The sequence below is a fragment of the Kineococcus lubricus genome (assembly GCF_050871965.1).
GTDB lineage: Bacteria > Actinomycetota > Actinomycetes > Actinomycetales > Kineococcaceae > Kineococcus.
Genome location: NZ_JBJLSK010000009.1, coordinates 57672 through 115342, shown reverse-complemented (window position 1 = coordinate 115342; position 57671 = coordinate 57672). Strand labels below are relative to the sequence as shown.

Below are 57671 nucleotides of genomic sequence, written 5' to 3'. Positions count from 1 at the left end.
TTGTAGGAGACGACCGCGAGCAGGCCGGCGCCGGCGCCGGCGGTGCGGCCCAGCCCGAGGGCGATGCAGCTGTAGAAGGCGCCCGCGCCGCCGGTCAGGCGGGTCGTGGTGGTGAACCCGACGGCGAACAGGGCCAGGACGACCGCGGCGCCGAGGTAGCCGGCCGGTGCGCCGATCCCGCCGGTGGAGATGGCCAGGGGGGCGATGCCGGCCATGACGGTGAGCGGGGCGGCGGCCGCGACGACCATCGCGGTGATGCCGGTGGCGCCGAGCGCACCGGCCTTGAGCCGGTCGTCGGCGGGTGCGGGTGGGTCCGTGCGCGCGGAGAGGGCGGGGTCCATCACGGGGTCCTCCTGGGGACGGGTGCGCCGTTGCGGGGTCGACGATAACCGAAAGCGTGTCGGTTAGGGTGGAGGACGTGTGTTTCGACGACGTCTCCACCACGTTCCCGAGCCGTCACGGCTCGGGCCACCCGTCCAGCGGGTTACTCTCCGCGCCATGCGCCTGACGCCCAGCGAACGCGACCGGCTGCTGATCTTCACGGTCGCCGAGCTCGCCCGGGCCCGCCGCGCCCGCGGTCTGCGGCTCAACGTCCCCGAGGCCACGGCCCTGGTCGCCGACACCGTGTGCGAGGCCGCCCGCGACGGGAAGCGGCTGGCCGAGGCGATGGAGGCCGGGCGGTCCGTGCTCGGACCCGGCGACGTCCTGCCCGGCGTCGCCGACGTCGTCCCGCGGGTCGAGGTCGAGGCCGTCTTCGACGACGGCACCCGCCTCGTCGTCGTCGTCGACCCCTTCGCCGGCGGATCGCTCGGCGACGACGCCCCCGGCGCCGTCCTGCCCGGGCCGCCGACCCCGCTGGAGTTCACCGACGTCGTGACCCTGCCGGTGACCAACACCGCGACCGTGCCGGTCAGCGTCACCTCCCACTTCCACTTCTTCGAGGTGAACCCCCGCCTCGCGTTCGACCGCGCCGCCGCCTACGGCCGCCGCGCCGCGATCGACGCCGGCGCCACCGTCCGCTGGGACCCCGGCCAGACCCGCGAGGTCCGGCTCACCCCCATCGGCGGGGACCGCGTCGCGATCGGTTTCGCCGGCCTCGTCGACGGACCGCTGGACGCCCCCGGCGCGTTCGAGCAGGCCCTCGAACGCGCCCGGGCCTGCGGGTACCTCGACCACACCGACACCGGAACCGACACCGGAACCGACACCGACGGGAGCCCGCGATGAGCCTGTCCAGCGGCGACTACGCCGCCACCTACGGCCCGCGCGCGGGGGACCGGGTCCGCCTCGGCGACACCGGCCTCGTCGTCCAGGTCGAGCACGACGCCCAGGCGCCGGGGGAGGAGTTCCTCGCCGGTTTCGCCAAGACCGCCCGCGACGGCCTGCACCTCAAGGCCGCCACCGTGCGCGAGACCTGCGACGTCGTCATCTCCAACGTCGTCGTCATCGACGCCGTGCAGGGCGTCCGGAAGCTGTCCATCGGGATCCGCGAGGGACGCATCAGCGGCATCGGGCGCGCCGGGAACCCCGACACCCTCGACGGCGTGGACGTCGTCGTCGGGACGGGAACCACCATCGTCTCCGGCGAAGGGCTCATCGCCACCGCCGGCGCCATCGACACCCACGTGCACCTGCTGTCCCCCAGGGTGATGGAGGCCTCCCTCGCCTCCGGCGTCACCACGATCATCGGCCAGGAGTTCGGGCCCGTCTGGGGCGTCGGGGTGAACTCCCCGTGGGCGCTGCGGCACGCGTTCAACGCGTTCGACGCCTGGCCGGTGAACATCGGGTTCCTCGGCCGCGGATCGGCCAGCGAACCGGGGTCGTCCGTCGAGGCGCTCGTCGAGGGCGGCGCCTGCGGTTTCAAGGTCCACGAGGACATGGGTGCGCACGCCCGCGCCCTGGACACCGCGCTCACCGTCGCCGAGGAGTTCGACGTGCAGGTCGCGCTGCACACCGACGGCATCAACGAGGCGCTGTCGGTCGAGGACACCCTCGCCGTCCTGGACGGGCGCACCATCCACGCGTTCCACATCGAGGGCTGCGGCGGCGGGCACGTCCCGAACGTCCTGCGGATGGCGGGCGAACCCAACGTCATCGGTTCCTCCACTAACCCGACGCTGCCGTTCGGCCGCGACGCCGTCGCCGAGCACTACCACATGATCATGTCGGTGCACGCGCTCAAGGAGGACCTGCCCGGTGACGCGGCCCTGGCCCGCGACCGCATCCGGGCCGGGACGATGGGCGCCGAGGACGTCCTGCACGACCTCGGCGTCATCCCCATCACCTCCTCCGACGCGCAGGGCATGGGCCGGGCCGGGGAGACCGTGCGGCGGACGTTCGCGATGGCCGGGAAGATGAAGCTCGAACTCGGCGCCGAGCACCCCGACCACGACAACGCCCGCGCGCTGCGGTACGTCGCCAAGCTCACCGTGAACCCGGCCATCGCCCACGGGCTGTCCCACGAGGTCGGGACCCTGGAGGTCGGCAAGCTCGCCGACGTCGTGCTGTGGCGCCCGGAGTTCTTCGGGGCCAAACCCGAACTCGTCCTCAAGGCGGGTTTCCCCGCCTACGGCGTCACCGGGGACCCGAACGCGGCCATCGACCGCGCCCAGCCCCTCGTCCTGGGGCCGCAGTTCGGCGCGCACGGCGCGACCGCGGCCGACCTGTCGGTGGCGTTCACCTCCCGCGCCGCCGCCGAGGACGGCAACGACGCCATGACCACGCGACGACGGCGCGTGGGGGTCCGCGGGACCCGCGGCATCGGGCTGTCCTCCATGGTGCGCAACTCCCGGCTCGCGCAGGTCCGGGTCGCCCCGACCGGGCTGGTCACCCTCGACGGCGAACCGATCAGCTCCCAGCCCGCCGAGTCCACGAGCCTGACGCGGCTGTACCACCTGTGACGCCGTCCCCGGAGTCGCCGCAGAGGAGCGCGGCGGGCCCCGGCGCTCAGCGGGGCAGCGCGACCCGCCGGGTGCGGCCCAGGGCGAGCACGGCGCCGACGGCGACGAGCGCGACGGCGCACAGGTACGCCCCGACGGCGTGCAGGGACCCGAACTCCTGCACGAGGGCCTGGGCGATGGTCGGGGCGAAGGCACCGCCGAGGATCGACCCCAGCGCGTAGGACAGGGCGACCCCGGAGAACCGCACAGGGGCGGGGAACAGCTCGCTGTACCAGGCGGCCTGCGGGCCGTAGGTGAGACCCAGCCCGACCGAGAAAGCGGCGAGACCGAGGAACAGCAGGCCGACGTCGCCGCTGCCGGCGGCGGACATCAGCGGGAACACCGCGACGAGGAGCGCGGCGTACCCCAGCAGGTACGTCGTGCGCCGCCCGATCCGGTCCGACAGCGCGCCGGACAGGAAGGTGAACACCCCCCACAGCGCCGCGGCCGCGGCGACGACCAGCAGGACCGGGGTGCGGTCCAGGCCGACCGGGCCGTCGGGGTCGGTGGTGTAGCTGGTGACGTACCCGCCGGTCAGCATGTACCCCGAGGCGCCGTTGCCGGCGAACACCAGGGCGGCCAGGACCACGAGCCGCCAGTGGTCCTTCAGCAGCCGCGCCGCGGGGACCTTCGTCTCCCGGGCCGTGCTGCGCAGTTCCTCGAACACCGGGGACTCCTCGACCGCCCGGCGGACGACGAACCCGACGGCGACCAGGACGACGCCCAGCAGGAAGGGGATGCGCCAGCCCCACGCCACGAACGCGTCGCCGCGCGCGACGACGCCGGACACCAGGGCGGTGACCCCCGAGGCCAGCAGCATGCCCAGCGGGACGCCGAGCTGGGGGAACGCCCCGGCCCGGCCGCGGTGGTCGGGGTGGGCGTGCTCGACGGCCATGAGGACCGCCCCGCCCCACTCCCCGCCGGCCGCGACGCCCTGGACGATGCGCAGGAGCAGCAGCAGGACCGGGGCGAGGACGCCCGCGGTGGCGTAGGTGGGCAGCAGGCCGATGAGGGCGGTGGCCCCGCCCATGAGGACGAGCGTGAGGACCAGCACGGCCCGCCGGCCGATGCGGTCGCCGAAGTGCCCGGCGAGGAACGCCCCGAGCGGCCGGAACAGGAAGCTCACCCCGACGGTCGCGAAGGACAGCAGCAGCCCGACCTGCGGACCGGCGGGGGCGAAGAACACCTTCGAGAACACCAGCCCGGCGGCTGTGCCGTAGATGAAGAAGTCGTACCACTCGATCGTGGTGCCGACCAGGGTGGCGACGGCCACGCGGCGGCGCGTCGCGGGGGAGTGGCTCGCGGTGGCGAGCGTCGTGGGGGTGGTCATGCGGTCCTCCGGATCGGGGACGACCACGCCCGCGTGGTCGTCGCACCCTCCAGCCTGGCAGCGGTACCGGTTCCGGGAAACCCGCGGTTCCCGAGGTTGCTCCTCGGGAACCGCGGGGTTTCAGTACGAGGAGCGTTCGTCCCGCCCCGTGCCGATGAACTCGGCGGCGAGCCGCTCGGACCCGCGCGCGAGCAGGGCGACGTCGGCGCCGACGAGGGCGAAACGCACCCCGTCCGCGACGTAGCGGCGGGCGACGTCGGGGTGGAAGGCGTTGACCCCCACGGGTTTCCCGGCCGCCCGCACCTCGCGCACGGCCTGCTGGACGGCCGCGACGACGTCGGGGTGCGTCTGCTGCCCGAGCAGGCCCATCGAGGCGGCGAGGTCGCTGGGGCCGACGAACACGGCGTCGATCCCCGGGGTGGCCGCGATCCGCCGGGCGTTGGCGACGCCCTCGGCCGTCTCGACCTGCACGACCACCGACACGTGCTCGGCGCCGTCGCGCAGGTACCCCTCGACCCGGTTCCAGCGGGCCGAGCGGGCCAGGGCGCTGCCGACGCCGCGGCGGCCCGCCGGCGGGTACTGGGTGGCCCGCGCGACCTCCTGCGCCTGCTCGGGCGTGGAGACCATGGGCACCAGGACGGTGCGGGCGCCGAGGTCGAGGACCTGCTTGAGCAGGACGTCGTCGGCGGCGGGGACGCGCACCACGGGGGTCACGGGGTAGGCCGACACGGCGTGCAGCTGCGCCAGCGTCGACTCCAGCCCGTTGGGGGCGTGCTCCATGTCGATGAGCACCCAGTCCAGCCCGGAACCGGCCAGGATCTCGGCGGCCACCGGGGAACCCGAGCAGATCCAGCCGCCGAACAGGGCGCGGTCGGACCCCTCGAGGTGCTGCCGCAGCGTGCGGCCCAGCGCGGGGTTCAGCGGAAGCGGCACGAGATCGTCCCCAGTCGCCCGTAGTCGGCGAGGACGGTGTCCCCGGGGTGGACCCACATCGGCCGGGTGAACGACCCGGCCAGGACGACGTCGCCGGCGGCGAGGCCGTCGTCGTGCTGGGCGAGCTTGCGCGCCAGCCACACCACGCCCGCCGCCGGGTGGTTCAGGACGGCGGCCGCGACCCCGGACTCCTCGATGGTCTCGTTGCGGTACAGCAGGGCCGAGACCCAGCGCAGGTCGACGTCCTGCGGCCCGACCGGGTTCCCGCCGAGCACCATCGCGCCCATGGCGGCGTTGTCGCTGATGGTGTCGACGATGGTGCGGCCCTGCATCTCCAGCCGGGAGGACAGGACCTCCAGCGCGGGCACGACGTACTCGGTGGCCCGCAGCACGTCGAAGATCGTCGTGTCCGGCCCGGCGAGGTCGGTCCGCAGGACGAACGCGAGCTCGACCTCGATGCGGACGTTGGAGAACCGCGCGTGCTCGATCGTCGAGCCGTTCTCGTACACCATGTCCGCGAAGATCGCGCCGTAGTCGGGTTCGGTGATGCCGGTGGCGGCCTGCATGACCTTCGAGGTCAGCCCGATCTTGCGGCCCACCAGGCGGCGGCCGGCGGCCACGCCCCGGCGGCGCCACTCGGCCTGGACGGCGTAGGAGTCCTCGACGGTCATGCCGGGGTACCGGGCGGTGAGCAGCGGGACGGTGGTGCGGTCGCGCTCGGCCGCGGCCAGCTCGTCGGCGATCGCGGTGATGGTCTCCGGTTCCAGCACGTCTCAGTCCTCCGTCTCGTGTCGGGCCTCGTACTCCGCGCGCCACGAGGCGTTCATCGGGAACAACCCGTCGACGGGGTGCCCCTCGGCGACGCGCTCGGCGATCCAGGCGTCCTCGGCCTCCTGCGCCAGGGCGGCGTCGGCGACCTCCTCGGCCAGGGCGCGGGGGACGACGAGCACCCCGTCGGCGTCGCCGACGACGACGTCGCCCGGCTGCACGGTCGTGCCGCCGCAGGCCACCGTGACGTCGGTGTCCCAGGGGACGTGCTTGCGGCCCAGGACGGCCGGGTGCGCGCCGCGGGAGTAGACGGGCAGCCCGACGGCGGTCACGGCGTCGTGGTCGCGGACGCCGCCGTCGGTGACGATGCCGGCCGCGCCGCGGGCGTTCGCGCGGATCGCCAGGACGTCGCCGAGGGTTCCCGACCCGGTCTCCCCGCGGGCCTCGATGACGATGACCTCGCCGGGGTTCACGGCGTCGAAGACGCGCTTCTGGGCGTTGTACCCCCCGCCGTGGGAGGCGAACAGGTCCTCGCGGTTGGGGACGAAGCGCAGCGTGCGGGCGAGGCCGACGAGCTTGCGGTCCGGGTGGTTCGAGCGGACCCCGTCGATGCTGACGTTGTCCAGGCCCCGTTTGCGCAGCTGCCCGGACAGGGCGGCGACGGGGGTGCGCTCGAGCTTGTCCCGCAGTTCCGCGGGCAGGGCGTCCCCGGCCGGCGGCAGGCCGGCGGCGGCGCGCGAGCCCCACGCCTCCTCGCGCTGGAGGTCGTCGGCGGCGGGGACGGACCCGAGCGCGGGGTCGAAACCGTGCTCGCCCTGGACGACGGTGGTGACGAGGCGTCCGGTGCTCGGGCCTCCGGGGACGTCGACCTCGACCTCGACGACGTCGCCGGGCACGACCACGCTCGCCCCGGCGGGGGTGCCGGTGAGGACGACGTCACCGGTCTCGAGGGTGAAGTGCTGGGACAGGTCGGCCACGAGCTGGGCCAGGGGGAAGATCAGCCCGGCGGTGGTGTCGTCCTGGGCGGGTTCGCCGTTGACCCAGGTCCGCAGCCGCAGGCCCCGCGGGTCCACGGCCCGGGCGTCCAGCAGCGCGGGGCCGAGCGGGGTGAAGCCGTCGCCACCCTTGGAGCGGACGTTGGAGCCCTTGTCGGCGGCGCGCAGGTCGTACAGGCCGAGGTCGTTGGCGGCGGTGACGTGCGCGACGTGGTCCCACGCCTCCTCGAGGGGGACGCGGCGGGCCGGTGCCCCGATGACGAGGGCGATCTCGCCCTCGAACCCGAGCAGTTCGGTGCCGGCGGGGCGTTCCACGGTGCCGCCGCTGCCGGCCAGGGAGCTGGAGGGTTTGAAGAAGTAGGAGGGGGTGGCGGGCCGCCGGCCGCGCTGCTGCGCGCGGGAGTCGTAGGCGAGGTGGACCGCGACGATCTTGCCGGGGCGTTCCGGCAGCGCGGTGCAGGGCACCGGGGGCGAGGACGGCATCTGCGCACTCCTTCGTGGTGTATCCGAAACCGTATACGATCCTCGGCCGCCGTCCCGGGGCCGTCAAGTGCCCCCGGGTGAGGAAGAACCTCGGCGACGTCGAGGTGCCGGGGGCTTGCGGTGGGCGGCGGGCGGTGCTTACCGTATTCGCGAAGATATACGATCGTCCGGCGATGGAGCGGGGGTGACACGTGGGTCCAGGCCCGGTGGCGGGAGCCGCCACCTCCAAGGTCGAGCAGGCCTACGAGCTGATCCGGGAACGGATCGTCTCGGGCCGGTACACGCCCGGGTACCGGCTCGTCCTCGGCTCCCTGGCCCGCGAGCTCGGGTCGTCCCCCGTCCCGGTCCGCGAGGCGATCCGCCGGCTCGAGGCGGAATCGCTCGTCGAGTTCGAGCGCAACGTGGGAGCCACCGTCCGCGGCCTCGACCCCGTGGAGTACCGGTGGACGATGGAGACCCTGGCCGTCGTAGAGGGGGCCGCCGTCGGCCAGGCGCTCCCGCTGCTGACCGCCGCCGACCTCGCCGAAGCCCGGCGGCTCAACGACCTGATGCGCGCCGAGCTCGGCCAGCCGGCGGGGGAGTTCGACACCCAGCGCTTCAGCCAGCTCAACCAGCGGCTGCACCGGACGCTGGCCGCGCCCTGCCCCAACCCGCACCTGCTGGACCTCGTGGACCGCGGCTGGCACCGGCTCGCGACGCTGCGCACCAGCGTGTTCTCCCTGGTCCCCGACCGCACCCACCAGTCCGTGGCCGAGCACGACGCGCTGCTCGACCTCATCGCCGCCGGCGCCGACGCGCCCACCGTCGAGGCGGCCGCCCGCGAGCACCGCTCCGCGACGCTGCGGGCCGTCCTGGCCCACGAGGCGCGCGACCCCGCGACCGCCCAGCCCACCTCCCACGACCCGAGGAGACGACCATGACCACCGTGGAGACCGGCGCCCAGGCCACCACCCGGCACGTGCCCGAGGGCCTGCCCACCCACCTGCAGCACTTCATCGACGGCGAACTGCGCGACTCCGTCGACGGCGCCGTCTTCGGCGTCCTGGACCCGGTGACGAACGAGGACTACGCCACCGCCGCGGCCGGGAAGGCGGCCGACGTCGACGCCGCCGTCCAGGCCGCCCAGCGCTCCTTCGACTCCGGCGAGTGGGCCGGGAGACCGGCTCGGGCCCGGGCCCGCGTCCTCAACCGGATCGCCGACCTCGTCGAGGCCAGCGACACCCGCCTCGCCGAGCTGGAGACCTTCGACACCGGCCTGCCCATCACCCAGGCCCTCGGCCAGGCGCAGCGGGCCGCGGAGAACTTCCGCTTCTTCGCCGACCTGATCGTCGCCCAGACCGACGACGCCTACAAGGTCCCCGGCAAGCAGATCAACTACGTCAACCGCAAACCCGTCGGGGTCGCCGGGCTCATCACGCCGTGGAACACCCCCTTCATGCTGGAGAGCTGGAAGCTGGCCCCCTCCATCGCCTCCGGGTGCAGCGTCGTGCTCAAACCCGCCGAGTTCACCCCGCTGTCGGCGAGCCTGTGGGCGCAGATCTTCACCGAGGCCGGACTGCCGAAGGGCGTGTTCAACCTCGTCAACGGCATCGGCGAGGAGGCCGGGGACGCCCTGGTCAAGCACCCGCAGACCCGGCTCATCTCCTTCACCGGCGAGACCACGACCGGTCAGCTGATCTTCCAGAACTCCGCGACCCACCTCAAGGGCATGTCGATGGAACTCGGCGGCAAGTCGCCCGCCGTCGTCTTCGCCGACGCCGACCTCGAGGCCGCGCTGGACTCCACCCTGTTCGGGGTGTTCTCCCTCAACGGGGAACGCTGCACCGCGGGGTCGCGCATCCTGGTGCAGCGCAGCATCTACGACGAGTTCGTCGAGCGGTACGCCGCCCGCGCGAAGAACATCGTCGTCGGGAACCCGCACGACCCGCGCACCGAGGTCGGCGCCCTCGTCCACCCCGAGCACTACGAGCGCGTCGTGGGCTACGTCGAGATCGGCAAGACCGAGGGCCGGCTCGTCGCCGGCGGCGGCCGCCCCGACGGCCTGCCCGTGGGGAACTACCTGGCCCCCACCGTGTTCGCCGACGTGCCCCCCACCGCGCGGATCTTCCAGGAGGAGATCTTCGGTCCCGTCGTGGCGATCACGCCCTTCGAGGACGAGGCCGACGCGATCCGCCTGGCCAACGACGTCAAGTACGGCCTCGCCGGTTACGTGTGGACCTCCGACCTGACCCGCGGGCACCGCGTCGCGCACGCCATCGAGGCGGGCATGGTCTGGCTGAACTCCCACAACGTCCGCGACCTGCGCAGCCCGTTCGGCGGGGTCAAGGCCTCCGGCCTGGGCCACGAGGGCGGGTACCGGTCCCTGGACTTCTACTCCGAGCAGCAGGCCGTCCACATCACCCTCGGCGACGTCCACACCGCCCGCTTCGGCGCGGCCGACCAGCACTGACCACCCCTTCTCGAAGACGAGGAAACCCCGTGAGCACCGACCTGCCCGCTGACCTGCCCACGCCGCCCGACGTCATCCGCTGCGCCTACGCCGAGCTCGTCGTCACCGACCTGCAGCGGTCGAAGTGGTTCTACACCGAGCTGCTCGGCCTCGTCGTCACCCACGAGACCGAGGACGCCCTGTACCTGCGGGCTTTCGAGGAGTACCTGCACCACTCCCTGGTCGTGCGGCAGGGGCCCGTCGCGGCGCTGGCGAAGTTCGCCTACCGCGTCCGCACCCCGCAGGACCTCGACCTGGCCGAGGCGTACTACCGCGCGCTGGGCGTCGAGGTCCGCCGCGTCGCCGCCGGGCACACCCGGGGCATCGGCGAGGCGGTCCAGGTCGTCGACCCGCTCGGGTTCCCCGTGGAGTTCTTCCACGAGGCCGAGCACGTCGAGCGCTTCACCCAGCGCTACGACCTGCACGGCGCCGGGGCGATCTCCCGCCTGGACCACTTCAACGTCGTCACCCCCGACGTGCCCGCCGCGCGGGACTACTACGAGGGCCTGGGGTTCAAGGTGTCCGAGGACATCGAGGACGACGAGGGCACCGTCTACGCGGCCTGGATGTACCGCAAGCCGACCGTCCACGACGTCGCCCTCACCGGCGGCGACGGACCGCGCATGCACCACATCGCGTTCGCCACCCACGAGCGCAGCCAGATCCTGCACCTGTGCGACCACCTCGGCGCGGTCCGCCGCTCGGACCAGATCGAGCGCGGCCCCGGCCGGCACGGCGTCTCCAACGCCTTCTACCTCTACCTGCTCGACCCCGACGGGCACCGCATCGAGATCTACACGCACGACTACTACACCGGCGACCCCGACAACCCCGTCATCACCTGGGACGTTCACGACAACCAGCGCCGCGACTGGTGGGGCAACCCCGTCGTGCCGTCCTGGTACGCGAACGCCTCCACGGTGCTCGACCTCGACGGGAACCCGCGCGAGGTCGTGGAGCGCACCGACGACCGCGAGTCCGACGTGACGATCGGGGCCGACGGGTTCTCCTACACCCGCAAGGAGGACGCCGCGGACGGCGTCGTCGAGCAGGGGTTCAAGGTGGGGCACCAGGTGTGAACCCGCAGGCGAGCCCGGGGCCGGCGCGCCAGGCGCCGGCCTGGTCGCTGCGCCAGCTGCTGTACTTCGTCACGGTCGCCGAGACGGGGACGATCACCGGTGCGGCCGAACTGCTGGTGATCTCCCCGTCCGCGGTGGCCTCGGCGGTGGAGAAGCTGGAGCACGCCCTCGGGGTGCAGCTGTGCGTGCGCCGCAAGGCGCACGGCATCACCCTGACGGCGGCCGGCCAGGACCTGCTGCGCCGGTCCCGGGCGCTGCTGGACCACGCCGGGGAACTGGCCGAGGTGGGCGGCGGGACCGGCGGTGACGTCAGCGGGAACCTGACCCTCGGCTGCTACCACACGCTGGCCCCCACCTGCCTTCCCCCGCTGCTGTCCGCGTTCACCGCCGAGCACCCGCGGGTGGCCGCGCGGTTCCTCGAAGCCGACCAGGACTCCCTGCAGGACGGCCTGGCCAGCGGCGAGGTGGACGTCGCGGTGCTCTACGACATGCAGCTGCGCGACGACGTCGCCGGCCTGGAGCTGTTCCGCACCCGCCCGCACGTGCTGCTCGCCGCCGGCCACCCGCTCGCCGGCGCCGGGCGGGTGTCGCTGCGCGACGTCGCGGCCGAACCGTTCGTGCTGCTGGACCTGCCGCCCAGCTCCCGGCACGCCTTCTCGGTGTTCCGCCACGTCGGGGTCGAACCCGCCGTGCGGTACCGGGCCGCGGGGCTGGAGACCGTGCGGGCCCTCGTGGGCCGCGGGTTCGGCTGGAGCTTCCTGGTGCAGCGGCCCGGCACCGGGACCACCTACGAGGGGCTGGGCGTCGCGGCCCTGGAGATCACCGACGACGTGCCCGACGTGCGGGTCCTGCTGGCCCGCTCGCGCGGCGCCCGGCTCAGCCGCGCCGCCGAGGCGTTCGCCCGGACGGCCTCGGCGGTGTTCAGCCCCCCGGGGTGAACCCGGTGGGAGCGCACCCGCAGGAGTGCACCCCGCGCACAGCGTCGTGCGCGCAGGGACAAGCCGCGGGGCCGTGGACGGCGGACACTCCCAGCAGGGGGGGGGGGGGGGGGCGCACACCCGCCCCCCCCCCCCCCGCCCCCCGCCCCCCCCCCCCCCCCCCGCGCCCCGGCCCGCCCCCCCCCCCCCCCCCCCCCCCCCCCCCCCCCCCCCCCCCCCCCAGCCGAGGCTCGACGAGGAGGACCACGGTGTCCGCACAGCACACGACCACCACGGGGACGACCGCGACGGTGGACGCCCCCGAAGACGCCCTGCTCGCCCGCGTGAGCGTGGGCGAGGGTGAGGGCGAGGAGATCTTCGAACCGGCCACCGGCCGGCTGCTCGGCCGCGCGCCGCGCCACACCGTCGACGACCTCGAACGCGCCCTCGCCGCGGCGGGGTCCGCGCAGGCCGCCTGGGCGGGGCTGGGGCACGCCGAGCGCAGCGCCCGCCTGAACCGCATCGCCGACCGCATCGACGCCCAGGCCGAGGCGCTGGCCCGGTTGCTGGCCCGCGAGCAGGGCAAACCCCTCAACGGACCGAACGCCCGCTTCGAGGTCGGCGCCTGCTCGGCCTGGCTGCGCGCCGCGGCCGCCACCGTGCTCGAGGAGGAGGTCGTCGTCGACGACGGCCAGCAGGTCTCGGTGCTCACCTACCGCCCGCTGGGGGTCGTGGCCGCCGTCGGCCCCTGGAACTGGCCGCTGATGATCACCGTCTGGCAGGTCGCCCCGTCGCTGCGGATGGGCAACACCGTCGTCGTCAAACCGTCGGAGTTCACCCCGCTGAGCGTCCTGGCGCTCATCTCGATCTTCGCCGAGGAACTGCCCGAGGGCGTGCTCACGGCGGTCGCCGGCGGCCGCGACGTCGGTGCCCGGCTGGTGGCCCACCCCGCCGTCCGCAAGATCATGTTCACCGGCTCCACCGCCACCGGCCGCAAGATCGTGGAGAGCTCCGGGGCGAACCTGGCCCGGCTGACCCTCGAGCTCGGCGGCAACGACGCCGGCATCGTCCTGCCCGACGCCGACCCCGCCGCGATCGCCCAGGACCTGTTCTGGGGCGCGTTCATCAACACCGGCCAGACCTGCGCGGCCCTCAAGCGCCTCTACGTGCACGAGTCCATCCACGACGAGGTCGTCGCCGCCCTCGCCGAGGTCGCCAAGGCCATGCCGATGGGCCCGAGCCTGGACGAGGACAGCGTCCTGGGTCCGGTGCAGAACTCCATGCAGTTCGACGTCGTCGCCGGTCTGGTCGAGGACGCCAGGCAGCGCGGCGGCACGATCGTCACCGGCGGCGCACCCGCCACCGACCTCGGCCCGCTGTTCTACCCGATCACCCTGGTCACCGGCCTGCACGACGGCGACCCGCTCGTCGACCAGGAGCAGTTCGGCCCGGCGCTGCCCATCGTGAAGTACACCGACGTCGAGGACGCCATCGCCAGCGCCAACCGGCTCGACGTGGGCCTCGGCGGTTCCGTCTGGTCCTCCGACCCCGCCAGGGCTCAGGAGGTCGCCGACCGCATCGAGGCCGGGACCGTCTGGATCAACGCCCACGGCAACGTGCACCCCATGGCCCCGTTCGGCGGGGTCAAGAGCTCCGGCTACGGCCTGGAGTTCGGCGTCGAGGGGCTCAAGCACGTCGCCGTCCCCAAGGTCGTCACCCGGCGCAAGGAGTCCTGATGGACCCCGACGTCATCGTCGTCGGCGCCGGGTCGGCCGGGTCCGTCGTCGCCCGGCGCCTGCTCGACGCCGGCCGCTCCGTGCTGCTGCTCGAAGCTGGCCCGCCCGAGACGAACCCCGCCATCGCCGAGCTCGCCCGGCTGGGGGAGCTGTGGCGCTCCGAGGTCGACTGGAACTACCACACCGTCCCCCAGGCCGGGGCCGCCGGCCGCCGGCTGTTCCTGCCCCGCGGCAAGGTCGTCGGCGGTTCGCACGCCCTGAACGCCTGCATCTGGGTCCGCGGCTGCCGGGAGGACTACGACGACTGGGCCCGCGCCGGCAACGAGGGCTGGGGCTGGGACGACGTCCTGCCCGTCTTCCGCGACATCGAGAACTTCCAGCACGGGGCCAGCGACGTCCACGGCGCCGACGGGCTGCTCGACGTCGTCGCCGACTACCCGCTGAACCCGCTGCAGCAGGCCGTCCTGGACGCCGCCCAGCAGGCCGGGATCGACCGCGTCGCCGACTACAACGCCGGCCGCCTCGACGGCGTCGCCCCCGAGCAGGTCACGACCCGCGACGGGCGCCGCTTCAACACCTGGCACGCCTACCTGCGCCCCGTCCTGGACCACCCCCGGCTCCAGGTCGTCACCGGCGCCTGGGTGCACGACCTGCTCGTCGAGGCCGGCGCCGTGCGCGGGCTCCGGTACGCCGTGGAAGACGGCTCGGTGCACGAGGTGCGGGCCGACACCGTCGTGCTGTCGGCCGGTGCGCTGGACACCCCGCGGATCCTGCTCCGCTCGGGCATCGGCCCCGCCGCCGAGCTCGCCGCCCTCGGGATCGACCCCGTGCACGACCTGCCCGGGGTCGGGAAGAACCTGCACGACCACCTGCTCGTCCCGGTGATCGTCGAGACCGAGCGGGAGATCCCGCTGCCCGGACCGGGCCAGAGCGCCACCCAGGTGCACTGGTGGTGGCGCTCGCGTCCCGGCCTGGACCGCCCCGACACGCAGCCGCTGGTGTTCTCCGTGCCGATGTACGGCGACACCCTCAGCGGCCCGGCCAACGCGTTCACGATCTACGCCGCCCTGGTCACCCCGAAGAGCCGGGGGACGCTCACGCTGACCGGGCCGGACCCGGCCGACCCGACGGCCATCGACCTGGGCGCGCTGGCCCACCCCGACGACGTGGCCTCCCTCGTCGCCTCGGTGCAGCAGGCCCGCCGGGTCGCGCGACAGCCCGCGCTCGCCAGGTGGGGGCCGCGCGAGCTGCACCCCGCCGCGGGGCTGGAGGGCCCGGAGCTGGAGGAGTACGTGCGGCAGAACGTCGGCACCTACCACCACCAGGTCGGCACGGCCCGGATGGGGACCGACGAGCTGGCCGTCGTCGACCCGCGGACCCTGGGCGTCCACGGCCTGGCCGGCCTGCACGTGGCCGACGCCTCGGTGATCCCGACGATCCCGGCGGGGAACACCAACGCGCCCTCGATCCTGATCGGCGAGAAGGCGGCCCGGGCGCTGATCGCGGCCACCGCCGGCGCCGGGGTCGCCGCGGCGGCGGTCTGACCGTCCTCCCGACGCGACAGGGCCCGCACCCCCCGAGGGTGCGGGCCCCGTCACGTGCCGGGGGTCCTCAGGCCGGGGAGGAGAACACCCCGGCGAAGAAGCGCGGCAGTTCCTCGCGGTCGGTCAGCGGGACGACCGCGGCGACGTACTGGTCGGGGCGGACGGCCACGACGCACCCGGCGGGGTCGATCCCGCGGTCGGTGAAGACGTCCTCGTCCGGGTGCAGGGCGTACACCTTCTCGTGGTCGACCAGGCCGAACGGGCCGGTGCGCGGCAGGAACACCGCCGGGACGGTCCCCAGGTCGACCCCGGTGTGCGGCACCGGGAACACGACCTTCACGTCGAACAGGGCGTCGAGGTCCTCACCGTCGCGGGTGTGCGCCACGACCGGGGAGGCCGGGTCGGTGGCCAGCCACCGCGCCCACGCCTCCAGCGCCGGCCCGGGGGCGGCACCCCCGGCGGCGTCGGCGAACGCGTACAGCCGCCAGCGGCCGTCGGCGCGGGCGTGGTGGCCCAGGTGCACGGGGTTGCCGTCGGCGACGCGGGACACGCGGGGGGACTTGAACCGCTTGCCCACCGTGAACGCCTTCGCGAGGTCCTGGTGCCCGTCCCCGGCGACGACCTGCGAGGCGGGGTAGTGGGTGCGGAAACCGGCGGGGAACTCCGCGGTGGTCGTGTAGAACTCGCCGAGCCGGCCCGGGTCGTCGAAGTCCTCCGGCTTCTTGGCCATGAGGGTCGACCACTCCTTGTCGAAGTCGATGAGGTTCTGCGCGATGACCTGGCGCTCGGCCGAGTACGTGCGCAGCAGCGAGGCCGGGCTGCGGCCGGTGAGGACGTGCGCGAGCTTCCAGCCGAGGTTGAACGCGTCCTGCATGGACACGTTCATGCCCTGACCGGCCTTGGCGCTGTGGGTGTGGCAGGCGTCGCCGGCGATGAACACGCGCGGGTCGCGCTCCTGCTCCGCGGGCAGGTCGTGCGGGACGTCGTCGAACCTGTCCGTCAGCCGGTGCCCGACCTCGTACACGCTGTACCAGGCGACGTCCTTCACGTCGAGGGTGTACGGGTGCAGGATCGCGTTGGCCCGCTCGATCGCCGTCTCGACGGTGGTGGTGCGCACCGCGCCGGCGTCGTCGGCGGCGGTGTCGCCCAGGTCGACGTACATGCGGAACAGGTGCCCGCCCTCGCGGGGGATGTGCAGGATGCTGCCGTGGGCGGACTGGATGGCGCACTTGGTGCGGATGTCGGGGAAGTCGGTGACGGCCAGGACGTCCATGACGGCCCAGGCGTGCAGGGCGGCGTCGCCGGTCAGCGAGCGGCCGATGGAGCGGCGCACCCCGCTGCGGGCCCCGTCGCACCCCACGACGTACTTGGCGTGGACGGTGCGGTCGACGCCCGCGGTGGTCCGCAGGTGGACCTCCACGGGGTGCTCGCGCCCCTCGTGCACCCGCAGGTCGACGAACTCCCAGCCGTAGTCGGTGCCCATGCGGGTGGGGGAGTTCCGCATGACCTCGGTGAAGTGGTCCAGCACCCGGGCCTGGTTGACGATGAGGTGCGGGAACTCGCTGATGCCGTGCGGGTCGTCCTTCTCGCGCGCGGTGCGGACGATCCTCGCGGGGTCGGACGGGTCCGGCGCCCAGAAGCACATCTCGGTGATGCGGTAGGCCTCCTCGGTGATGCGGCCGGCGAACCCGAAGGCCTGGAACGTCTCCACGCTGCGGGCCTGGATGCCGTCGGCCTGGCCGATCTCCAGCCGGCCCTCGCGGCGCTCGACGAGGCGGGTGGTGAGGGAGGGGAACTGCGCGAGCTGCGCGGCGAGCAGGACGCCGGCCGGACCGGCCCCCACGATGAGGACGTCGACCTCGTCGGGCAGGCCCTCGGTCCACGTCGCGCCGGGCGCGGCCGGTGCGACGCGCGGGTCGCCGGAGACGTAACCGTGGTGGTGGAACTGCATGGTCGGTCCTCCCGGACGTCGGTGTCGCGGCACTCGTGGAGCACGCTGCCGAGTTCGACATGAGAACTCGTGTTTCGCAGGCAGAACGACGCTAGGGTCGGGCCACGGGCCGGTCAAGGGGACGGCGTCGAGGTGCCTCCTCGGGTTCCCCGAGGAACGGAACGGAGCAGTCGCCGTGGTGGGAGCAGGGACCGCCGTCTCGCAGACGCTGTCGCGCGGGTTGCGGGTGCTGGAGGAACTGGCCGCCGCGCCGCGCGGCCTGAGCGTCGACGAGGCCGCCGCCGCGCTCGGCGTGCACCGGTCGATCGCCTACCGGCTGCTGCGCACGCTGGAGCACCACCGGCTGGCCGAGCGCGACGAGGGCGGCCGCTACCGCCCCGGCATCGGCCTGGCGGTGCTGTCTCGGGGCGTGCTGCCGGACCTGCGCGCGGCGGCCGAGCGCGTGCTGGAGCAGGTGGTCGAGGAGGTGGGGATGACCGCGTTCGTCGTGGTGGCCCGGGGGTCCGAGTGCGTCACCCTGGCCAGCGTCGAACCCCGCCACCACGGGGCCAGCCTGGCGCAGCGGCCGGGAACCGTGCACCCGCTGGCCGCCGGTGCCCCCGGGCTCGCCCTCCAGGCGGCCGGGGCGGCGGGGTCGTCCGCCCGCGCCGCGGAGGTCGAGGTGGTGCGCAGGCAGGGGTGGGCCGTGTCCCACGACGAGGTCGTGCCGGGGCTGCGGTCGGTGGCGGTACCCGTCCCCGCGCACCTCGGTGAACCCTGCGCCCTGGCCGTGGTGCACCTCGACGGCGAGAACGCCCCGCCGCAGCCGCTGGTGGACCGGCTGACGCGGGCCGCGGTGCAGCTGGCGCGCGCCCTGGGGGCCTGAACCGGCCGCGGTCAGGAGCGCACGGCGACCCGGGAGGTCACCGCGTCCTCGAGGGCCGCGGTGACCTCCCCGGTGCCGGCGGAGCCGCCCAGGTCCCGGGTCCGCGGGCCGCCGGCCAGGACCGCCTCGACCGCCGCCTCCACGGCCCGGGCGGCGGCCAGGGCCCGGTCGTCGGCGTGCCGCTCACCCAGCCAGCGCAGCATCATCGCGCCGGACAGCACGGCGGCCACCGGGTTCGCGACGTCCCTCCCGGCCAGGTCGGGCGCCGAGCCGTGGCTGGGCTGGAACACGCCGCGGGTCAGGCTCACGTCGGCCGACGGCGCCACGCCCAGCCCCCCGACGACACCGGCCGCGACCTCGGAGACGATGTCGCCGAACACGTTCTCGCACACGACGACGTCGAAGCGCTCGGGTTCGGTGACGAGCATCATGGCGCCGGCGTCGACGTGGAGGCACTCCGACTGCACGTCCGCGTGGCGCCGGGCCACCTCGAGGAACACCGAGCGCAGGAACGCCTGGCTGCGCAGGGCGTTCGCCTTGTCGAACAACGTCACCCGGCCCACCGAGCGGCCCGCGTCCCGCCGGTTGCGCGCCTGGGCGAAGCACAGCTCGAACAGCAGTTCGCTGGTGGCCCGGGTGATGGTCATCCGGTCGCTGCTCGACTCCGCCGACGGGGTGACCTCGTCGTGACGGCCCGCGAACAGGCCCTCCGTCGTCTCGCGCACCACCAGGAGGTCGACGTCCGGGGCGTCCACCCGGCTGGGGACACCGGGGTAGCGCCGGCACGGCCGCAGGCTGGCGAACAGGCCGAACCGGTCCCGCAGGTCCACCTGCGGGCCCTCCTCGGTGCCGTCCGGCCGGCGGATCGAGGGCAGGCCCATCGCCCCGAGCAGGACCGCGTCGGCCGCCCCCAGGGCGGCGAACACCTCCTCGCCCATGCTCGTGCCGGTGTCGCGGTACACGGCCGAACCGGCCGGGTGCTCGGTCATCCGCACCCGCAGGCCCGCGCCCGCCGCGGCGGCGGTCACGACCCGGCAGGCGGCGCGGGTCACCTCGGGGCCGATGCCGTCACCGGGCAGGACCCCCACCTCGTAGTTCCTCACGCCCGAGCCGTCCCCCCGTGGCCCGCCACGACGGTCACCGGGCCAGCAGGGGGACGAGGAGGGAGGTCAGGAACAGCACGACCGCCCCGCCCACGCGGTTGGTCAGGGCCGCGAACGGCATGAGGTGCATGCGGTTCGCCGCGCTCAGCACCGAGACGTCACCGCTGCCGCCGGTGTCGGCCATCACCAGGCCGGGCGTGATGGCCGCCTCGACGAAGTGGAACCGGACCAGCCACCCGAGGAACCCCGAGGTCGCGGTGGCGACCACGACGGTGGCGGCGGTCAGCACCAGGAACGCCGGGTTCGACAGCGACTGCAGCACGTCGGCGATGTCGATGTAGGTGAGGGAGACGCCGACGAGGAGCGCGGGCACGAACGCCGTCGTCATGAGGTCGCTCCACTGGCTCGTCGCCTCCTCGAGCCGCTGCGGCAGCAGCCCGAACACCTTCACCAGCGCCGCGACGACGATGGTCCAGGCGTAGGGGTGCAGGAAGGTGGCGTACGCGCCGAGCGTCGTGCCGGCCAACGCCAGCACGCCGACGACGACGATGCCCTGGGCCAGCAGCGAGAACCGCGACCCGGTGACCGGCGACGGGGCCGTGAGGTCATCGGCGGTGCCCTTCACGCGCAGCAGCTGACCGTGCCCGTTGAACCCGGCGAACCACTGCTTGCGCCGGCCCCGGCTCAGACCGCCGTAGAAACCGGCGATGAGGATGCACAGGACGTTCGCCAGGACGACGGCCGACAGCAGGTCGCCGAAGTAGTCACCGGCCTGGCCCCCGGTGCGGGCGGCGTACATGTCGGCCATGGGCACCGCGCCCAGGCCCAGACCGCCGGCCATGATCGGGGCGGCGACGAACATGACGGCCTCGGCGGCACCGAAACCGGTGACGATCCCCAGCAGCCCGACGAGGACGAACGTCGCGGCCAGGCACCCCAGCAGCGGCACCGCGAAGCGCGGTCCGGCCTTGACCAGCAGGGTGCGCGGCATCCCGAGGATGCAGCCGGTGATGACGCTGACCACGAAGAAGTCGAGGAACCCCTGGGTGTCGGTGAACCCCGACACCACGGTGGCGAGGTCGTCGGGCACGACGCCCGCGAACAGCAGGACCGCCGGGACGAACGTGCACAGCACCGTCGGCAGGCCGTAGTCGCGCAGCACCGGCACGAGACCGCCGATCCAGGCGAACAGGCCACCGACCAGCAGGGTCGTGGCGAAACCCGCGACGATCGTGGGGGGCAGGTTCCCGGTCACCGCGGCGGTGAGCAGGACAGCGAGGAAGAGGGCGTAGTAGCCCAGCGGGATGCCGGCGACCGTGCGCCACCGGGCCGGGGGCGTGGCCTCCGCTGAGGGGGAGACGCCGGGCGAGGTCGCGTTCTGGTCGGCCGTGAGGATCGTGCTGTGCTGGCTCTCGGGTGCAGCTGACATCGTCGACTCCTTCGTCGCGGGAGCGGGGATCACTGCGCGGGGCAGGATGACCGCGGGGTCGTACCGGGTCGCCCGGTCTTGCCGTTCCTCTCGTGGTGCTGGTGCTGGTGCTGGTGCTGGTGCTGGTTCCTACGCTCCGCGCGTGGTGGGAGCGGGGGCCAGGAAGGGCCACGGGCTCCGGTCCATGTCCAGGGGCATGGGCACGTGCACGACCGTCGGCAGGTCCTTGGCCAGGGCGGCCTCGACCGCGTCGCCCAGCGCGTCGGGGTCCTGCGCCTGCACGGCCTCGGCCCCGAAGGAACGGGCCAGCGCGAGGAGGTCGGGGTTGCGCAGGTCGGAGGCGAACGGCCGGCCGAACAGGCGTTGCTGGTCGGCGCGCACGTTGCCGTAGGCGCCGTTGTCGAAGACGACCGTGACGACGCCCAACCCGAACTGCACGGCGGTGGCCAGTTCCTGCAGGGCGAACTGGAACCCGCCGTCCCCGGTCACCGAGACCACCGGGGAGGTGCGGTGCGCGGCCTTGACGCCGAGCGCCGTCGGGAACCCGAACCCCAGCGTCGACTGGTGCCCGCTGGTGATGAAGCGTCGGGGTTCCTCGACGTCGAAGGCGAAGTAGGAGGAGAACCCGACCTGGGACACCTCCTCGACGAAGAACCCGTCGGCGGGCAGCGCCGCGCGGATCGCCGCGAGGTGGTCGGCGTGCGGCTTCAAACGGGCGATCTCGGCGCGCTTGCCCGCCCGTGCGCGCGCGAACTCCCCCGTCCGGTCGGGGCGTCCGGCCTCGGGGCCGAGCACGTCGAGCAGACCGCGCGTGACCTGGGCTGCGTCGCCGGTCAGCCCGACGTCGGGGCGCAGCCGGGCCTGCTGCCGCGGGTCGATGTCCACGTTGACGGTCCGCAGCCCGGCGGGGCGGTCGGGCCAGCGGAACCACTCGAGTTCGCGGCGGGTGCCGATGGACAGCAGCAGGTCGGTGTCGGCCCAGCGCGTGAAACCCTCGGCGCAGGTGAACCCCAGGGGGTGGCTGTTGGCCACGACCCCGCGGCCGCCGCGCAGGCTCACGACGGGCGCCTGCAGCAGTTCGGCGAGCCGGCGGACCTCCTCGGCCGCCCCGCGGGCACCGCTGCCCACCATGATCATCGGGTTGCGCGCGGCCCGCAGCAGGTCAGCGGCGGCGGCGAGGTCGCCGGCGGCCACCTGCGGGGCGGGGTGGGTGTGGGGCGTGGTGGGCTCGGGGACCGGTGCGGACGCCCCGAGGACGTCCCACGGCGCGGCGACCGCGACGGGACCGGGCCGGCCGCTGGTCGCCTGCGCGAACGCCTCGGCCAGCCGGGCGCCGGCCTGCGCGGGGTGCAGCACGTTCTCGGCGTGCTTGAGGAACGAGCGCAGGGTGCCGAGCTGGTCCGGCATCTCGTGCACGTGCCCGAGGCCGCGCCCCATGTACGGGGTGGGGACCTCACCGGTGAGGCAGACGACCGGGGTGCTCGTGCCCGCGGCGGTCAGCAGACCGGCGGCGGCGTTGAGGATGCCCGGCCCGGGGACGACGCTGCACACCCCGGGCCGGCCGGTCGACTGCGCGTAGCCCATCGCCATGTAGGCGCAGGCCTGCTCGTGCCGGGGGACCACGACCTCGATCTGGTCGCGGACGCGGGCGAGCGCGTCGAACAGCGGGTACGTCTGGACGCCGGGGATGCCGAAGACGGTGTCGACGCCCTGGGCGATGAGCTGCTCGACGAACGCCTCGGCGGTGGTGCGGGTTCGGGCGGTCGGGCTGTTCACGGTGATCTCCTCCTGCGGTGCAGCGGTCACCGGGCGGCCCCGGTCAGCTGGGTGCTCGGGTCGGGCAGTTCCTGGCGCAGCGGCGGGACGTGCACCGTCCACGACGGGCCGGAGCGGGACAGCGAGCTCTCCAGCGGGTGGTCGACCAGCGGCGCGACGAGGTCGCGGGCGATGCCGACGACCGCGTCGAGGTCGACACCGGTCTCCACGCCGAGCAGCGAGAGCATGTGCACCAGGTCCTCGGTGGCGACGTTCCCGCTGGCCCCGGGGGCGAAGGGGCACCCGCCCAGCCCGCCGACGGAGGCGTCGAACTCGGTGACCCCGGCGGCCATGCCGGTCAGCACGTTGGCCAGCGCGAGGTTGCGGGTGTCGTGCAGGTGCAGCGTCACGACGACGTCGGGCAGGTCGGCGCGCAACCGCGAGCAGACGTCGTGCACGAGGGCGGGGTCGGCGACCCCCACCGTGTCGCACAGCGCCATCCGGCGCACCCCCATCTCGTGCAGCCGTCCCGCGACCTGCAGCACCCGGCTGTAGGGGACCCGGCCCTCGAACGGGCAGCCCAGCGAGGTGGCGACCCCCGCGGTGAGTTCGACGCCGTGCTCGCCGGCGAGTTCCACGACGGGTTCGAGCGCCGCCAGCGCCTGCGCGGTGGGCTTGTTCGCGTTCGCGGTGCTGTGCGAGTCGGTGCAGGACAGCATGAGGTCCCAGCCGTCGGCCTGCAGCGGCAGGGCCCGCTGGGCGCCGCGCAGGTTCGGGACCAGGACGGTGTACGCGACGCCGGGAACCCGCTCGATCCCGGCCATCACGGCGTCGGCGTCGGCCAGTTGCGGGACGGCGTCGGGCCGGACGAAGGACGTGACCTGGATGCGCTGGAGACCGGTGCGGGACAGGGCGTCCACCACGGCGATCTTCGAGGCGGTCGGGAACTCGACCTCCTCCAGCTGCAGGCCGTCGCGCGGCCCCACCTCGTTGACGACCACGCGGGCGGGGACCGCGAACGGCGAGGGCCGGACGTCGCTCAGGTAGGCGTGGCGGTGGTCGGTGGTGCTCATCAGACGATCCCCTCACCGGTGAGCCGGTCGAGTTCGACGGCGTCGATGCCCAGGGCGGCGTAGACCTCGGCGTTGTGCTCACCCAGGCGTGGGCCGGTGCTGCGGATCGTCCCCGGTGTCCGGGACAGCCGGGGCACGACCCCGGGCAGGCGCAGCGTCCCCAGCTTGGGGTGGGCGACCTCGACGAGCATGTCCCGGGCCGCGACGTGCGGGTCCTCGAACACCTCGGCCATCGTGTTGACGCGGGACAGCGGGACCCCGGCGTCGTCGCACGCCTGCTGCGCCTCCGCGGCCGTGCGGCCGGCGAACCACGCGGAGACGATGCCGTCGACGTGCTCGCGGTTCTCGACCCGGGCGCGGTTGCTGCTCGAGCGCGGGTCGGTGACCATGTCCTCGCGCCCCATGGCCGCGGCCAGCCGGTTGAAGGTCCGGTCGGTGCTGGCGGACAGCACCATCCACACGTCGTCCGAACTCGCGAACAACCCGAGCGGAACGGTCGCGGGAACCTGGTTCCCCTGTCGCTCGTGGACCTTCCCGTGCCGGTCGTAGTCGGTGATCATGCCTTCGAGGAAGCGCAGCATCGACTCGTACAGGGCCACGTCGACGTCCTGGCCGCCGCCGCCGCGGGCGTCGCGGTGGTACAGCGCCGTGACGGTGCCGAACGCGGCGAACAGGCCGGCGACGTAGTCGACGAGGTTCATCGGCGGCAGCACCGGCGCGCGGTCGGGGAAACCGGTGCTGTAGAGGTACCCGCTGAAGGCGGTGGCCGGTGTGCCGAAACCCGGCATGGGGGAGTAGGGACCGGTCTGCCCGAAACCGCTGACGTGGACGACGACGAGGTCGGGGTTGGCCTCGCGCAGGCGTTCCTCGGTCAGGCCCCAGCCGGTCAGGGTGCCGGGCCGGAAGTTCTCCAGCAGCACGTCGTGCTCCGCGACCAGGCGCAGCAGGAGCTCCTGCCCCTGTTCCCGGCGCAGGTCCAGGGTGATGGAGCGCTTGTTGCGGGCCAGCGCGGCCCACAGCAGGGGTTCCTCGCCGTCGAAGGGCTGCATGCCGCGCAGCGGGTCGCCCGTGCCGGGCATCTCGACCTTCAGCACGTCGGCGCCCATGTCGCCGAGCAGGGCCCCGGCGAAGGGGGCGGCGAAGACGTTGCCGATGTCGAGGACGCGGACGCCCGTCAGGGGGCCACGCGATCCCTGCCCGGGTGCCCGCTGGGTGTCGTGGTGATCCATGGTGCCGCCTCTCGCGTGGCGGGCCTCGGCCCGTCGAGTGCGTTCCCTCCCGGCTGCTTCGCCGGGGGTCGTGCCGGACGTTGCACTTCCCAAATAGTGGGAGTAGTGTCCTGCGATGTGGAAACGACCGTAACGGGTGTCGGAGTGCTCGACAAGTGCATCGCCATGCTGGACGTGGCGGAGGCCCGGGCGAGCAGCGCCACCGACCTCGCGCGGGAGCTGGGGATGACCGTCTCGACGGCGCACCGGCTGGCCGCCGCGCTGGTCGCCCACGGCTTCCTCGCGCGCGACCCCGCGGGGCTGCACCGGCCCGGGCCCCGGCTCAGCACCACCGGTCTGACCGAGATCGCCCGGCCGGTCCTGGAGCAGCTCACCCGGGACACCGGCGAGACCACCCAGGTGTGGGTCCGCCGCGGTGGGGAGCGGCTCGTCGTGGCGTCGGTGGAGTCCTCCTCCGAACTCCTCGCCGTCGTCCGGGTCGGGCGTTCGCTGCCGCTGGCGGCCGGCGGTTCCGCTGCTACGGTGCTCACCGCGCCGCCGTCGGCGGACGGGCCCTCGTGGGTGGAGTCGATCTCCAGCCGGACGGCTGGGGTCGCCTCCGTGAGCGCCCCGGTGGTCGTCGACGGGCAGGTCCTCGCCGCGGTGTGCCTGGTGGGACCGGTGTCCCGCCTCCAGCCCGGACCCGGTGCGCTGCACGGCGATCGAACCGCCGCCGCGGCCCACGCGATCTCCACCGGGCTGGAACTGCGCTCGGCCCGCGCGCCGCGGACCGCGTGACCACCGCGAGGGAGAGGAACAGCACGTGATCGTGACGTTCGAAGGAGCCGAACCCCGCCGCGGCCCCGGGGGTTTCCTGGCTCCCGGTGCCACGCTCGTCGGCCGCGTCGACCTCGGCGCCGACGTCGGTGTCTGGTACGGCGCGGTGCTGCGCGCCGACAGCGGGGGCATCACCGTCGGGGACGGCAGCAACGTGCAGGACGGGTGCGTCCTGCACGCCGACCCGGGCTTCCCGATCACCGTCGGGCGCGGGGTGTCGATCGGTCACGGCGCCGTCGTCCACGGCTGCACCGTCGGCGACGACGTGCTCATCGGCATGGGGGCCCGGGTGCTCAACGGAGCGCGCATCGGCGCCGGCAGCCTCGTCGCGGCGGGCGCCGTCGTGCTCGAGGGCACCGACGTCCCCCCGGGATCGCTCGTCGCGGGCGTGCCCGCCAAGGTGCGCCGGGAACTGTCGGCCGAGGAGCTGGAGGGCGTGCGGGCCAACGCCCGCACGTACGTCGACCTCGCCGCCCGGCACGTGGCCGCGCTCGACGCCTGAGCCTCGTCCGTCCTCGTCACGTCGCCGTCCGTCCGGGGCGAGTGCCCCGGACGGGGCACCTGCCCACCCTCCCGGGCGAGTCGCCCGGCTCTCGGTGAGGAGGATCGCCAGGACCGTGCCGCCCACCGTGGACACCGCACCGCAGGACCGGCAGGCAGTCCCGCCGGCCCTGCTCGCGCAGGCCGGCCGGTTCCCCGGGACCACCGCCTCCGGCGGTGACGGAGGGGTCGACGTGGAGGTGCTGACGGCGGACGTCGAGGGGGAGTGCTCGCCGTCGGGATCCGCCTCGCGCCGGGTGTCCAGCTCGCCACCCGCGCGCACACCGGGCCGTGCTCGTCACCGACGCCGAGGGCGACCTCGTCGCCGTCCCCGACGCGCAGCGGCACCTCGACGAGTACAGCCGCGACTGCCGCGGACGCGGTGTCGAGCTGCCGCCGGCGCACGGCGGTCGTGACCGGCGCCGGGGGGACGATCGGCCGCGCAGCCTGCCTGGTGTTCGCCCGGCACGGCCGCGGGGCGGGGTAGCCGGGTTCGCCGGTGGGGCACGACCCCGGTCCGGGGACGCGGCCGGCACCGTCCGCTCGGGTGATCGGCAGGTGCTGCCACCCCGCTCAGGGGCGCAGGTCCCGCGGGGACGTGCCGAACTCGCCGCGGAACGCCCGGGAGAAGTGCGCCGGGTCCGGGAAACCCCACCGGCGGCCCACGGCCGCCACCGTCGTGCCGGCCGAGCGGGGGTCCAGCAGGTCCGCGCGGCAGCGTTCCAGGCGGCGCCGCCGGACCCAGCCGCCCACGGTCTGCCCCTCGGCGTGGAAGAGGGCGTGCAGGGTGCGGGTCGAGACGTGGTTGGCCGCGGCGATGGCCGCCGGGTCCAGGGGCTCGCCCAGGTGGTCCTCGATCCACGCCTGGACCACCCCCAGCCGCCCGCCGGGCACCGCCCCGGCCCCGAGCACGTCGAGCAGGGTCACCGACAGCAGCGCCGTCGCGGCGCGCACGGTGGCGCCGGAACCCTCGTGCTCCAGGTGGCTGCGGTCGTCGGCGACCTCGCGCAGCAGCGGCGTCAGCAACCGGGCGCTGCCGGTGTCCCCGGGGATCGTGACCGCCAGCAGTTCGCGCACCCGGTCCGCGGCCAGGCCCAGCAGCGAGCGCGGGACCATCAGCACCAGGGTGCGGAACTCCCCGTCCCGGCCCGTCGCACCGCACAGCTCGTAGTCGTCGGCGGTGTCGTAGACCGCGAGCTGGCCCGACCCCAGCTCGGCCTCGCGCCCGTGCTGGCGCACGGTGGAGCGGCCGCGCAACTGCAGGGACACCTTGTAGGCCTGCCCCGGCGGCGCGGTGCCGGCGCCGGCGCGGGTGTGCCGGACGAGGTGCCCGCTGCCGGTGGACAGGTCCGAGACGAGGGCGCCGCCGACGCTGACGGCGTGCATGCGGGCGTGGAAGGAGCCGTGCGAGGTGGCGGTCACGTCCAAGGGGACGAAGGCCTCGCCGACCACGCGCTGCCAGTCGCGCACGTCGTGGACCGCCGCGTCCCTGACGATCGCCCGTCCCACCGGTGCAGCCTCCCCGCTCCGTCGCCGTCCCGCACCCGCCCCCGATGGTGCCACCGCGCGGCGTCCTCGACGTCCCCGGTCCGGGAGCACCGGCGCTCCGGCGGGTCCGGGCTGCGACCGGCCCGCCCGCCCGCCCCGCGGTTTCTCGCCCTGTGAGAGGCACGGGTGCCGCCGGCCCCGTCCCTGCCTACGCTGGGCGCGTGATCCTCATCGTCGTGAAGTGGCCCGTCAAACCCGAGTTGTCCGACCGCTGGCCCGAGCTGGTCCGCGAGTTCACCGACGCGGTGCGGGCCGAGCCGGGGAACCTGTTCTTCGACTGGTCCCGCAGCGTCGAGGACCCGAACCTGTGGACCCTCGTCGAGGGTTTCGCCGACGACGAGGCCGGGAAGGTCCACGTCGCCTCCGAGCACTTCCAGAAGGCCATCGGCCAGATGCCCGACTACGTGGCCGCCCAGCCGCAGATCATCTACGTCGAGGCCCCCGGCACCCCGGGTTTCGGGCCGATGGGCGAGGTCCAGCCCCGCGGCTGAGCACCCCCCGCGGCGGGCTTGCACCTTTCGGAGCAGGACCGCAGGACCCTCCTCGCGCACGGCGCGGAGGACCCGGTCCCGTCCCTAGCGTCAGGGGCATGACCGCACTCCTCCACCCGCCGCCGGCCCCGCCGGGACCACTGCGCGCCGCCGTCGCCCGCCGCCCGCTCGTGGCGTTCTTCCTCCTGGCCCTCGGGGTCAGCTGGCTGGTCTGGACGCCCTACGTCCTGTCCGCCAACGGCCTGGGCCTGTGGTCGTTCCGCTTCCCCGAACTGCTCGGCACCGCCCAGTTCGCCGGGGTCCTGCCGGGCGCCCTGCTCGGCCCGCTCGGCGCCGGGCTCCTCGTCACCGCCCTCGCCGACGGCCGCCCCGGCCTGCGGCGGTGGGCCGGGCGGCTGTGGCGCTGGCGCGTGGCCCCCGGCTGGTACGCCCTGGCCCTGCTCGGCGCCCCCGCCCTCGTCGTCCTCGCCGGGCTGCCCTTCTCCCGCGGCGTCGTCCACACCCCCTCGGCCCTGGTGCTGGCCGCCGTCGTGCCCGGTCTGCTGCTCCAGCTCGTCACCACCGGTCTGGCCGAGGAACCCGGATGGCGCGACTTCGCCCTGCCCCGCCTGCAGGACCGCCTCGGGGCCCTCGGCGCCGCCGCCGTCCTGGGACCGGTGTGGGCGCTGTGGCACCTGCCGCTGTTCCTCACCGAGTGGGGCGGCTGGCCCGACGCGCCGTGGACGCAGGCCGCGTGGTTCGCGGGTTTCTGCGTCTGCTTCAACGTCGTCATCGCCTGGGTCTTCAACCGCTCCGGGCAGAGCCTGCCCGTCGTGGCGCTGCTGCACGTCGGGGTCAACAACACCGCCTCCCTGCTGTGGGCCGAGCTGTACCCCGCGATCCCGGCCGACCGGATGCTGCCCGGGCTGTTCGCCACCTCCGCCGTCGCGGCCGCCGTCGTCCTCGTCCTGACCCGCGGCCGGCTCGGCCACGTCCGTACACTCCGCTGATGCCCACCGGTCCGGTCCGGCGCCCGGACGTGCTCCTCGCGGCGGGCACCGGGCTCCTCTCGCTCGCGCTGCTGACCGCCGCACCCGCGCTGACCGCCGGGGAGGCCCTCGCGCCCGGCCAGGCCGCCCCGGCCGCCGGGACGGGCCCGTGGTGGCTGACCGCCGCGCTGCTCACCGCCCAGGCCGCGGCCCTGGTCCCGCTGCGCGCCGCCGCCCGCACGACCCTGCTGGTGGTGGCCGCGTCCACCGCCGTCCTGGCCGCCACCGCGCCCGCCGCCCTGCACGGGATCGGCGGCCCCGCCCTCGTGGTCGCCGTCGCGGTGACCACGGCCACCGCCCGGGTCCGCACCGGCCCCGCCCTGGCCGTCGCGGCCCTCGTCGTCGCCGTCGGTGAGGTCGTCGGCGCGGTGACCGGCGCGGACGCCGGGGCCGGCGGTGCCGCGCTCCAGGCCGCCGGGCAGGCCGCGGGCCTGGTGGGGCTGCCCGCCCTCGGCGGGCTGGTCGTCCGCACCCGGCTCGACCTGCGACGGGCCAGGGACCAGGAGCGGGCTGCGCTGCTGCGCGAACGGCACGCCCTCGTCGAGGCCGCGGTCGCCCGCGAGCGCACCGCGATGGCCCGCGAGCTGCACGACATCGCCGCGCACCACCTCTCCGGCATCGCGCTCATGGCCGCCGTCGTGGACCGGCAGCTCGACACCGACCCCGCCCGCGCCCGCGAGGGGGTCCGGCAGATCCGGGCCCAGAGCACCGGCGTGCTCGACGACCTGCGGCGGCTCGTCGGCCTGCTGCGCGAGGACACCGCCGGGACCCGGTCGGTGGAGTCGCTGGACACCCTCCCCGACCTCGTCGAGCGCGTGCGGGAACGGCAGCCGGTCGTGCTGCGCCGGTCGGGCCCGGCGGACCCGGGGGAGGGGATCGGCCCGCTGGCCCAGCTCGCCGCCTACCGCGCCGTGCAGGAGGCGCTGTCCAACGCCGCCGTGCACGCCCCCGGGGCCGAGTGCACCGTGGAGCTGCGCGACCTCGGCGACCGGCTCGTCGTGAGCGTCGTCAACGCCCCGCCCGAGCGGCCCGCCCCGCGCCGGGAGACCGGGGGTTTCGGGCTGCGGGGGATGCGCGAGCGCGCCGACCTCGTCGGGGCGCGGGTGCGGTACGGGCCGACCCCCGAGGGGGGCTGGTCGGTGGAACTGGAACTGGTGCGGGAGGCGTCGACGTGATCAGGGTCCTCGTGGCCGACGACCAGCCCCTCGTGCGGGCCGGGATCTCCAGCCTGCTGGGGGCCGAACCCGACATCACCGTCGTCGGGGTCGCCGCCGACGGCGGTCAGGCGCTGGAACTGGCCCGCTCCACGGTCCCCGACGTCGCCTGCCTCGACATCCGCATGCCCGTCCTGGACGGCATCGAGGTCGCGCGGGCGCTGTGCGGGCCCGACGCCGACCCGCAGGTCCCGGTGCTGGTGCTGACCACGTTCGACCTGGACGACTACGTGTTCGGCGCGCTGGAGGCGGGCGCGTCGGGTTTCCTGCTCAAGGACGCCGAACCCGACACCATCGTCAGCGCGGTGCGGCAGGTCGCGGCCGGGAACGGCACGATCGACCAGGCGCTGACCCGCCGGGTGCTGCGGGAGTTCGTCACCCGCCGCCGGTTGCACCCGGTGCGCCCCGGTCAGGACAGCGACCTGCTGACGCCGCGCGAACGCGACGTCCTGCTGCTGCTGGCGCAGGGGATGTCGAACGAGGACATCGCGGCCGAGCTCGTCGTGGAGGTCACCACCGTGAAGTCGCACCTGGCCCGGATGCTGCCGAAGCTCGGGGTGCGCTCGCGGTTGCAGGCGGTGGTCTGGGCCTACCAGAACCGGGTCGTCACGGTTCCCGACGAACCCTGACCACCGCCCGCACCGGGCCCGGTCAGTCCTGCAGGGCCCCGCGCAGGAACGCGACGGCCTGCGCGACAGCGGCCTTCGCCGCCTGGGTGCCGTGCAGGGAGTTGACCATGACGAAGTCGTGGACGATGCCCTGGTAACGCACCGCGGTGACCGGGACGCCGGCGCGGCGCAGCTTCGCCGCGTACGCCTCGCCCTCGTCGCGCAGGACGTCGGCCTCGGCGGTGACGACCAGGGCCGGGGGCAGCCCGGTGAGCTGCTCGGTGGTCGCCCGCAGCGGGGAGACGGTGATCGCGCCGCGGTCGGTCTCGGGCGTCGTGTACTGGTCCCAGAACCACTTCATGCCCTCGCGGGCCAGGAAGTACCCCTCGGCGAACTCGTGGTAGGAGCCGGTGTCGAAGCTCGCGTCGGTCACCGGGTAGAACAGCACCTGCGCGGCGAAGGTGAACTCCCCGCGCTCCTTCGCCATGAGGGTCAGGGCGATCGCCATGTTCCCGCCGACGGAGTCCCCGGCCACGGCCAGGCGGGAGGCGTCCAGGCCGTGCCCGGCGCCCTGGTCGACGACCCACTTCACGGCCGCGTAGGCCTGCTCGTTGGCGACGGGGTACTTCACCTCGGGGGAGCGGTCGTACTCGGGGAACACGACGGCGGCGCCGGTGCCGACCGCCAGGTCCCGCACGAGGCGGTCGTGGGTGTGGGCGTCGCCGAAGACCCAGCCGGCGCCGTGCGTGTAGACGACCACCGGGAGCTGACCGGTGGCGCCGACGGGCTTGACGACGCGAACCTGGACGCTGCCGGTGGGGCCGCCGGGGACGGTGATCCACTGCTCGTCCACGGCGGGTTTGTCGATGGGTTCGTCCTGGACGCCGTCGACGGCCTTGCGCCCCTCCTCCGGAGGCAGCTGGTAGAGGAAGGGCGGTTCGCTGGTGGCGTCGACGAAGGCCTGCGCGGCCGGTTCGAGGGAGAGGTTCTTCGGGTTGCCGGGCACGGTGGTGTCCTCCTGGGTCGGACGGTTGTTGATGGTTCCATCATCGTCCGGCGGCGGTCCCGCACCGGCCCCTGGTCCTGACCCTGACAGGACCTGGCTCGCCCCCGGTGCGGCACCTAGCGTCCCCCGGGGCGCCGTCCCGTCCGGACGGCGCCACGACCGCGCAGCGCCCGTCCCGAGAGGTGGAACCCATGTCCCAGCACGCCCCCGAGAACACGCCCGAGGACGCCCCGGTCGCCGTGCTCGTGCACGGCGCCTTCGCCGAATCCGCCTCCTGGGCCGAGGTCGTCGAGACCCTCCACGACCGCGGCGTGCAGACCGTCGCCGTCGCCAACCCCCTGCGCTCGGTCGACTCCGACGCCGCCTACCTCGTGGACGTCGTCCGCGGCCTGGGCCGCCCCGTCGTCCTCGTGGGGCACTCCTACGGCGGGATGGTCGTCACCGAGGCCGCCGCCGCGCTCGGCGACCTCGTCCGCGGCCTCGTCTACGTCGCCGCGTTCGTGCCCGACCGCGGCGAGAGCGCGCTGGAGCTGTCCGGCCGGTACCCGGGCAGCACCCTCGGGGAGACCCTGCTCAGCTACCCGCTCACCGGCGGCGGGCAGGAGTTCCGCATCGACCCGGCGAAGTTCGGCGCCCAGTTCGCCGCCGACGTCCCCGCCGCGACCGCCGAGGTCATGGCCCTCACGCAGCGGCCGGTGACCGAAGCCGCTCTGGCGCAGCCGCTGTCGGTGGACCCGGCCTGGAAGCGGGTCCCGTCGTGGTCGGTGTACGGCGACGCGGACCTGAACATCCCCGCGGCCGCGCAGGAGGCCATGGCCGAACGCGCCGGGGTCCGGAACAGCACTGTCGTCGCCGGCGGTTCGCACGCCATCGCCGTCTCGCACCCCGACGCCGTCGCGACCGCCGTCCTCGACGCCCTCGGCGTGGTGGCCGTCGCCTGACCCCGTCGGCGTCGAGTCCCGCGCCGAACTGCACCCTCCGTGAAGATCTGCGGATCTTCTCACCCGGGCCGCCTGGTGACGGCCCGGGTGCTCGCGCATCGTGAGTGCCACCGACACCACGAGAGACGAGGGAAGCGACGATGCCCGACCCCGCCCAGAACCCGACCGACGACGACCTCGGCTGGTCGCTGAAGCTCGGCCTCGCCGAGGCCATGGTCCCGTTCATCGGCCGGCTGCACCGCGACCACGGCGTGACGGTGACCGTCCACGGCCGCAGCCTCGTCGGGAAGTCGGTGGTCGGGCTCATCAAGGCCCACCGGTTCGCCCGCCACGTCGACGACGTGGAGCTGTCCCTGGAGGGCAGCCTGGAACTGCTGCAGGTGCTGTGCCGCCTGCCGCTGTCGCCGGCGGTGGTCGACCTGGCCCGGCTCGCCGGCGCCGGCACCACCGACGAGGCCGCGCTGCGCCCGGTGCTCGCGCCCCTGGACCCCGCCGTCGCCGGGTCGCCGCACCCCCGGGGCGGCCGCGACGTCGTCCTCTACGGCTTCGGCCGCATCGGCCGCCTGCTGGCCCGGATCCTCGTCGAGCACGGCGACGACCCCTGGGGCCTGCGGCTGCGCGCCGTCGTGGTGCGCCGTTCCGGTGCCAACGACCTCACCAAGCGGGCCAGCCTGCTGCGCCGGGACTCCGTGCACGGGGCGTTCGCCGGGACCATCACGGTGGACGAGGAGAACGAGCGCCTGCACGCCAACGGCACCACGATCCAGGTGATCTACTCCGACGACCCGGCCACCGTGGACTACGCCCGGTACGGCATCGCCGACGCCCTGGTCATCGACAACACCGGGAAGTGGCGCGACGCCGAGGGGCTGTCGCAGCACCTGCGCAGCACCGGGGTCGGCCGGGTCCTGCTGACCGCACCGGGCAAGGGGTCGGTGAAGAACGTCGTCCACGGGCTGAACCAGGACACGCTCACCGCCGACGACCGGATCGCCTCGGCGGCCTCGTGCACCACCAACGCGATCGCGCCGGTGCTGAAGGTCGTCAACGACCGGTTCGGGATCGTCCGCGGGCACGTGGAGACGGTCCACTCCTTCACCAACGACCAGAACCTCATCGACAACTTCCACAAGGGGGACCGCCGCGGCCGGTCGGCGGTGCTGAACATGGTCCTCACCGAGACCGGCGCCGCGAAGGCCGTCGCCAAGGCGCTGCCGGAACTGGAGGGCAGGCTCACGGGGAACTCGATCCGGGTACCCACCCCCGACGTGTCCCTGGCCGTGCTGCACCTGACGCTGGAAAGGCCGGTCGAGCGCGCCGACCTCAACGAGTACCTGCGGCAGGTGTCGCTGGACTCGCCGTGGCAGGACCAGATCGACTACACCGATTCCCCCGAGGTCGTCTCGACCGACTTCATCGGGACCCGCAAGACGGGGGTCGTCGACGCGCTGGCGACCATCGTGGCCGGGGACACCGCGATCCTCTACGTCTGGTACGACAACGAACGCGGGTACTGCGAGCAGGTGCTGCGGGTGGCGCGGACGTTCCAGGGCCTGGACCGCCCGGTGTTCCCGGCCGTGCACGCCCCGGAGGGCACGGCCGTCGCCACCGCCTGAGCGGCCACGAACGGAGGGTACCCTCACCTCTCCACCCCGTTCGGGCGCGCCGCCCGACCCACGGAAGGTTCCACCATGACGCGTCTCGTCCTCCTCGGCCCGCCCGGTGCGGGCAAGGGCACCCAGGCGGCCCTGCTGTCGGACCGGCTGGGGGTGCCCGCCGTCTCGACCGGCGACACCTTCCGCGCTCACGTCGCGCAGGGGACCGAGCTGGGCCGGACGGTGCAGGAGTACCTGGACGCCGGGCGGTACGTGCCGGACGCCGTGACCAACGCGGTGGTCCGCGACCGGTTGCAGCAGCCCGACGTCGCCGCGGGGTTCATCCTCGACGGCTACCCGCGCACGACCGACCAGGTCCGTGAGCTGGACGGCGTGCTCGCGGAGTCGGGGGTGGCGCTGGACCACGTCCTGGAGATCACCGCCGACGTCGACGAGCTGGTGCGCCGGCTGTCGGCGCGCGCCCTCGCGCAGGGCCGCTCGGACGACACCGAGGACGTCGTCCGCACCCGCCAGCGCGTCTACGCCGAGCAGACGGCCCCGCTCGTGGAGGTCTACTCCGGGCGCGGCCTGCTGCGGTCGGTGGACGGGCTCGGGGAGGTCGCCGACGTCACCGCGCGGCTGGTGGCGGCGCTGGGGGCGGCGCCCGTCGCGGTCGCCTGAGGGCCGCGCGCCCCGTCGTCCGGCGGCGGGGCCACCGGCGGCCGCGACGCCACCCGGGTGACCGACCTGGTTGAGGGTTGTATCTCTTCGGGGGACGGCGCACCCTGGGGCCACCGGCGCGGACGTCGCCCGGTGGACGGGGAGCAGGCACGTGGCGGGAAGCGCGGGGACGACGGGTCCGGACGCGATCGGGGCCCCTCCGGGTGGCTGGTGGGACGGCCTCGCGCGCGCCGTCGCCTCCGGTGACCGCCGGGTGACCGTCGAGGACGCGACCGGCCGTCGCTTCGTGGTGCTGTCCGAGGAGCGGTACCGCGAGCTGGAGGAGGCCGCGCGCCGCCCCGCCGGTGCCCGCACGGCCCGCGTGTCCCTGACCGCCCGGGAGCTGGAGGTGCTGCGGCTCGTCGCCGCCGGGCACGCGGGCGCGGTCGTGGCCGAGCGCCTGGGCCTGGCCGCCAACACCGTCGCCCAGCACCTGACGGCGGTGCGCCGCAAGTACGGCGTGCGGTCCTCGGCGGCCGCGGCCGCCGCCGCCCGCGAGGACGGGCTGATCGGCTGAGAGCCCCCGGTCGGAGTCGAGCCGACGACCTACCGCTTACAAGGCGGTTGCTCTGGCCACTGAGCTACGGGGGCGTGCACGTGGTGCGCGCCCCCCGAGTCTGCCACAGCACCCCCTCCCGCCCCCGGCGGTGAGCGAGGACCCCTCCCCGGCGGTCGAGGGCACCGCCGTCCCGACCGCGGAGGGGGGGCGGGGTCCGCGTCGGGGTGTCCCGCAGCGTCCGGGCGTAAGCTGGAACGTTGTCAGGACGTAAGGACAAAGTCGGAAGGACAGAGCTCATCTCCGCCTCGGAACAAGACGCCCGGACGCTCCCCGACGAGCAGCGGGCCGGACTGCCGTCCCCGCGCCCGGCCACCGCACCCACCGCACCCACCGCCCCCGCCCCGGCTCCCGACGCCGTCGGCCCCCAGCAGCGCCGGTTCCTGCGCCGCGTCACGACCCTCGCCGCCATCGGCGGCGCCCTGTTCGGCTACGACACCGGCGTCATCTCCGGCGCCCTGCCGTACATGCGGCAGGACCTCGTCCTCACCTCCCTCGACGAGGGGCTCATCACGAGCACCCTGCTCGTCGGCGCGGCCGTCGGAGCCGTCGCCGGGGGCCGCGTCGCCGACCGCGTCGGCCGCCGCAGGTCCATGGGCTGGGCCGGGATCGTGTTCACCGCCGGGGCCCTCGCCGTCGCGCTGGCCCCCGACGTCCCCTTCATGGTCGCCGCCCGGTTCGTGCTCGGCCTGGCCGTCGGGTCGGCGTCGGTGGCGGTGCCGATGTACCTGGCCGAACTGGCCCCCGCCGCCGACCGCGGCCGGCTGGTCTCGCTGAACTCCCTGATGATCGTCTCCGGGCAGCTCCTGGCCTACGTCGTCAACGCCGCGCTCGCCCCCACCGGGGACTGGCGGCTCATGCTGGGCCTGGCCGCGGCCCCCGCGGTGGCCCTCGTCGTCGGCTGCGCGTTCGTCCCCGAGACCCCCCGCTGGCTGCAGGCCAACGGGTTCCGGCGCGAGGCCATCGAGGTGCTGCGCAAGAGCCGCAGCGAACGCGAGACCGAACGCGAGTTCCACCGCCAGCAGCGCGCCGAACGCCTCTCCCGGCGCCGCCGGGAGTCCGCCGGCTGGGCCGAGTTCCGCACCCCCTGGTTGCGGCGCGTGCTGTTCATCGGGATCGGCATCGGCTTCGTCCAGCAGGCCACCGGCACGAACGCGATCATCTACTTCGCCCCCACCATCCTGGAGACGACCGGCCTGTCGACCTCGGTCGCCGTCGTCAGCACCATCGCCGTCGGCGTCATCAGCGTCGCCGCGACCGCCGTCGGGCTCACCCTCGTGGACCGCCACGGCCGCCGCACCCTCATGGTCGTCGGCCAGGTCGGCGGCGCCGCCTGCCTGCTCGCGCTGTCGTTCGTGATCGGGCGGACGGGGGAGTCGGCGGCGATGAGCTTCGTCACCCTCGGCCTGATGGCCGCGTTCCTCGCCTTCCAGCAGAGCACCGTCGCCCCCGTCGCGTGGCTGCTCATCGCCGAGATCTTCCCGACCCGCGTCAAGGGCCTGGCCGGGGGTGCGACGACCATGGCGCTCTGGCTGTCGAACTTCGCGATCTCGCTGGTGTTCCTGCCGGTCCTGGAGGCCATCGGCGGGCGGGCCACGTTCCTGTGCTTCGTGGCGCTGTCCGTGCTGTGCCTGCTGTTCACCCTCAAGTGGGTCCCCGAGACCCGCGGCCGCACCCTGGAGCAGGTCGAGGAGGAGCTGCGGGCCGCCGGGACCCGCACCGCCGCCTGACCCGCCCCCACCCGACGCCCACCGCGCCCGTGCGCGGTGGGCGTCGTCGTCCCCGCTTCAGGTCGGGTCCGGGCCCGTCGATGGGAACCCCAGACCCGGCACATCGAGATGGGAACGACGATGACCCGCACCGACCGCGCCCCCGCCCCGCGACGCGGGACGAGCATCGCCGCCCGGCTCGTCGTGCTGTCCGCCGTCGGGGTGCTGGGGGTCGTGAGCGTCGGCGGCATCGGCGTCGTGGCCTCCTCGCAGCAGGACGCCGCGCAGGACGCGCTGATCCGCGCCGACCGCGCCGCCTCCCTCGCCGAACGCGTCGACGCCGCCCAGGCCCGCGTCCGCGGGGACGTCATGACCTCGCTCGTGACGGCCGACACCGCCCAGCGCCAGTCCGCCATCGCCGCGCTCGGCGCCGACGCCACCGCCCTGCGCACCGCCCTGCGCGACCTCTCCGCCGTGTCCGAGGGGGAGGTCCGCGACCAGACCGCCGACCTGCTCGCCCGGACCGAGACGGTCGTCACCCTGGGGCAGCGGGTCGTGTCGCTGTCGAACTACGAGATCACCGACCCCGCCCAGACGGCGGCCCGGGCCGCGATGCCCGCGTTCACCCAGGAGGCCGACGTCCTCAGCGGGGCCGTGCCGGGCATCGTCGAGGCCGCCGCGACCGCCCAGCGCACCGCCGTGGAGAACTCCGCCGCCGCCCGCCGCGAGGGGCTGGTCCTGACGATCTCCGCCAGCCTGCTCGTCACCGCCGTCCTGGCCGTCGTCGCCACCACCATCACCCGCGGGCTGCGCCGCCGCCTGCAGAGCACCGTGACGATCCTCGAGGCCGTCGCCGAGGGCCGTCTCGACGGGCGCGGCGAGGTCGGCCGCGAGGACGAGGTCGGGCGCATGGTGAAGGCGCTGAACACCGCCCTCGACAAGCTCGCCGAACTGTTCGCCGAGGTCGGCCGCGTGTCGCGGGAGATGTCCTCCTCGGCCGACGAACTCACCTCCGTCTCCGGTTCCCTGCACGAGCGGGCCGCCGGGTCCGCCGCGCAGGCCGAGGCCGGATCGGCTGCGGCGGAGGAGATCTCCGTGACCATCCGCAGCGTCGCCGACTCCAGCGGGGAGATGTCCGCCGCCATCGAGCAGATCGCCGCGGCCACCGCCGAGGCGTCCTCGGTCGCCGCCGACGCCGTCGCCGCGGTCGAGGAGGCCGTCGGCACGATCCGCGGCCTGGCCCAGTCCTCCGCCGAGATCGGCGACATCGTCAAGGTCATCACCTCCATCGCCGAGCAGACGAACCTGCTCGCGCTCAACGCCACCATCGAGGCCGCCCGCGCCGGGGAGTACGGCAAGGGTTTCGCCGTCGTCGCCAGCGAGGTCAAGGAACTGGCCTCCGAATCGGCCCGCACCTCCGAGGGCATCGTCGTGAAGGTCACCGCGGCGCAGCGCGACGCCGCCGCCGCCGACGCCGCCATCCGCACCATCCGCGGTGTCGTCGAACGCATCAGCGACCTCCAGGCCACCGTCGCCAGCGCCGTCGAGGAGCAGACCGCCACGACCCGCGAGATGGTCCGCAACGTCGACGAGATCGCCGTCGGCTCGGCCGACGTGACCCGGTCCATCTCCTCCATGGCGCACGACGTGAACCTCACGACCGACGTCGCCCAGCAGACCTCCGGGACCGCCGGCCGCGTCGCCGCCGCCGCGTCCGCCCTCGAGGACGAACTGCGCAAGTTCACCGTCTGAGCCCCGCCCCCACCGCCGTCCCACCGATCGCCAGGAGTTCCCCGTGACCCGTTCCCGTGCAGCGGCGCTCTTCGCCGCCACCGCGGTCCTGCCCCTGCTGGCCCTGACCGGCTGCGGGGGCGAGGCCGAAGGGGCCGCCACCACGAACGCGGCCGCGCCGGCGTCCGCCGACCTGGACCTGGTGGAGGCCGGCACCCTGACCATCGGGGTGGACGCCACCTACGCCCCCATGGAGTTCAAGGAGGGCGGGGAGGTGACCGGGGCGAACGTCGACATCCTCACCGACATCGCCCACCGCCTCGGCCTGACGCCGGAGTTCGTCGACGTCCCCTTCGCCGAACTGCGCGACCGGGCCGCCGCGCACCGGATCGACCTCACCGGGTCCTCGGTCACCGACAAGGCGTCCCGGCAGACCAACGTCGACTTCGTGGACAACTTCTACGCCGGTGAGCAGCTCATCACCGGCGCCGGTGACCGCTCGGCCCTGACCGACCCGATGAACTGGTGCGGCCTGACGGGCGCGGCCTCCGAGGGCAGCACCGACGCCGACATCATCCACTCCCAGTCCGCCATCTGCGTGGCCGCCGGGAAGGCCCCGATCGGCTTCGTGGACGTCGGGTTCACCGAGAGCGGCGAGGAGGTCCTGGCCGGACGGGCCGACTTCGGCGTGGAGGGCCTGCCCGCGGCGGCGAAGATGGTCGCCGACTCCGGCGGGAGGCTGCAGGCCGTCGGCAAGCCGTGGCAGGCCCAGCCCTGGGGGTACGCCTTCGCCAAGGACCGCACGAACCTGCGCGACGCCGTGCAGCGGGCGCTGCAGGAGTCCATCGCCGACGGCACCTACGACGCGATCCTGGAGGAGTACTCCGTGCAGGACGGCGCGCTGCACACCACCGCCGTCAACGGCGGGGCCTGACCCCGGGGCGTCCCCGCCCCCGGCGCCCCGCCGACCACCTCCACTCCCGCGACCACCGCGATCGAGGAAACCTGCGCGGCGATCAAGGACACGCCCACGTGTCGGCCCGTGCGAGTCCTTGATCGCGGGGCGGGAGTCCTTGATCGCAGGGCGGGAGTCCTTGATCGAGAGGGTGTCGGCGTCAGGGGGCGGGCGGGGCACCCGTGCGGGGCGCGCCCGCCCGGACGTCGCTGGGGGAGCGGCCCAGCCAGCGCCGGTGGGCGGCGATCAACCCGTTGTGGCTCAACCCCACCGACCGGGCGACCTGACCGACCGGGACGCCGCGGCCCAGCAGCGTGACGCTCGTCGCGACCCGCAGCGCGGTCCGCCACGTCGAGAAGCTGCCGCCGGTGTCGCGGTGGAAGGCGCGGCGGATGGTGGCGCTGCTGGTGTGCAGGGCCGCGGCCCACTCCTCCAGCGAACGGTCGTCGTCGGGGTTCTCCCGCAACCGGGCCGCGACCTCGCTCGCGACGGGGTCCTCGAAGCGGCGGCGCGCCAGTCGCAGGACTTCCGCCAGCGCGTCCTCACCCCGCGGCCCGGCGTCGGCGCCCCCGGGCGCCCCGAGCACCCCGGCCAGGACGGTCGTGAGGCACCCGCCGTCGAACGCCACCCGCAGCAGCCGGTTGCGCAGCGCCGCGCTCACCCGCACCGGCGCCGCCGCGGCGGACCCGGCCGCCAGGACCCCCGCCTCGACGTCGTGCACGAACGGCGCGAACCCGGGCTCGAACCGCGCCGAGTGGACCACCCCGGCCGGTACCCACAGGCCCGCCGCGACGTTCAGCGGGTGCTCCACCCCGTCGACGACGACGACGGCCGTGCCCGCGGTGGCGGTGAGGAACTGGTCGAACCGGTGGGAGTGCGGGGCGTGCCCCCAGGACCCGAACCCGTCGTCCTCGTCGCCGGGCCCGGGGTCCACGGAGGTCACCGGCCACCGGTTCGCCCACCCCGGCGGAGTCGAGCGCTGAGTGTGGACGGGTGAGCGCTCAGGGTGAACGGTTGAGGTTAGCCTCTCCATACCCGGGATGATGCCCGAGACCTCCCCGAAGACCAAGGACGGACCACGCGATGAGCGGACACGACGCCCCCGGCGTCGTCCTCCCCACCCCGGCCCGCCCACCCGGGGACCCCGAGGACCCCCGCGCCGTCCTCGGCGCGGTCGTCACCACCCGCCGCCGGCAGACCCTCGGCCTGCTCCTGCTCGTCCTCGCGCTGGCCGCCGTGGCCGTCGCCTCCCTCGCCCTCGGCGCCCGCCCCATCGCCCCCGGCACCGTCCTGCGCGCGCTCGCCTCGGCGCTGACCGGGACCCCCGGGACCGGGTACGACACCACCGTCGTCCTCACCGAACGCCTGCCCCGCACCGTCCTCGGCGTCGTCGTGGGCCTGTGCCTGGGCGGGTCCGGCGCCGTCGTGCAGGCCCTGACCCGCAACCCCCTCGTCGACGGCGGCATCCTCGGCGTCGAGCTCGGCGCCGCCTGCACCGTCGTCGCCGGCATCGTCGTCCTCGGCGTCACCGGCGTCATCGCCACCTTCTGGTTCGCCCTCGCCGGGGCGCTCGCCACCGCCGCCGTCGTCCTCGCGATCTCCCGGCTCACCCGGTCCGCGTCGACCGCCGTGAGCCTCGTCATCGCCGGCGCCGCCACCGCCGCCCTGCTCGGGGCCGTCATCAACCTCCTGATCGTGCGCGACAGCTCCGCGTTCGCCCGCTACCGGTTCTGGTCGGTCGGGCAGCTGTCCGGCCGCGGCGAGACCCTCGCCGAGCTGTGGCCGTTCGCCCTGACCGGCCTCGTCCTCGCCCTGGCCTGCGGACCGGCCCTCAACGCGCTCGCCCTCGGCGAGTCCGCCGCCGCCGGCCTCGGCGTCCGCGTCCGCCGCGCCCAGCTCGGGACCGCCCTGGTCGCCGTCCTGCTCTGCGCCGCAGCGGTCGCGGCCTGCGGGCCCATCGGCTTCGTCGGTCTGGTCGCCGCCCACCTCGCCCGCCTGCTCGTCGGCGCCGACCAGCGGGTCCTCGTGCCCGTCGCCATGCTCACCGGAGCGGTCGTCCTGCTCGCCGCCGACGTCGTGGGCCGGCTGGCCCCCGGCGACGGCGAGGTCGCCGTCGGCGTCACCACCGCCCTCGTCGGCACCCCCGCGTTCATCGCCCTGGCCCGCACCCGGAAGCTGGTCGAGGCGTGAGCGCACCCGGCCTCGCGGAGGTCGTCCGCGACCTGCACCTCGGCCGCCGGCGGGAACGGCGCCGCGGCCTCACCGTCACCGCCGCCACCCTGGCCGTCCTGCTCCTGGGCCTGAGCGGCGAGGTCCTGCTCGGCGGCAGCGCCGACCTCGACCTCGCCGACGTCCCCACCGCCCTCGTCGGCCGCGCCGACGGGCTGGCGCACTTCGTGGTCCACGAGACGCGCCTGCCCCGCGCCCTGACCGCCGCGCTCGCCGGCGCCCTCCTGGGCCTGTCCGGCGTCGTCTACCAGCGCCTCACGTCCAACGTCCTGGCCACCCCCGACGTCATCGGGATCTCCGCCGGCGCCAGCGCCGGCGCGGTCGCCGCCCTCGTCGGGGTGGGCGCGGGCACCGGCGCGGCGGGCGTCGCGGTGCAGGCCGGCGCGGTCCTCGGCGCGGCGCTGGCGGCCGTCGTCGTCTTCGGCCTCAGCTGGGGACGGCGGTCGGCCACCTACCGGCTCGTCCTCATGGGCATCGGGGTCGGCGCCTGCGCCACGGCCCTGACCAGCTACCTGCTCACCCTCGCCGACGCCACCACCTCCCAGCGCGCCCTGCGCTGGATGATCGGGTCCCTCGCCGGGGCGTCCTGGACCGACGTGCGGACCGCGGCCGCCGTCCTGGCCGCCGGGGTGCTCGCCGTCCTCGCCCTCGACCCCGTCCTCCGGACCCTGCGCCTGGGCGACCCGCTGGCCACCGCCCTGGGGACCCGGGTGCTCGTCGTGCGGGTCTGCGCCCTGCTGCTGGGCGCCGTGCTGGCCGCGACCGCGACGAGCGTCACCGGCCCCGTCACGTTCGTGGCGCTCGTCGCCGGCCCCGTCGCGGCGCGGCTGCTGCCGCAGCCCGGGCCGCTGCTGCCCGGCCTGGTCGGGGCGTGCGTCCTCGTGCTCGCCGACGTCGCCGCGCAGTCCGCCCCCCTCGTCAGCCCCGTGCCCACCGGCGTCGTCACCGGCCTCGTCGGCGCCCCCGTCCTGGTGTTCCTGCTCATCTCCCGGAGGACCGACCGGTGACCGAGACCCTCGCTCCCGCGACGACCCCGGACGGCCTGCGAGCCGTCGGGCTCAGCGCCGGCTACCCCGAGAACCTCGTCGTCGAGGGCCTCGACCTGCGGATCGGGACCGGACGCATCACCGCGCTCATCGGCCCCAACGGCTGCGGCAAGTCCACGCTGCTCGGCACGCTGGCCCGGCTGCTGCCCGCGCGCGCCGGCGCGGTCCTCCTCGACGGCGCGGACATCCATTCCCTGCGGACGCGGGAGGTCGCGCGCCGCCTCGGGCTGCTGCCGCAGGCGCCCGTCGCCCCCGAGGGCATCACCGTCGCCGAACTCGTCCGCCGCGGCCGGCACCCGCACCGCGGCGCCTTCGGCGCCCGCACCGCCGAGGACGACCGGGTCGTCGCGGAGGCGCTGCTGCGCACCCGGATGGCGGAGTTCGCCGGGCGTGGGGTCGACACCCTCTCCGGCGGGCAGCGGCAGCGGGCGTGGATCGCGATGGCCCTGGCGCAGCAAACCCCGCTGCTGCTGCTCGACGAACCCACCAGCTACCTCGACGTCGCCCACCAGGTCGAGGTCATGGACCTGCTCGTCGACCTCAACGCCGCCGGGACCACCGTCGTGGTGGTGCTGCACGACCTGAACCAGGCCGCGCGGTACGCCCACGACGTCGTCGCCCTCAGGGCCGGGCGGGTCGTCGCGGCCGGCCCGCCCGCCGAGGTCGTCACCGCCGAGGTCGTCGCCGACGTGTTCGGCCTGCGCGCCCGGGTCGTCCCCGACCCCGACACCGGGACCCCCGTCGTGCTGCCCCGCGGCCGGCACGACGCCTGAGGGAAGAAACCCCGAAACCCCCACCAGGAAGAGAGCCATGCCCCGTCCCGCCCGCACCACCCCGTCCCGCCGCGCGCTGCTCGGCTCGGCCGCCGTCCTGTCCCTCGCCCTCGGCGGCCTCGCCGCCTGCTCCACCTCCGAGGAGACGCAGGCCGCGGCGCAGAGCACCGCGGGCGGTTCCAGCACCTACCCGCTGACGCTGACGAGCCCCTTCGGCGAGACCACGCTGGAGGAGAAGCCGGAGAAGGTCGCCGTCGTCTCCTCCGTCGACCTCGACATCGCCCTGTCCCTGGGGGTCGTGCCCGTCATCAGCCCGCTGTACGGCGAGGCCGAGCTCGACCCGTGGGAGACCACCGCCCTCGAAGGGCTGGGGGAGAGCGACCTCACCACCTACGACTCCACCGACGGCGTCGACTACGAGGCCATCGCGGCGGCGGCGCCCGACGTCATCCTCGCCACCAGCGGCTGGACCCTGGACGAGGACTACGAGCAGCTGTCGAAGATCGCGCCGATCGTGTCCTTCCAGGGCGCCGACGGGCTCACCGGCATGACGTGGGCCGAGCGGACCGCCGAGGCGGGGAAGGCCCTCGACCTCGCGGCGAAGGCCCAGGAGGTCGTCGACGGCGTCGCCGCGAAGTTCGAGGCCGCCGCCGCCGCGCACCCGGAGTTCGCGGGCAGGACGTACACGTACGCCGTGATCCACCCCGAGCAGATCACCTACGAGTCCTACGACGGCAGCGACACCTCGTTCTTCGAACGGCTCGGGTTCACCCTGCCCGCCGCCGCCTCCCGGTTCAGCGCCGGGAACCAGGCCGTCAGCCGGGAGAACGTCGACGTCCTCGACGCCGACGTCCTGCTCGTCGGGTACCCGTTCGGCGACGAGGGTCTGCTCACGCGGTCCGCGCTGGAGTCCGACGCCCTGTTCCAGCAGGTGCCGGCCGTCGCGGGGAAGCACTACGCCGTCGTCGACGATCTCGTCGCCTCCCCGCTGGCCTACCCGACCCCGCTGAGCGAGGTCTGGGTCCTCGACCAGCTCGTCCCGGTGCTCGCCACCGCCGTCGCGGGGAGCTGACCCGCCGTGAGCCTGCCCCGCATCGCCTCGTACGCGCTCCCGGCCCGGGACGAGCTCCCGGGCAACCGGGTGGACTGGCCGCTGGAACCCCGGCGGGCCGTCGTCCTCGTGCACGACATGCAGAACCACTTCGTCGACGCGTACGCCGAGCGCGACGGGGTGATCGGGCAGGTCGTGGCGAACATCGCCCGCACCACCGGGCTCGCCCGTTCCCTCGGGGTGCCCGTGGTGTTCACCGCCCAGCCCCCCGCGCAGGAACCCGCCGACCGCGGGCTGCTCACCGACTTCTGGGGGGAGGGGTTGCAGACGCGGGCCGGTGCCCGGATCGTCGACGCCCTCGCCCCGCACGCCGGCGACACCGTCCTGACCAAGTGGCGGTACAACGCGTTCCTGCGCACGCCGCTGCGGGACCTGTTGCGCGACAGCGGGAGGGACCAGCTGGTCGTGACCGGCGTGTACGCGCACATCGGCTGCCTGCTGACGGCGGCCGACGCGTTCATGCACGACACGCAGGCGTTCTTCGTGGCCGACGCCGTCGCCGACTTCTCCCGCGAGGAGCACCTCACCGCCGTGCGGTACGCGGCCAGCCGGTGCGCGCGCGTCCTGGGCGTGCAGGACGTGCTGGCCGAGTTCTCGGGCGCCCGTCCCGCGGTGGCCCGGTGAGGGGCACCGTCCTGGTCGTCGGCGCCGCCGGCGGCATCGGGTCCGCGCTGCTCGACCGGTTCTCCCGGACGGGGGCGCCGGTCGTGGGCGCCGACCTGCCCGGGACCGGCGCCCAGGAGGTCGTCGACGTGCGGGACGCGGCCTCGGTGGACGCGCTCGTCGAGCGCGTCGAGGACGTCCACGGCCCGGTCGAGGTGCTGGTCAGCGCCACCGGGGTCCTGCGCAGCGGCGACGTCCTCACCAGCGACCCCGCGGACCTGGACCTGCTGCTGGCGGTGAACACCGTCGGCGTCGCCCGGACCCTGCGAGCCGTCGCCGCCCGCATGGTCCCCCGCGGGCGGGGGGTGATCGTCACGATCTCCTCCAACGCCGCGGGCGTCCCGCGCGCCGGGATGGCCGCCTACGCCGCCTCCAAGGCGGCCGTCACGGCGTTCACCAAGTCGTTCGGCCTGGAACTGGCCGCCCACGGCGTCCGCTGCAACGTGGTGGCGCCCGGGACGACCCGCACCGCGATGCTCGAACGGACCGGCGAGGACGTCGAGCGTGCCGTCGCGCGCGCGGTGGCCGGGGACCCCGGCCGCTACAAGACCGGCATCCCGTTGCAGCGCGTCGCCGAACCCGGCGACATCGCCGACGCGGTGGTGTTCCTCGCCTCCGACGCCGCCCGCCACATCACCCTGCAGGAGATCTACGTCGACGGCGGAGCCACCCTCCGCTGAGGCGTCAGGACGGAGAACCCATGCCTGGACACCCCGACACGAACCCCGACACGAACCCCGAGCCCGACCTCGTCTTCCTCGGCCGCCGGCGCCTGCGCGGCCGCGGCCGCCGCGCCGTCCTCGCCCCCGCCCGGTCCACCGGACCGGGCGCCGCGCGGGCCGCCCTGGACCTGCTGCGGGAGGTGGAGGCCGTCGACGGCGTGCCCCGCGTCCTCATGGGGTCGATCCCGTTCGACCCCGCCGCACCGGCGCACCTGGTCGTCCCCGGGACCGTTCTGGAGGTCGGCGCCGAGGAGGCCGGGCCCGGCGAGGTCCCGCAGCCGCGCAGCGCCCACCCCGTCGAACCCCTCGACGCCCTCGACGCCCCGGACGACCCCGGGTACCGGCGGGCGGTGGCCCGGGCCGTGGCGGCCATCGGGGACGGGACCCTGCAGAAGGTGGTGCTGGCCCGCAGCGCCGACCTGCGCGCCGACGCGCCCATCGACACCGGGGCGCTGCTGGCGGCCTTCACCGCCGGCAACCCCGCGGCCTACGCCTTCCACGTCCCGCTGCGCGACGGCGCGGTCCTGGTGGGGGCCTCGCCCGAGCTGGTGGCCGAGGTGGCCGCCGGTGTCGTGCGCTCGCACCCGCTCGCGGGAACCGCTGCGCGGCAACCCGACCCGGCCCGCGACGACCGGGCCCGCACCGACCTGCTGGCCTCGGCCAAGGACCGCGCCGAGCACGCCTTCCTCGTCGAGGCCCTCGCCGCGGGCCTGCGCCCCCTGACGTCCGCGCTGCACGTCCCGGCCGGTCCCTCGGTCCTGGGCACCCCCCGGCTGTGGCACCTCGGGACCCCGCTCACCGGGACCCTGCGGCCGGGGACCAGCGCCCTCGACGTCGCGTGCGCCGTGCACCCGACCCCCGCCGTGGGCGGGCTGCCCGCCGCGGCCGCCGCCCGGTTCCTCGCCGAGGTCGAACCCGGCGACCGCGGGACGTACGCCGGGCTCGTCGGGTGGATGGACTCCGCCGGGGACGGCGAGTGGGCCCTGGCGCTGCGCTGCGCCGCCGTCCGCGGCGACCGCGCGCGGGTGCACGCCGGCGCCGGGGTCGTCGCCGGGTCGGACCCGGCCGCCGAGCACGCCGAGACCGCCGCCAAGATGCGCACCGCCCTGAGCGCCCTGGCCGCGGTGGCCCCCGGGCTGCGGCTGCGGCACGAGCGGGAACTGGTGACCTCGTGAGCAGCGCCGTCAGCGGGGTCGTGGAGGCGCTGCCGGTCGAGGGCGTCGTCCCGTACCCGGCCGGGTTCGCGCAGCGCTACCGCACCGCCGGGTACTGGACGGGCACCACGTTCGACGACCTGCTGCGCGAGGCCGCTGCGCAGGCCCCGGCGAACCCCGCCGTCCTGGACGGGGACCGCGAACTCACCTACGCCGACCTCGACGACCTCGTCGGCCGGGTCGCGGGCCTGCTGCGGGACCGCTTCGCGCTCGCGCGCGGGGAACGGGTCGTGGTGCAGCTGCCGAACGTCGCCGAGTTCGTGCTCGTCGTCTTCGCGCTGTTCCGCCTCGGCGCGGTGCCGGTGTTCGCGCTGCCCGCGCACCGGCGCACCGACCTGCTGCACTTCGCCCGCACCGCCGACGCGGTGCTGCTGGTGACTCGTTCCCGGATCGCCGGTGTCGACCACGCCGCGCTGGCCGCGGAGGTCGCGGGCGCCGTCGCGACGGTCCGGGGGGTCCTGCTCGCCGACGACCTCCTGGACGCCGCCGCCGGCCGTGAACCCGCCGCGACCGTCCCGGTGTCGCCGGCCGACCTGGCGTTCCTCCAGCTGTCTGGCGGCACGACGGGGACCCCCAAGCTCATCCCGCGCACCCACGACGACTACCTGTACTCGGTGCGCGAGAGCGCCAGCATCTGCGGGCTCGACGCCTCGGCCCGGATGCTCGTCGCGATGCCGGTCGCGCACAACTTCACGATGTCGTCCCCGGGGATCCTCGGGGTGTTCCACGCCCGCGGCGCGGTCGTCCTCACCGAGGACCCCAGCCCGGCCTCGTTCGCCCGGCTCGTGCCCCGGCACGGCGTCACGATCGTCCCGGCCGTGCCGCCGCTGGTCATCGCCTGGCTGAACTCCGCCGAGGTCGCCGCGGCGGACCGGTCGAGCCTGCGGCTCGTGCAGGTCGGCGGCGCCAAGCTCAGCCGCAGCGTCGCCGAACGCGTCGAACCCGGGCTCGGCGCCCGGTTGCAGCAGGTGTTCGGGATGGCCGAGGGGCTGGTGAACTACACCCGCGCCGGGGACGACCACGAGACCGTCGTGTCGACCCAGGGCCTGCGCATCAGCCCCGACGACGAGGTCCGCGTCGTCGACGAGCACGACCGGCCCGTCCCGCCGGGAACCCCGGGCGCGCTGCTGACCCGCGGGCCGTACACGATCCGCGGGTACTTCCGGGCCCCCGAGCACGACGCCCGCTCCTTCACGGCCGACGGTTTCTACCGGACCGGTGACCTCGTCGTCGAACGCGCCGACGGGTACCTGACCGTCGTCGGCCGGGTGAAGGACCAGATCAACCGCGGCGGGGAGAAGATCGCCCCCGAGGAGGTCGAGAACGCCCTGCTCGCTCACCCCGACGTCCACGACGTCTCCGTCGGCGGCCTGCCCGACGAGGTGCTCGGCGAACGGGTCCGGGCGCACGTCGTCATCCGCCCCGGCACCCGCCTGCGGGCCGTCGACCTGCGGCGGTTCCTCGCCGCCGGCGGCCTGGCCGCCTACAAGGTCCCCGACGTCGTCACCTTCGTCGACGCCCTTCCGTCGACCGGCGTCGGCAAGGTCGACCGCCGTCGCCTCGCCACCCCCGCGGAGGACGCATGACCACCACCGACCTCGACGTCGCGGGGGTGGGTTTCGGCCCCGCGAACCTCGCCCTGGCCATCGCGCTGCGCGAACTCCCCGACCGTCCGCGGGTCACGTTCTTCGAGGCGCAGGACGCCCCGGACTGGCACTCCGGGATGCTGCTGCCGGACGCCAGCCTGCAGATCAGCTTCCTCAAGGACCTCGTGACGTTCCGCAACCCCACGTCGGAGTTCTCGTTCGTCGCGTTCCTGCACCAGCGGGGCCGGCTGGCCGACTTCGTGAACCGCGGGTCCGCCGAACCGCTGCGCGTCGAGTTCGCCGCCTACCTGCGGTGGGCGGCCGCGGCGTTCACCGACGTCGTCCGGTACGGCTCGCGCGTCGAGCGGCTCACCCCGGTGCGCGCGGCCGACGGTGCGGTGGACGCCTTCGAAGTCACCGTCACCTCCGCCGACGGGATCGCGACGGTTCGCGCCCGCGACGTCGTCGTGGCCGCCGGGTTGCAGCCGCGACTGCCGGCGGGGGTCGAACCGGGCCCGCGGTGGTGGCACTCCGCCGACCACCTGCACCGGGTGGGGGAGCTGCGCGACCCGCGGCGGCTGGCCGTCGTCGGCACCGGGCAGAGCGCGGTGGAGGTGGCGCTGGACCTGTCCGACCGCTTCCCCGCGGCCGTCGTCCACCTCGTGTCCTCGCAGTTCGGCATCGCCCCCTCCTACCAGGGGCCGCTGGTGAACCAGATCTTCGACCCCGCCACCGTGGACCTGCTGCACGCCGCGCCCGACGACGTCCGCGCCCGGGTGGACCGCTTGCACCGCAACGCGAACAACGGCGTCGCCAGCACCGAGGTCATCACCGAGTTCTTCGACCGCGTCTACCGCGACCGGTGGCTGGGTCGGGAACGCCTCGTGCTGCACCGGGTCAGCCGCGTCGTGTCCCTGGGCGACGGACCGGTCGCGGCGCGGCTCACCGTCCGCGGCGACCTCGACGGACGGGTGGAGGCCCTCGACGTCGACGCCGTCGTGTTCGGGACCGGGTACGAACCCCTCGACACGACGCGGTTGCTCGGTCCCGACGCCGACCTGCTCCGCCGCGACGACGCCGGCCGCCCGCTCGTGACGCGCGACCACCGCGCCGAGCTCACCGCCCCCGGCCGGGCGCGGCTGGTGCTGGTGGGGCAGAGCGACCACCTGCACGGCATGACGTCCCCGCTGCTGTCCACCGTCGCCGTGCGCGCCGGGGAGATCGCCGACGTGCTCACCACCCCCGTCCCCCACCCCCAGGAGATCCCCGCATGACCCCGCTGGAGAAGGCGCGAGAACTCGTGACGCCGCTGGTCCCCGAGGACATCAGCGACGCCGGGCCCACCGAGGACCTGCGCGACTACGGCCTCGACTCCGTGCGCGTCATGGACCTCGTCGCCCGCGTCGGCGAGGCCGGTGGCCGCGTCGGCTACGCCGACCTCGTCGCCGGCCCCACCCTGCAGATCGTCGCCACCGCACTCGAGACCACCGGAGGGAACCGATGAGCACCAGCCCGTTCGACGACGAGGACGGCACGTTCCTCGTCCTCGTCAACCACGAGGAGCAGTACTCGCTGTGGCCGTCCTTCGCCGAGGTCCCCTCGGGCTGGACCGTCGCCCTGGGGGAGTCCACCCGGGTGCAGGCGCTGGAGTTCGTGGAACGCACCTGGACCGACTTGCGGCCGAGGTCGCTGCGCGAGGCGATGGAGGGGGCCCGGTGACCGCCACCCCGACCGAACCCCGGACCGCCCCCGCGCCCGTGGAGTACGTCGACTTCCCCGTCCGCATCCGCGAGGTGGAACTCCTGCGCCGCGAGGTGCTGTCCGGCACGATGCTGCGGCTGACCCTCGGGGGTCCCGGTGCGGCGGGTTTCGAGAGCGCCGTCTTCGACGAGCACGTGAAACTCATCTTCCCCGACCCCGACACCGGGGAACTGCGCGTGCCGGTCCCCGACGGCGACGACCTGCAGTGGCCGCGGCCGTTCCCGACGAGCCGGGAGTACACGATCCGCGCCCACCGCCCGGACGCCGGTGAGATCGACATCGACTTCGTGGTCCACGACCACGGCCTGGCCTCCGACTGGGCCCGCACCGCCGCGATCGGCTCGACCGTCCACGTGGCGGGCCCGCCCGGGGGGTACCGGGTCAGCGACGACTACGACTTCTACGTCCTGGCCGCCGACGAGACGGCCCTGCCCGCCCTGGCCCGGTTCCTCGCCGAGTCCCCGCGCGAGCGTCGCGGCGCGGCCGTCGTCGAGGTCCACGGGCCCGGGTCCGAACTGCCGCTGGAGGCGCCGGGGGGTTTCACGGTGACGTGGCTGCACGGCGGCGGCCGGGCCACGACGCTGCTGGAGGACGCTGCCCGCGCCATCGAGGTCCCCGCGGGCGCGACGGTGTTCGCGTGGCTGGCCGGGGAGGCGGGCGCCATCAAACCGCTGCGCCGCTGGATCCGCGACGACCTGGGCCTGGGCAAGGAGCACTCCTCGATCACCGGGTACTGGAAGCGCGGCGCCGCCGACACCCACGAGCACCTCGACGAGGACGACGACCACCACGACCACGACGACCACGACGACCACGACGACGAGGGCTGACCCGGGGCCGATCGACCCCGGTGGAACCCCCGACCCCTCCTGCTGAACGGAACGGCCGAATGACCCTCCCCGCCCCCCACCCCGCCGCACCCGCACCCGCCCCCGGGCGGTGGGCCCTCAGCGGCGCCCAGCGCGGCATCGCCGACGCCCAGGCCCTCGACCCGGGCTCGGACGTGTTCGTCGTCGCCGACCGGGTCGACGTCACCGGCCCGGTCTCGGCCGAGCTGCTGGCCGAGGCGGTCCGGGCCACGCTGGCCGAGGCGGGGACCCTGGGGTTCGCGGTGGAGCGGGACGCCGCCACCGGGGAACCGTTCGCCGTGCCGCGCCCGCTGCGGGCCGACGTCCGGTGCGTCGACGTCCAGGGGGAACCGGACCCGGCCGCGGCGGCCGAGGACCTCGTGCGGGCCGAGCTGGACCGGGCCGGTGACCCCGGCGCCCCCAACGTCGGGCACCTGCTGGTCCGCACCGGGCTCGAGAGCCTGGTGTGGGTGCAGCGGTACCACCACGTCGCGGTCGACGGGTACGCCGTCTCCCTCATCGCCCAGCGCGTCGCCGAGCGGTACCGGACGCTGTGCGGGGCCGGGCCGCTGGGGGAGGGTTTCGGCTCGTTCGCCGAGCTCCTCGCCCACGAGGCGGCCGAACGCGCCGCGGCCGACCCCGGCCCGGTCCGCGCGCTGCTGGCGGACCTGCCGCCGCAGGTCCCGACCGTCTCGGGGCGCCGCGTCCCGGCGGTGCGGCGGGCCCACGGGCTCGACGTGGAGGTCGGGCCCGCGCTGGCCGCGGCCACCGACCGGCTGACCGCTCTGGACCGGCGGCTCACCTGGGCCGACGTCCACACCGCGGCGTGGGCCGTGTTCGTCACCCGCGCGACCGGGTCGCGGACCGCGGTCCTCGGGGTTCCGTTCGCGGCCCGCACGTCCCGGCTCGCGGCCACCACCCCCTCGACGTCGGTGAACGTCCTGCCGCTGCCCGTGCGGGTCGACCCGGCCGACACGTTCCTCGACGTGGCCCGGCGGGTCGCGACCGCCCTCGGCGTCCTGCGCCGGTCGCAGGCCGTGCGCGGGGAGGACCTCGCCGCCGACCTCGACCGCCCGGACCTGCTGCGCGGGCCGGGCGTGAACCTCAAGCCGTACACCCCCGTCCTCGACCTCGCCGGGGCGCGCGGCGTCCTGCGGACCGTCGCCGCCGGCCCCGTCGACGACGTGGACCTGTCCGTCGCCCCCGCCGCCGGGGGCCGGGTGACGCTGCGGCTGGACGCGAACCCGGACACCACCACCCCGGCCGAGCTGGCGAGGATCGCGGCCCGCCACACCGGTCTGCTCACCCGGCTCCTGGAGACCCCCGAGGTCCCCACCGGCCGGGTCCCCGCGCTGCCTGCCGGGCAGGACGGCGCCGACGGCAGCGAGCCGGGCCTCGACCTCGACCTCGTCGACGTGAGCGCCGCGCTCGCCCGGGCCGTGGCCGCCGCCCCGGGCGCCGTCGCCGTGCGCAGCGGGGCGGAGTCGGTGACGTTCGCCGTCCTGCACGCCCGGGTGCGCGACCTGGCCCGGCACCTGGTCGCCGCCGGCGCGGGACCCGACCGCGTCGTGGCCGTCGCGCTGCCGCGCGGCGTCGACCTCGTCGTCACCCTGCTCGCCGTCCTGGGGGCCGGGGCGGCGCTGACGCCGGTGGACCTCGGCTACCCCGACGAACGGGTCGACCACCTGCTGACCGACTCCGCGCCCGTCGTCGTCGTCACGACCGCCGGGACCCGCGCCGCGGCGCACCCGCGGGCGCTGCTGCTCGAGGACCTGGGCCTCGCCCCCGCCGTGGACCTGCCCATGGACCCGCACCCGGGGACCCTCGCCTACGTCGTCTACACCTCCGGCTCCACCGGGCGCCCCAAGGGCGTCGGGGTCAGCCGCGGTTCGTTGGCGTTCTTCCTGGCCCACCACGCCGCGACGCTGTTCACGCCCACGGCGCAGCGCGCCGGCCGCCGCCTGCGGGCCGCGCACACCGCCTCGTTCTCCTTCGACTCCTCCTGGGAACAGCTGCTGTGGCTGCTGCTGGGCCACGAGCTCGTCGTCCTCGACGAGGACGACCGCCGGGACGCCCGCGCCGTCGTCGAGGCCGTCGACGCGCTGCGCCTGGACACCCTCGACGTCACCCCGTCGTTCGCGACGGCGCTGCTGGACGCCGGGCTCCTGGACACCGCGCACCGGCCCGAGCTGTTCCTCATCGGCGGCGAGGCCGCCGGTGCGGACCTGTGGCGGCGGCTGGCGGGCTCTCCGATGACCTGCCACAACTTCTACGGGCCCACCGAGGCCACCGTCGACGCCCTCGGCGCCGCGGTCGAGGGACCGGACCCCAGCATCGGCCGGGCGCTGGCCGGCACCGACGCGCTCGTCCTGGACGCCGCGCTGCAACCGGTTCCGGCCGGGGTCGTGGGGGAGCTGTTCCTCGCCGGTCCGCACCTGGCCCGCGGGTACCTGGGCCGGCCCGGGCTCACCGCGTCCCGCTTCGTGGCCGACCCCCGCGGCGGCGGCGGGCGGCTGTACCGCACCGGTGACCTCGTGCGCGTCGAGGACGACGGCCGGCTCACCTCGCTGGGCCGCAGCGACGACCAGGTCAAGGTCCGCGGCCACCGCGTCGAGCTCGGCGAGGTCGCCGCCGCCCTCACCGCCCTGCCCGCGGTCGCGCGGGCCGTCGCCGCCGTGCGCGGGCAGGGGACGGCGCAGCGCCTGCTGGCCTGGGTCGTCCCCGCCACCGGGGAGCAGCCGGACGCCGCGACGCTGCTGGCCGCGCTGCGCGAGGCGCTGCCCGACCACCTCGTCCCGCACGCCCTCGGCGTCGTGGAGGAGTTCCCGCTCACCGCCCACGGCAAGCTCGACGTGCCTGCGCTGGCCGACCCCGGCCCGGCCGCGGTGCACGGGGCCACGCCGCGCACCGCGGCCGAACGCCTCGTCGCCGACGCCGTCGGTGCGGTCCTCGGGCTGGCGCCGGTGCCCGTGGACGTCGACGTCGTGTCCCTGGGCGCGGACAGCATCTCCGCCATCGCGGTCGTCGCGGCCCTGCGCCGCGCCGGCTGGGTGGTGCGCCCGCGCGACCTGTTCACCGCCCGCACCGTGCGGGGGGTCGCGGCCCTGCTGCGCCCGCTCGCCGCGGACGGCGCCCACCGCGCCGCCGCGCCGCACGGCCCGGTGCCCGCCCCGCCCGTCGTGCGGTCCCTGCAGCGCCTGGCCCCCGACCTGCACGCCGTCCGCGGGTACGCGCACAGCGTCGTCCTGGACCGGCCGGGCGTGGGCGCCGACCGGTTCCGCGCCGCGCTGGACGCGCTCGTGCGCCGCCACCCCGTGCTGGGGCTGCGCGTGGCCCCGGCGCCCGACGGGGCGTGGGGCCTCACGATCCCCGAGCGCCCCGCCGCGGTGCCGCTGCTGGAGGGCCACGACGTGGAGGTCCTGCGCCGGGCCGCCGTGGACCGGCTGGACCCGGCCGCCGGGACCGTCCTCGTCGCCGCCCGCACCGACGGCGAACTGCTCCTGGCCGCCCACCACCTCGTCGTCGACGGCGTCTCCTGGCGGACCCTGGCCGCCGAGCTCGGCGCCCTCCTGGACGGCGCGGCGCTGCCCGTCGGGGCCGAGTCGTCCTGGCGCACCCGGGCCCTGGCCCTGGCCGCGCTCACCCCGAGCGCGGACGAGGAGCGCCACTGGCGCGACCTCGCCGCCACGACCTGCGCCGTGTTCGGTGAACCCGCTGCCCCGCAGTCGGTCTCGCGGTCACGGCGGGTCGTCCGCCGGGCCGGCGCCGACGTGGCCGCCGCCGTCCTGGACCGGCTGCCCGCCGCGCTCGACGCCCGCCCCGACACCGTCCTGGCCGGTGCCCTCACCGACGCGCTGCGGTCCTGGCGGGACGTGGCCGACGGCCGGTTCCTGCTGCGCTGGGAGACCCACGGCCGCGACCCGCTGCACGAGGGCGAGGACGTCGAGGGCGTCGGCTGGTTCACCACCGAGTTCCCCGTCGCGGTCGACCTGCCCGTCGGCGCGGTGGACCCGGCCGACCGGCTCGCCGAGACCGTCCGGGCCGCGCGGCAGGCCCGCGCGGAAGCCCCCCGCGAGGGGTACGGCGCGGAACCGGCCGGGGACGGCGCCCGACCCGCCGTGCTGCTGAACTACCTCGGCCGCTTCGAGGCCGGCGACGGGCTGCGCGGGGACCACCCGTTCCAGGTGCACCTGCCCGCGGACCTGCGGCTGGAGCACCGGATCGAGGTCGCCGTGTTCGTCACCCCCGACGGGACCGGCCTGGACGTCGAGTGGACCCTCGCCCCCGACCTGGACGGGGAGGCCGACGCGCTGCTCGCGGCGTGGGACGCGGCGCTGGCCCGGCTCGTCGACCTCGCCGCCGACCCCACCCCGCGCGGGACCCTCGTGCCCGCCGACTGCGCCCGGCCCGGGCTGAGCGCGGCGCAGCTGCGCGCCGCCGAGGACCGGTACGGGCCGCTGCGCGACGTCGCCCCGCTGACCCCGCTGCAGGAGGGACTGCTGTTCCACGCCCTGCGCGACGGCGCCGACGACGTCTACTCCACGACCACGACCGTCGAGCTGACCGCGACCCGGGGCCGGTTCGACCCCGCCGGACTCGTGACCGCCCTGGAACGGGTCGTCGCCGACCACCCGCAGCTCGGGGCCGCGTTCGTGGCCGACCTCAGCACCGGGCCCGTGCAGCTCGTGCCGCGCACCCCGCGCGCCGAGGTCCACGTCCACCCCGCCGGGACCGACCCGGCGGACCTGGCCCGGCGTGAACTGTCCCGGCGCCTCGACGTGGCCCGCCCGCCGCTGCTGCGCGCGCACGTCGTGCCGACGGGGGAGCGGACCGGGACGCTCGTCCTGGCCGCGCACCACCTGCTGCTCGACGGCTGGTCCACCCCGCTGCTCCTGCAGCGGCTGCTGTCGACCACCACCGGCGCGTTCGCCGCCGACGGCTGGGCCCCGGCCCGGCGCGCGGTGCTCGCCCAGGCCGCCGCCGCGCACGGGACCGCCGCCGACGCCGCCCGCGAGGCCTGGACGCGGCACCTGGCCGGGGTCGCGGCCCCCACCCTCCTGGGCGCCCCCGCGGGCGGGCCCGCCCGCCCGCGGACCGTCGCGGTGCCGCTGGGCCGCGACCACGCCGACCGGCTGGCCGCCACCGCGCGCGCCGCCGGGCTCACTCTGGCGACTCTCGTCACCGGGGCGTGGGCGCACGTCGTGGCCCGCGCGCTGGGCCGCACCGACATCGTCGTCGGGCTCACGACCTCCGGCCGCGGCGCGGCCGTGGAGGGGATCGAGCAGGCCCTTGGGTTGTTCTCCACGACCGTCCCGGTGCGGGTCCGCCAGGACCCCGCCCGCGCGGTCGGGGAGCAGCTGCGGTCCCTGCAGGAGGACCGCGCCCGCCTGCAGGAGCACGAGTTCTGGCCGCTGGCCGACATCGAGGCCACCGCGGGGCTGGGCGGTTTGCCCGGCAACCTGTTCGACACCCTCGTCGTCGTCGAGAACTACCCCGACGCCGCCGCTGACGGCGACCAGCGGTGGGCGGTCACCGGCCTGGGCGCCGCGGGGTCGACGCACTACGCGGTCGGCGTCACGGCCCTGCCCGGCGACGGCGTCCGCCTGGAACTCGACCACGACGCGGCGCGGGTCCCCGCCGACC

The 57671-nt window shown here is 75.2% G+C and carries 49 protein-coding genes and 1 tRNA gene (2 of these 50 cut by a window edge); 35 read left to right on the top strand and 15 right to left on the bottom strand.

Annotation, left to right across the window (positions count from 1 at the left end; translation table 11 throughout):
* Positions 1-341 carry the 5' portion of an APC family permease gene (locus ACRYRX_RS08935; RefSeq protein WP_432511499.1) on the bottom strand. The gene continues 1105 nt to the left of window position 1, outside the view, so only the first 341 of its 1446 coding nucleotides appear in the window; the start codon lies at positions 339-341; its stop codon lies beyond the left edge, outside the window.
* Between the two features lie 157 nt (positions 342-498).
* Between ACRYRX_RS08935 and ureA the strand changes: the two genes are divergently transcribed.
* Both ureA and ACRYRX_RS08925 read left to right on the top strand, forming a co-directional pair.
* On the top strand, positions 499-1227 hold the full coding sequence (gene ureA / locus ACRYRX_RS08930) for an urease subunit gamma (RefSeq protein ID WP_432511498.1): 729 nt from the start codon (positions 499-501) through the stop codon (positions 1225-1227).
* On the top strand, positions 1224-2900 hold the full coding sequence (locus tag ACRYRX_RS08925; RefSeq protein ID WP_432511497.1) for an urease subunit alpha: 1677 nt from the start codon (positions 1224-1226) through the stop codon (positions 2898-2900). The genes ureA and ACRYRX_RS08925 overlap by 4 nt, the downstream gene beginning before the upstream one ends.
* Before the next feature lie 46 nt (positions 2901-2946).
* Here the strand turns inward: ACRYRX_RS08925 and ACRYRX_RS08920 are convergent, their stop codons facing one another.
* The 4 genes from ACRYRX_RS08920 to ACRYRX_RS08905 form a co-directional block, all read right to left on the bottom strand.
* On the bottom strand, positions 2947-4269 hold the full coding sequence (locus ACRYRX_RS08920; RefSeq protein WP_432511496.1) for an MFS transporter: 1323 nt from the start codon (positions 4267-4269) through the stop codon (positions 2947-2949).
* Positions 4270-4389: 120 nt separating this feature from the next.
* Positions 4390-5202, bottom strand: a complete 813-nt coding sequence (locus tag ACRYRX_RS08915) for an HpcH/HpaI aldolase family protein (RefSeq protein ID WP_432511495.1) — start codon at positions 5200-5202, stop codon at positions 4390-4392.
* Positions 5187-5972 carry a 2-oxo-hept-4-ene-1,7-dioate hydratase gene (gene hpaH, locus ACRYRX_RS08910; RefSeq protein ID WP_432511494.1) on the bottom strand — a complete coding sequence of 262 codons (786 nt, stop codon included), beginning with the start codon at positions 5970-5972 and terminating at the stop codon, positions 5187-5189. The genes ACRYRX_RS08915 and hpaH overlap by 16 nt, the downstream gene beginning before the upstream one ends.
* Positions 5973-5975: 3 nt before the next feature.
* Entirely contained in the window at positions 5976-7448 is a 1473-nt protein-coding gene (locus ACRYRX_RS08905; protein WP_432511493.1) for a fumarylacetoacetate hydrolase family protein, read from the bottom strand.
* A 191-nt stretch (positions 7449-7639) separates the two neighbouring features.
* Here ACRYRX_RS08905 and ACRYRX_RS08900 point away from each other — a divergent pair, with 191 nt between their 5' ends.
* The 6 genes from ACRYRX_RS08900 (at position 7640) to ACRYRX_RS08875 (ending at position 15212) form a co-directional block, all read left to right on the top strand.
* Positions 7640-8368 (top strand): GntR family transcriptional regulator, encoded by a 729-nt coding sequence (locus ACRYRX_RS08900; protein WP_432511492.1) that lies wholly within the window; start codon positions 7640-7642, stop codon positions 8366-8368.
* Positions 8365-9897 carry a 5-carboxymethyl-2-hydroxymuconate semialdehyde dehydrogenase gene (gene hpaE / locus ACRYRX_RS08895; RefSeq protein ID WP_432511491.1) on the top strand — a complete coding sequence of 511 codons (1533 nt, stop codon included), beginning with the start codon at positions 8365-8367 and terminating at the stop codon, positions 9895-9897. The genes ACRYRX_RS08900 and hpaE overlap by 4 nt, the downstream gene beginning before the upstream one ends.
* Positions 9898-9926: 29 nt before the next feature.
* The gene (gene hpaD / locus ACRYRX_RS08890) at positions 9927-11015 is read left to right on the top strand and encodes a 3,4-dihydroxyphenylacetate 2,3-dioxygenase (protein WP_432511490.1); all 1089 of its coding nucleotides are present in this window, start codon (positions 9927-9929) and stop codon (positions 11013-11015) included.
* Entirely contained in the window at positions 11012-11953 is a 942-nt protein-coding gene (locus tag ACRYRX_RS08885; protein WP_432511489.1) for a LysR substrate-binding domain-containing protein, read from the top strand. Before hpaD ends, ACRYRX_RS08885 begins: the two co-directional genes overlap by 4 nt.
* Positions 11954-12201: 248 nt before the next feature.
* Positions 12202-13668, top strand: coding sequence for an aldehyde dehydrogenase family protein (locus tag ACRYRX_RS08880; RefSeq protein WP_432511488.1), 1467 nt, complete (start codon positions 12202-12204; stop codon positions 13666-13668).
* Positions 13668-15212: a GMC family oxidoreductase gene (locus ACRYRX_RS08875; protein WP_432511487.1), complete on the top strand. Its 1545-nt coding sequence runs from the start codon at positions 13668-13670 to the stop codon at positions 15210-15212. Before ACRYRX_RS08880 ends, ACRYRX_RS08875 begins: the two co-directional genes overlap by 1 nt.
* Positions 15213-15279: 67 nt before the next feature.
* On the opposite strand, the gene ACRYRX_RS08870 is transcribed toward ACRYRX_RS08875, so the two are convergent.
* Positions 15280-17163, bottom strand: a complete 1884-nt coding sequence (locus ACRYRX_RS08870) for an FAD-dependent monooxygenase (protein WP_432511486.1) — start codon at positions 17161-17163, stop codon at positions 15280-15282.
* 175 nt (positions 17164-17338) lie between these two features.
* On the opposite strand from ACRYRX_RS08870, the gene ACRYRX_RS08865 reads away from it, so the two are divergent.
* A complete protein-coding gene (locus ACRYRX_RS08865) occupies positions 17339-18028 on the top strand; it encodes an IclR family transcriptional regulator (RefSeq protein WP_432511485.1) in 690 nt (229 codons plus the stop codon).
* An 11-nt stretch (positions 18029-18039) separates the two neighbouring features.
* Here the strand turns inward: ACRYRX_RS08865 and ACRYRX_RS08860 are convergent, their stop codons facing one another.
* The 5 genes from ACRYRX_RS08860 to ACRYRX_RS08840 form a co-directional block, all read right to left on the bottom strand.
* On the bottom strand, positions 18040-19131 hold the full coding sequence (locus tag ACRYRX_RS08860; protein WP_432511484.1) for an isocitrate/isopropylmalate dehydrogenase family protein: 1092 nt from the start codon (positions 19129-19131) through the stop codon (positions 18040-18042).
* A gap of 34 nt (positions 19132-19165) precedes the next feature.
* Complete coding sequence (locus ACRYRX_RS08855; protein WP_432511483.1) at positions 19166-20560, bottom strand: 2-hydroxycarboxylate transporter family protein; 1395 nt, start codon at positions 20558-20560, stop codon at positions 19166-19168.
* 129 nt (positions 20561-20689) lie between these two features.
* The gene (locus tag ACRYRX_RS08850; RefSeq protein ID WP_432511482.1) at positions 20690-22336 is read right to left on the bottom strand and encodes a thiamine pyrophosphate-dependent enzyme; all 1647 of its coding nucleotides are present in this window, start codon (positions 22334-22336) and stop codon (positions 20690-20692) included.
* 26 nt (positions 22337-22362) lie between these two features.
* Positions 22363-23388 carry a hydroxymethylglutaryl-CoA lyase gene (locus tag ACRYRX_RS08845; protein WP_432511481.1) on the bottom strand — a complete coding sequence of 342 codons (1026 nt, stop codon included), beginning with the start codon at positions 23386-23388 and terminating at the stop codon, positions 22363-22365.
* On the bottom strand, positions 23388-24617 hold the full coding sequence (locus tag ACRYRX_RS08840; protein ID WP_432511480.1) for a CaiB/BaiF CoA transferase family protein: 1230 nt from the start codon (positions 24615-24617) through the stop codon (positions 23388-23390). The genes ACRYRX_RS08845 and ACRYRX_RS08840 overlap by 1 nt, the downstream gene beginning before the upstream one ends.
* A 144-nt stretch (positions 24618-24761) precedes the next feature.
* On the opposite strand from ACRYRX_RS08840, the gene ACRYRX_RS08835 reads away from it, so the two are divergent.
* Positions 24762-25394 carry an IclR family transcriptional regulator domain-containing protein gene (locus tag ACRYRX_RS08835; protein ID WP_432511479.1) on the top strand — a complete coding sequence of 211 codons (633 nt, stop codon included), beginning with the start codon at positions 24762-24764 and terminating at the stop codon, positions 25392-25394.
* A gap of 31 nt (positions 25395-25425) precedes the next feature.
* Positions 25426-25935, top strand: coding sequence for a gamma carbonic anhydrase family protein (locus ACRYRX_RS08830; RefSeq protein ID WP_432511478.1), 510 nt, complete (start codon positions 25426-25428; stop codon positions 25933-25935).
* A 611-nt stretch (positions 25936-26546) separates the two neighbouring features.
* Here ACRYRX_RS08830 and ACRYRX_RS08825 read toward each other — a convergent pair.
* On the bottom strand, positions 26547-27482 hold the full coding sequence (locus tag ACRYRX_RS08825; protein WP_432511477.1) for an AraC-like ligand-binding domain-containing protein: 936 nt from the start codon (positions 27480-27482) through the stop codon (positions 26547-26549).
* A 200-nt stretch (positions 27483-27682) separates the two neighbouring features.
* Between ACRYRX_RS08825 and ACRYRX_RS08820 the strand changes: the two genes are divergently transcribed.
* From ACRYRX_RS08820 to ACRYRX_RS08805, 4 genes are all read left to right on the top strand, one after another.
* A complete protein-coding gene (locus ACRYRX_RS08820; protein ID WP_432511476.1) occupies positions 27683-28012 on the top strand; it encodes a putative quinol monooxygenase in 330 nt (109 codons plus the stop codon).
* Between the two features lie 98 nt (positions 28013-28110).
* Positions 28111-29001 (top strand): CPBP family glutamic-type intramembrane protease, encoded by an 891-nt coding sequence (locus ACRYRX_RS08815; protein ID WP_432511475.1) that lies wholly within the window; start codon positions 28111-28113, stop codon positions 28999-29001.
* The gene (locus ACRYRX_RS08810) at positions 29001-30215 is read left to right on the top strand and encodes a sensor histidine kinase (RefSeq protein WP_432511474.1); all 1215 of its coding nucleotides are present in this window, start codon (positions 29001-29003) and stop codon (positions 30213-30215) included. Before ACRYRX_RS08815 ends, ACRYRX_RS08810 begins: the two co-directional genes overlap by 1 nt.
* Positions 30212-30883, top strand: coding sequence for a response regulator (locus tag ACRYRX_RS08805; RefSeq protein WP_432511473.1), 672 nt, complete (start codon positions 30212-30214; stop codon positions 30881-30883). Before ACRYRX_RS08810 ends, ACRYRX_RS08805 begins: the two co-directional genes overlap by 4 nt.
* 22 nt (positions 30884-30905) lie before the next feature.
* Here the strand turns inward: ACRYRX_RS08805 and ACRYRX_RS08800 are convergent, their stop codons facing one another.
* Positions 30906-31868, bottom strand: coding sequence for an alpha/beta hydrolase (locus ACRYRX_RS08800; RefSeq protein WP_432511472.1), 963 nt, complete (start codon positions 31866-31868; stop codon positions 30906-30908).
* Between the two features lie 191 nt (positions 31869-32059).
* On the opposite strand from ACRYRX_RS08800, the gene ACRYRX_RS08795 reads away from it, so the two are divergent.
* The 4 genes from ACRYRX_RS08795 (at position 32060) to ACRYRX_RS08780 (ending at position 35641) form a co-directional block, all read left to right on the top strand.
* Positions 32060-32809 carry an alpha/beta fold hydrolase gene (locus ACRYRX_RS08795; protein WP_432511471.1) on the top strand — a complete coding sequence of 250 codons (750 nt, stop codon included), beginning with the start codon at positions 32060-32062 and terminating at the stop codon, positions 32807-32809.
* Positions 32810-32949: 140 nt separating this feature from the next.
* On the top strand, positions 32950-34425 hold the full coding sequence (locus tag ACRYRX_RS08790) for a glyceraldehyde-3-phosphate dehydrogenase (protein ID WP_432511470.1): 1476 nt from the start codon (positions 32950-32952) through the stop codon (positions 34423-34425).
* A 75-nt stretch (positions 34426-34500) separates the two neighbouring features.
* Positions 34501-35085, top strand: a complete 585-nt coding sequence (locus ACRYRX_RS08785; RefSeq protein ID WP_432511469.1) for an adenylate kinase — start codon at positions 34501-34503, stop codon at positions 35083-35085.
* Between the two features lie 253 nt (positions 35086-35338).
* A complete protein-coding gene (locus tag ACRYRX_RS08780; RefSeq protein WP_432511468.1) occupies positions 35339-35641 on the top strand; it encodes a LuxR C-terminal-related transcriptional regulator in 303 nt (100 codons plus the stop codon).
* Between the two features lies 1 nt (position 35642).
* Here ACRYRX_RS08780 and ACRYRX_RS08775 read toward each other — a convergent pair.
* Positions 35643-35715: transfer RNA gene (locus tag ACRYRX_RS08775), tRNA-Thr, on the bottom strand.
* A 165-nt stretch (positions 35716-35880) separates the two neighbouring features.
* On the opposite strand from ACRYRX_RS08775, the gene ACRYRX_RS08770 reads away from it, so the two are divergent.
* From ACRYRX_RS08770 to ACRYRX_RS08760, 3 genes are all read left to right on the top strand, one after another.
* Entirely contained in the window at positions 35881-37410 is a 1530-nt protein-coding gene (locus tag ACRYRX_RS08770; RefSeq protein ID WP_432511467.1) for a sugar porter family MFS transporter, read from the top strand.
* A gap of 120 nt (positions 37411-37530) precedes the next feature.
* Entirely contained in the window at positions 37531-39141 is a 1611-nt protein-coding gene (locus tag ACRYRX_RS08765) for a methyl-accepting chemotaxis protein (protein ID WP_432511466.1), read from the top strand.
* Positions 39142-39184: 43 nt separating this feature from the next.
* A complete protein-coding gene (locus tag ACRYRX_RS08760) occupies positions 39185-40054 on the top strand; it encodes a transporter substrate-binding domain-containing protein (protein ID WP_432511465.1) in 870 nt (289 codons plus the stop codon).
* Positions 40055-40235: 181 nt separating this feature from the next.
* On the opposite strand, the gene ACRYRX_RS08755 is transcribed toward ACRYRX_RS08760, so the two are convergent.
* Positions 40236-41018: an AraC family transcriptional regulator gene (locus ACRYRX_RS08755; protein ID WP_432511464.1), complete on the bottom strand. Its 783-nt coding sequence runs from the start codon at positions 41016-41018 to the stop codon at positions 40236-40238.
* 140 nt (positions 41019-41158) lie between these two features.
* Here ACRYRX_RS08755 and ACRYRX_RS08750 point away from each other — a divergent pair, with 140 nt between their 5' ends.
* The 13 genes in view from ACRYRX_RS08750 to ACRYRX_RS08690 are tightly spaced (at most 59 nt apart) and all read left to right on the top strand, a layout consistent with a single transcriptional unit that may run on beyond the window.
* Positions 41159-42265, top strand: a complete 1107-nt coding sequence (locus ACRYRX_RS08750; RefSeq protein WP_432511463.1) for a FecCD family ABC transporter permease — start codon at positions 41159-41161, stop codon at positions 42263-42265.
* The gene (locus ACRYRX_RS08745; RefSeq protein ID WP_432511462.1) at positions 42262-43311 is read left to right on the top strand and encodes a FecCD family ABC transporter permease; all 1050 of its coding nucleotides are present in this window, start codon (positions 42262-42264) and stop codon (positions 43309-43311) included. Before ACRYRX_RS08750 ends, ACRYRX_RS08745 begins: the two co-directional genes overlap by 4 nt.
* Positions 43308-44123: an ABC transporter ATP-binding protein gene (locus ACRYRX_RS08740; protein ID WP_432511461.1), complete on the top strand. Its 816-nt coding sequence runs from the start codon at positions 43308-43310 to the stop codon at positions 44121-44123. The genes ACRYRX_RS08745 and ACRYRX_RS08740 overlap by 4 nt, the downstream gene beginning before the upstream one ends.
* A gap of 37 nt (positions 44124-44160) precedes the next feature.
* Positions 44161-45195: an ABC transporter substrate-binding protein gene (locus ACRYRX_RS08735; RefSeq protein ID WP_432511460.1), complete on the top strand. Its 1035-nt coding sequence runs from the start codon at positions 44161-44163 to the stop codon at positions 45193-45195.
* 6 nt (positions 45196-45201) lie between these two features.
* Entirely contained in the window at positions 45202-45858 is a 657-nt protein-coding gene (locus ACRYRX_RS08730; RefSeq protein ID WP_432511459.1) for an isochorismatase family protein, read from the top strand.
* Positions 45855-46577: an SDR family oxidoreductase gene (locus ACRYRX_RS08725; RefSeq protein ID WP_432511458.1), complete on the top strand. Its 723-nt coding sequence runs from the start codon at positions 45855-45857 to the stop codon at positions 46575-46577. The genes ACRYRX_RS08730 and ACRYRX_RS08725 overlap by 4 nt, the downstream gene beginning before the upstream one ends.
* Before the next feature lie 20 nt (positions 46578-46597).
* A complete protein-coding gene (locus tag ACRYRX_RS08720) occupies positions 46598-47794 on the top strand; it encodes an isochorismate synthase (protein WP_432511457.1) in 1197 nt (398 codons plus the stop codon).
* Positions 47791-49419, top strand: a complete 1629-nt coding sequence (locus ACRYRX_RS08715) for a (2,3-dihydroxybenzoyl)adenylate synthase (protein WP_432511456.1) — start codon at positions 47791-47793, stop codon at positions 49417-49419. The genes ACRYRX_RS08720 and ACRYRX_RS08715 overlap by 4 nt, the downstream gene beginning before the upstream one ends.
* A complete protein-coding gene (locus ACRYRX_RS08710) occupies positions 49416-50693 on the top strand; it encodes a lysine N(6)-hydroxylase/L-ornithine N(5)-oxygenase family protein (RefSeq protein WP_432511455.1) in 1278 nt (425 codons plus the stop codon). Before ACRYRX_RS08715 ends, ACRYRX_RS08710 begins: the two co-directional genes overlap by 4 nt.
* On the top strand, positions 50690-50923 hold the full coding sequence (locus ACRYRX_RS08705; protein ID WP_432511454.1) for a phosphopantetheine-binding protein: 234 nt from the start codon (positions 50690-50692) through the stop codon (positions 50921-50923). The genes ACRYRX_RS08710 and ACRYRX_RS08705 overlap by 4 nt, the downstream gene beginning before the upstream one ends.
* Positions 50920-51138, top strand: a complete 219-nt coding sequence (locus ACRYRX_RS08700; protein WP_432511453.1) for an MbtH family protein — start codon at positions 50920-50922, stop codon at positions 51136-51138. The genes ACRYRX_RS08705 and ACRYRX_RS08700 overlap by 4 nt, the downstream gene beginning before the upstream one ends.
* On the top strand, positions 51135-52010 hold the full coding sequence (locus ACRYRX_RS08695) for a siderophore-interacting protein (protein WP_432511452.1): 876 nt from the start codon (positions 51135-51137) through the stop codon (positions 52008-52010). The genes ACRYRX_RS08700 and ACRYRX_RS08695 overlap by 4 nt, the downstream gene beginning before the upstream one ends.
* A gap of 59 nt (positions 52011-52069) precedes the next feature.
* Positions 52070-57671: the 5' portion of an amino acid adenylation domain-containing protein gene (locus ACRYRX_RS08690; RefSeq protein WP_432511451.1), read on the top strand. The gene runs 5156 nt beyond the window's last position; 5602 of the gene's 10758 nt are visible here — the first part of the coding sequence; the start codon lies at positions 52070-52072; its stop codon lies off the right edge, out of view.

What these genes read in the sequence shown, in the direction of transcription:
- ureA (WP_432511498.1), top strand. Translation starts at nt 499, where the DNA reads ATGCGCCTGACGCCCAGCGAACGCGACCGGCTGCTGATCTTCACGGTC.
- ACRYRX_RS08925 (WP_432511497.1), top strand. Translation starts at nt 1,224, where the DNA reads ATGAGCCTGTCCAGCGGCGACTACGCCGCCACCTACGGCCCGCGCGCG.
- ACRYRX_RS08920 (WP_432511496.1), bottom strand. Translation starts at nt 4,269, where the DNA reads ATGACCACCCCCACGACGCTCGCCACCGCGAGCCACTCCCCCGCGACG.
- ACRYRX_RS08905 (WP_432511493.1), bottom strand. Translation starts at nt 7,448, where the DNA reads ATGCCGTCCTCGCCCCCGGTGCCCTGCACCGCGCTGCCGGAACGCCCC.
- hpaE (WP_432511491.1), top strand. Translation starts at nt 8,365, where the DNA reads ATGACCACCGTGGAGACCGGCGCCCAGGCCACCACCCGGCACGTGCCC.
- ACRYRX_RS08875 (WP_432511487.1), top strand. Translation starts at nt 13,668, where the DNA reads ATGGACCCCGACGTCATCGTCGTCGGCGCCGGGTCGGCCGGGTCCGTC.
- ACRYRX_RS08870 (WP_432511486.1), bottom strand. Translation starts at nt 17,163, where the DNA reads ATGCAGTTCCACCACCACGGTTACGTCTCCGGCGACCCGCGCGTCGCA.
- ACRYRX_RS08855 (WP_432511483.1), bottom strand. Translation starts at nt 20,560, where the DNA reads ATGTCAGCTGCACCCGAGAGCCAGCACAGCACGATCCTCACGGCCGAC.
- ACRYRX_RS08845 (WP_432511481.1), bottom strand. Translation starts at nt 23,388, where the DNA reads ATGAGCACCACCGACCACCGCCACGCCTACCTGAGCGACGTCCGGCCC.
- ACRYRX_RS08840 (WP_432511480.1), bottom strand. Translation starts at nt 24,617, where the DNA reads ATGGATCACCACGACACCCAGCGGGCACCCGGGCAGGGATCGCGTGGC.
- ACRYRX_RS08815 (WP_432511475.1), top strand. Translation starts at nt 28,111, where the DNA reads ATGACCGCACTCCTCCACCCGCCGCCGGCCCCGCCGGGACCACTGCGC.
- ACRYRX_RS08810 (WP_432511474.1), top strand. Translation starts at nt 29,001, where the DNA reads ATGCCCACCGGTCCGGTCCGGCGCCCGGACGTGCTCCTCGCGGCGGGC.
- ACRYRX_RS08795 (WP_432511471.1), top strand. Translation starts at nt 32,060, where the DNA reads ATGTCCCAGCACGCCCCCGAGAACACGCCCGAGGACGCCCCGGTCGCC.
- ACRYRX_RS08790 (WP_432511470.1), top strand. Translation starts at nt 32,950, where the DNA reads ATGCCCGACCCCGCCCAGAACCCGACCGACGACGACCTCGGCTGGTCG.
- ACRYRX_RS08785 (WP_432511469.1), top strand. Translation starts at nt 34,501, where the DNA reads ATGACGCGTCTCGTCCTCCTCGGCCCGCCCGGTGCGGGCAAGGGCACC.
- ACRYRX_RS08765 (WP_432511466.1), top strand. Translation starts at nt 37,531, where the DNA reads ATGACCCGCACCGACCGCGCCCCCGCCCCGCGACGCGGGACGAGCATC.
- ACRYRX_RS08750 (WP_432511463.1), top strand. Translation starts at nt 41,159, where the DNA reads ATGAGCGGACACGACGCCCCCGGCGTCGTCCTCCCCACCCCGGCCCGC.
- ACRYRX_RS08735 (WP_432511460.1), top strand. Translation starts at nt 44,161, where the DNA reads ATGCCCCGTCCCGCCCGCACCACCCCGTCCCGCCGCGCGCTGCTCGGC.
- ACRYRX_RS08720 (WP_432511457.1), top strand. Translation starts at nt 46,598, where the DNA reads ATGCCTGGACACCCCGACACGAACCCCGACACGAACCCCGAGCCCGAC.
- ACRYRX_RS08710 (WP_432511455.1), top strand. Translation starts at nt 49,416, where the DNA reads ATGACCACCACCGACCTCGACGTCGCGGGGGTGGGTTTCGGCCCCGCG.
- ACRYRX_RS08705 (WP_432511454.1), top strand. Translation starts at nt 50,690, where the DNA reads ATGACCCCGCTGGAGAAGGCGCGAGAACTCGTGACGCCGCTGGTCCCC.
- ACRYRX_RS08700 (WP_432511453.1), top strand. Translation starts at nt 50,920, where the DNA reads ATGAGCACCAGCCCGTTCGACGACGAGGACGGCACGTTCCTCGTCCTC.